This window comes from Bacillus testis (genome assembly GCF_001243895.1).
In the GTDB taxonomy this organism is placed as follows: Bacteria; Bacillota; Bacilli; order Bacillales; family DSM-1321; genus Bacillus_AD; species Bacillus_AD testis.
Genome location: NZ_LN851186.1, coordinates 993,591 through 1,051,261, shown reverse-complemented (window position 1 = coordinate 1,051,261; position 57,671 = coordinate 993,591). Strand labels below are relative to the sequence as shown.

The following is a 57,671-nucleotide window of genomic DNA, read 5'->3' as shown; positions in this document are numbered from 1 at the left end:
CGCTAAAATACTCGGCTTAGAGGAGTATTTAAACCGGAAACCTAAAGCATTATCAGGCGGGCAACGCCAGCGTGTAGCATTAGGGCGGGCCATTGTTCGGGATGCCAAAGTATTCTTGATGGATGAACCATTATCTAATCTTGATGCGAAATTACGGGTGCAAATGAGAGCAGAAATCGCCAAGCTCCACAAACGATTGAACACAACAACCATCTATGTTACCCATGACCAAACTGAAGCAATGACGATGGCAACCAGATTGGTTGTCATGAAAGACGGCATCATCCAACAGATTGGTGCGCCTAAAGAGGTATATGAAAATCCGGAAAATGTATTTGTCGGAGGTTTCATCGGGTCACCTGCCATGAACTTCCTCTACGGAACATTGCAAGGCGGATTCTTCCATATGGATCATCTGAAGCTAGCTGTGCCAGAGGGAAAGATGAAAATGCTAAGAGAAAGAGGATATGAGAACAAGAAAATGATCCTTGGAATCAGACCGGAAGATTTTCACGATGAACCTCTCTTCATTCAGTCATCCCCTGGAACCGTCATCAAAGCCCATATTGATGTAGCTGAGCTAATGGGGGCGGAATTCATGCTTTATTCTTCAATCGATAGCCAAGATTTTGTAGCAAGAGTCGATGCAAGGACGATCGTTTCTGCCGGACAAACGATGGATCTTGCACTAGACATGAATAAAGCGCATTTCTTTGATCCTGAAACAGAAACCAGAATCCGATAGTACCCAAAACTCTGATAATCAATCGGTTATCAGAGTTTTTTATTCCAATTAATGTTTATTTTGTATATTTAATGGGTATTATTTACAAAACAAAGATTAAAAAAATGCACCCAAATTGGATGCATTTCTTGTAAACTAGGATATTCACATTCTGGCTTTGATATAAGAAAGGCATTGATTATGCTTATTCACATAGCTCTTAGCCACTCCGTATTTCGCATAGCCGCCTTCTCCACGGTTATATGCACTCAGCACTGCATTTTTAAGCGCTGTTCCTCTTAATCCTTTACGTTGATACTTTTTATAAAGGTCAGAAATCATATACGTTCCCCAGTTCATGTTTACATAGGGATCAAATGGTGCATTTTTTGTTCTCAGCGTTTTTGTCAAACGGGCATGATTCACTTTATTGATTTGGAAGTAGCCGTAATTGCTGCCTCCTCTTGCTTTCGGTTTAAAACTACTTTCATGTTTGATGAAAGCTAGCATTTCCGCGTAATTCAACCCTCTTTGTTTACTTAGGTTGTACAAGTATTTTTGCTGAGCTGCCGGCATTGGGATACCTTTCACGTAATAAGAAGGTGACGCCGCTTCAGCCTTTACCGTGAAGCCTTGCAATATATTAGAATCTGATTGTTTCGTAAAGCTGGATGCCAGCTCTTTCCCTACTTTAGAATCAGCCAATGTCAAAAGTGCCATTACCATTACTGTCATAATCCCCACTCGAGAAACATTCTTAAAAAAAGTTGTCATGTACTTCTCCTTTCAATCACTGTGTTGTTTTTGCTGCCCTTTACATGCGATGTAATAAAAGTAGCGGTGGCGTTACATAATGTAACTCCCTTGTTACTGTTCTGTAACATAAAAAATAAGGAGATGCTCAGCATCTCCTTATAACAAAATTTGTATATGATTATTTTTCTTATTCAACATTTCTTGAAGTTGGCGAACGCTAGTTTCACCATATTTGCGGCTATTATTCGTATTAATCATAAAATAGTACCTCATAACGGAGAAACTCTCCAACTTTCTGTAGATTTAGTCTTGTCCATCGCAAGTTCAGCGGCATTCTGTCCAAGTTGTTTACACCATATACTTATTAGCAAAATGCACGAAAAACGAGAATAGTCTCTCTTTTTCCAATAACATTATACTAACTTGTGCATAATAGGTTGTCAACAAATTGTAATCGACATCATTCTCGCCGGGTCAATCGACAAAACAACTATCCTTTAAAAATAGTCACTTGTTGGAGGTTTCCGCATGCCGGACAAAAAAAACAATGAATGCAGTTCTCTTCCATTGCTTCATCATCTTCAATCCTCCCCAATGTCTCATATTCTTCATAGGCGCTGTAAGGTCCAAAAAAATCCGTAACCTTTCCGGAATCAGTAAGTAATGTTTGGCATCGTTGGCATTTGACATCGACATTTTGAAATCCATTGCATAAAGGACATATCATCTTGGCATCCAACCTTTTCTATAAAGTGAAACTTGAATCAATGGTCGATTTCATTCATCTCCCACCGATTAGTAGTTGAGATTCTTACTAGCGATCAGACCCCACTATATCTCTTCGCCTTCACTGTCTTAGAGCCTTAAAATGGGATCAAGCATTCAATTCTTTTATTTGTATTGCTGGTAGCCTTTTTATTTTCCATGAATGTCAGGCGTGCCATTCAGGCCAACAATTACCAAAATAATACCCGATCTTTCATTTCATACTATCTATAACAACTTACATCAATGGGTTAAGCCGAGTAGAGGACTTGGGAGAATCCTCAGGATTCTCTCCATCCGCTGGTGCAACTCCAGATAACCCAACCATCCTTTTGTTGAAACAGGAATCATTACATAGTCATGTATGTCCCAATCAACAATACAAAATAAAAAAACAAAGAAAAGAGGATCTGAAATGGCAAACCAATCATCAGGAAATTCATCATCTAATGAGCTACTCGTTGCAGGAGCACAAGCTGCCCTAGACCAAATGAAATACGAAATTTCTTCTGAATTCGGCGTAAACCTTGGACCAGATACAACTGCACGCGCTAACGGTTCCGTCGGTGGAGAAATTACGAAACGATTGGTCCAAATGGCAGAACAACAATTAGGCGGTACATCCCGATAAGGTGAAACTTTGGCCGGTGGGTGTTCATTCTTCACCGTCCATTCATTTCTAGCGCTCGATTTCCCGCTTATATGTATGTATCTCTAATCACCTTTTGAAATGGGTAATCAGCGTCCCTTACAGAATGATATTCTTAACCAAAAAAACAGCTCCAAACCTCTAGATGGCTTGGAGCTGTTCTCTATTTCTGTCCTTCGGTTCACACCATGGCGTGCGGATCCATTATTTGATCGAACTCTTCTTCGCTGACATACTGCAACTTTAGGGCTGCTTCCTTCAACGTCAAGTTTTCTTTGTATGCCAACTTGGCAATTTCAGCCGATTTTTCATAGCCTATATGTGGGTTAAAAGCGGTAACTAGCATAAGCGAATGATGAAGATATTCGTCAATTTTCTCTTCCTTCGCAATCAACCCAGCCAAACAATTATCCGTAAAGGAACGCAATCCATCACTCAATAAGCGAACTGATTGAATAAAATTATAGATAATAACCGGTTTAAACACATTCAGTTGAAAATTTCCCTGGCTCGCCGCTATTCCAATCGTCGTATCATTGCCCATCACCTGAGCGGCAATCATGGTGACGGCTTCGCATTGTGTGGGATTCACCTTCCCTGGCATGATGCTGCTACCCGGTTCATTTGCCGGGATTTCCAATTCACCAATTCCGCAGCGTGGACCGCTTGCCAACCAACGTACATCATTAGCTATTTTCATACTATTGGCAGCAAGGGCTTTTAAGGCGCCATGCACATAAACGAGCGCATCATGACTAGTTAGTGCATGGAATTTATTCGCAGCGCTTTCAAACGGATAACCCATTTCCTCTTCCAGATATTGTGCCGTCTTCGGGCCAAAATTCTGATGGGCATTTAAACCGGTGCCTACGGCCGTTCCTCCTATCGCCAGCTGCAATAAAGATGCGGCACTTTGGATAATCATATGTTTGCTTTGTTCGACCATTGTTCTCCAGCCGCTGATTTCCTGTCCTAGCGTTAGAGGTGTGGCATCCTGCAAGTGGGTCCGTCCAATCTTCACAATTCGCTGGTATTGATCCTCTTTATCCTGCAACACCTTCGCCATATCATCCAAGACAGGTACCAGCTGTTCCTGAATGGCACAATAGGCTGCTATATGCATCGCTGAAGGGAAAGAATCATTGGAACTTTGGCCTTTATTCACATCGTCATTCGGATGCAGAGCCTCTTCCTTTTGAAGCAGGGCCAAATATTGATTTCCCTTGAATGCGATAACTTCATTCACATTCATATTTGTTTGTGTGCCGCTCCCTGTCTGCCAAACAGCCAATGGAAAATGGTCATCCAATTTTCCTTGAATAATATCATCGCATACTTTTTGAATAGCTTCTGACTTGTCGGCAGAAAGCATTCCCAGCGAAGCGTTAGCAAGCGCGGCACTTTTCTTAAGCCGTGCATAAGCGACAATTAATTCTTTCGGCATCTTTTCTTCGCCAATATGAAAATTCCGCCTGCTCCGTTCAGTCTGTGCCCCCCAATATTTATCGCTTGGCACCTGAATTTCTCCCATTGAATCTTTTTCTATTCGCATTAACTGCTCATCCTCCTTCATTCCGTGCACGCGCCAAATTAGGTCTCTCCTTGCATATATACCACACTGCAAGGTTGCTTTACACATAAAAAGACAAATAAGTCAGAAAATAATGACTTGAGGAATATTTTCCTGACACCAACAAAAAAACAACCTCTCATCTAAATGAAAGGCTGATTTTATCTTGCTATTTAAGAAGGTTTGGTCAAAAGTGCATATCCCATGAAAAATCCAATTGTAATGATACTGGCAATCGCCAGTGTAACCGATAACAATTCCATATCTACCACCCCATTCTTCCACTCATCCTATTGTTAAGATAACACGAATAATATTCCTTTTCAGGAAATAAAAGGAAACATTCAGTGTCATCCTCATGAACAATGTTTGAACAGGGAATCTACATAGCCAATTCAATGCCCCCTACCTGCATCTTATACATACTATAATATTTTCCTTTCAGCTGTATTAGTTCTTCATGGTTGCCTTGTTCCACGATTCGACCTTTATCCAGTACAAGAATACAATCGGCATTTTTAATGGTGGAGAGACGATGGGCAATTATAAACGTAGTACGCCCTTTCTTCAATACTTCGAGCGCCTGCTGAATCAAGAACTCTGTTTCCGTATCAATATTAGAGGTTGCTTCGTCCAATATAAGAATAGCGGGTTTAAAGGCCAATGCCCGGGCAAATGAGATCAATTGGCGCTGGCCGGATGAAAGCGTACTTCCTTTTTCAATGACCGGTGCGTCAATTCCACCTTCCACCTGCAGTAAAACTTGTTCTGCGCCAACCTTGCTTAATGCATCCTTCACCATTTCCCTAGTTATCTTCTCTTCATTTAAGCTCACATTAGATGCAATTGTGCCAGTAAATAAATAGGGATCTTGAAGGACGATGCCCATATGTTCCCTTATTGCTTGTTGGGGAAGCATCGTGACATCCTTGCCATCGATGGTAATCTTACCCTTTTGCGGATCGTAGTATCTGAAAAGCAAATTCATGATTGAGCTCTTGCCTGAACCAGTATGTCCAACAAAGGCAATGGTTTCTCCTTGTTTGGCTGAAAAAGTAATGTCTTTCAGCACATAGTCATCATCCTTATAACCGAACCACACATGTTCAAAAGAAACATCTCCCTTATACCGTTCTATATGCGTTTCACTGACGTCTGTTCCTTTCTCATCCAGCAATTCGAAAACTCGCTCTCCGGCAACCAATGCCTGTTCAAGATTCGCAAATTGATTGACAATGCTCTGGATTGGCTGAAAAAGCCTGTTTAGATAATCCACATAGGCATACAACATCCCCATAGACAAAATGCCCGTTCCATCCAGAGAAATATGGCCGAAATAGGCAATAAACGCAACGAATGCCAGATTGCGTAAAAGCGTCACCAAATTATGCGAGGTAAACGAATTCAATCGCATCATTTTATTCTGGAAGGTAAAATGCTCTTCATTCAATTTTTCAAATGACTCTTTTGTCTCCTCTTCGCGGCCAAATGCCTGAATGATATTCATCCCTTGAATGGACTCATTTATCATGCCATTCAGATCGCTGATTCGTGCTCTGATGACTTTATTGAATCGGGAACCATATGTCCGGTAGACAAGCGTCCAGGCCACTAGAATCGGCAAAAGGATTAAACATAACAGTGCCAGCTTCATATTAAGAAGGAATAAAGCGATATAGATGCCGATGATATAGACCGAGCTCAAGAAAAAATTGCTCAAGACATTCATGTACAGCTCTTTGATTGCTTCTGTATCATTGGTGATACGCGAAACAATTTTGCCGGCCGGCAAATTATCAAAAAAACGGATCGGCAAACGCGATAAGGTAGTAAACAACTCATTTCTCATACGTTGAATAATTCTGTTCGCCGATTTCTGCAGATAGTAATTCTGGCCGTATTGAAAAATTGTCGATAAAACTAAAATACCAAAATAAAAAGCGATCAGCTTCATGATGCGGGATACTTCAGGGCCATAAAAAGCAAGTACTTGCTTTTTGGGCAAAGGGACGGCCGTGGCTGTTTGTTTCTTGCCATCAAGGATAAATGTCACTTGATTGCCATTCCATTTTTTCTTTACATCCAATGGGACAGTCCCTTCCACATAAAAGAAATCCAAGCCCTCTTGTACAATCGTCGCTTTCTTTCCTCTTTCTTCATCCGGCTTAAAATAAGCTTCTCTTTTAATGAATGTCCCGTCATATGGAACACTGTCCTTCCCTTCCGTCGTTTCATACCAATACGATTGAATACCTAAAATATGCTTATCGATAATCGTTTTGGCGACCACTGGGCCGGCAAGATCCCCGATAACGGCGAGGGTCAGTAAAGCTAAAGCCAAACCAATCATTTTTTTATAATGGAGAGTATAGCGGATCAAACGTTTACCTGTACTCATCCTCCTCCCTCCATTTCCTCTTCGATTTGCTGACGGTCGTATTGTTCCCTATACCAGCCGCCTAGCTTATATAGTTCATCATGGGAGCCAGCCTGGACAATCCTTCCGTCATCAATGACTGCGATGATGTTCGCGTGTTTCACCGCCGACATCCTGTGGGTTGCGATAATAGTCGTTTTTCCGAATCTTTCCCGCTGGATGTTCTTAATAATGTTTTTCTCCGTTTTGGCATCGACTGCAGACAATGAATCATCCAGCAGCAACAATTCAGGATCCTTAATCAATGCGCGCGCAATCGATATACGTTGTTTTTGGCCGCCTGAGAGTGCAACTCCCTTTTCGCCGACCATTGTTTCCAGCCCTTCCGGCAGCATATCAAGATCCTTCCGAAAATCTGCAAGAGCAATCGCTCTCTTCAGCTCTTCTTCAGTAGCATCCGTTTTACCGAAAGTAATATTATCGTGAATACTTTTAGAAAATAAGAACGGATCCTGCGGCACGTACCCAAGCCAGGCGCGGATATTCTCCAGCTTCAGATCCTCCAAGCGGCGGCCTGAAATGGAAATAACCCCTTGGCCGAGAGGATACTCCCTCAGTAATTGGCGAATGAAAGTTGTCTTTCCGCTACCTGTCTTTCCGACAAGCCCCAAAGTTTCACCGCGCTTCAGATGGATATTGACCCCATCAAGGTTCACCATGGAAGAGGACGGGTATTGGAATCCTACCTGTTGGAAATGGATATCCTCCGGTTGCGGAACATAGACTGCTTCCCCCTCTGGATCACTTACATCCGCTTTGTACCGCAGGGTTTTTCCCACACGGTCAAGTGATGCGTTACCCCGCTGCATGATATTAATGAGTTCCCCGATTGCGAACATCGGCCAGATCAGCATCCCTAGATAGACATTAAATGAAACCAGATCGCCGAGCGTGATTTGTTGGTGGAAGACCATTTTTGCCCCATAGCCTAAGCCTATTAAATAAGAAATGCCAACCAGAATATTGATAGTTGGATCAAACAAAGCATCAATCCGGGTTACACGGAGATCTTTCTGAAATACATCTTCCGCCATCTCTGCGAACTCGCGCTCACTTTGTCTTTCTCTGACATAAGCCCGAATAACACGGACCCCGGCCACCGACTCGAGGACAGAATCATTCAATTTACCGAAAGAATCCTGTGCAGCTGTAAAATGGGTATGTAGTTTTTTACCGTATACTTGCATTAAGAACGCCATTAACGGTAGAGGAATAATAGATAAAAGCGTCAATTTCCACGAAATTGTAAAACCCATCATACAAAGGATGGTCCCTGTGAACATAATACTGTCCGTAAAAGATAAAATCCCAAAGCCGGCAGTTAATTGAATGGCTTTCACATCATTTGTAGCCCTGGCCATCAGGTCGCCGGTCCTGTTCTTTTCATAAAAAGCCGGCGTCATTTTCAATAAATGATCCATAAAGCTGAAACGTATTTTCCTTTCCAATAAGAACGCTCCGCCGTACAGATTGTGCTGCCAATAATACCCCATGATGTAGACACTTACAGCAATTCCGGCCAAGAGGGCAATATAAATAGCGATTGTTTTGGCATCGAGTTCTTGCTGGTGGATGCCGTCAATGGTCATTCCGACTAGCTTTGGAGGGACCATATCCAATAGGTTTACCATGCACAAAAGCAAAATAGCGCTGGCATACCTTTTCCAATTTTCTTTAAAAAACCAAGCCAACTTTCCATAAACATCAAACATTCCGAACACCCCTATTCCGACTGTTTTCTCGCCTCGTTTCACCACTCCCCCTTCCGTAGGACAACAAAAAAAGCCCCTACCATAGCATAGGAACTTTTAACAATTGTATAAAAGCACATGCTGCGGATTAAGCAGCACAGCATTCAGTCCTTTATTCGTCCAAAAGGCCTTTCAATTTACTACAGCAGGCTGCCGGTCATTATTTAATTGAATAGATAAACGTTTGAGTTTATTAATCATGTCCTTCAGCCCCTTTCAGTCTTTTCAAATATTTTACATTTATCAGAATATAAAGTCAACTAGTTCTTACATCAACTAATAAATACTCAAACGTCCCTTTTTTTCCTTATTCATGGTCCTTTCTTCCTAAATATTGAAACCGATGTTTTGCAAAACAGCAAGTGGGTAAATTTCTAGTACAACAAACGAAATCAGTTATCACAAATAAAGGGGTAATTAAAATGAAAACAATCGTAGCATCTGATATAACACTTAAAAGCGCTGTGCCCGTCCGCAGACTTATGGAAATATACAGTGAGATTAAACAATGGGGCGGCGAAGTATTCTTCGTGCAAAACCGCAGAATGGTATCAAGCTCATCCCTCCCAAAATTATTGACTTTCACTTTAACAGTCGATGCAAAAGCACCCGTAAAAATGATTGTAGAAGGACAAAAAGCAGAAAAAATGAATGAAATACTCAAAACACAGTTTGAACAATCTTCAACAAACAATAAAGCTATCGAGGAAAAAGACTCTACACTGGAAATGGTAGCACAATAACAGAAGTGTAAAAGTTCCAAAGCGAAAGGAGAGGTTGAACGATGAGAACCATTTTAATGATAATCGGCGCAATTGTAGTGATTGGATTGATCGTTAATTTCATCTTTTAGATATTATTTATATGATTTTTATAGAAATGTATGACCATGTAAGCGTACTCCCTGGAGAATCACTATCACTTGATTTCTCTCCTCTTCTTTCGCCCCTATATGGCAGCCCTTTACAAAAAAGCAGCCCGGCTGCTTTTTTGTTTTGTACAAATCTCGCTATAACTGGCACTAAAACGCCAACTTCGACTCGTAGATATAAAAAAATTCGAATTTAGTTTGGTTCAAACGAATGATTAGTGAAGGATCCCCCCCTCCACCGATTAACGTATCACTTTATTAGAAAAATGTTTTATTTATCGTTATACTAAATTTATATAATTTTAATTTTCAGCAAGCAAGGAAGGATTCTTTGCCGAAATGAATACTCCTTCTAAGGAAGAGAGAAACAAAAAAAGAAATGAATTAAAAGGGGATAACGGTTTGAATAAGATGAAAGCAAAAACGATCAATAAACGTAAAAGGAATAAATGGAAAATTATTTCGCGAGTTTTATTAATTATCATCGGGGCCTTTATTACTAGCTACGGACTGGAAGCAGTATTGATCCCTAACAGTGTATCGGATGGAGGAGTAACAGGCCTAAGCATTGTCGGCTCGCAACTCTTTGGATTTCCCTTGGGGCTTCTAATTGCTGTCATTAATATTCCGTTTGTTTGGCTGGGATATAAGCAAATTGGTAAAAGCTTCGCTATATACTCGATCGTCGGCATCGTTTCTTTGGCTATTGGCACAATTGTAATGCATCCGGTACCGACAATTATCCATGGAGACACATTGTTGATCACGGTAGTCGGCGGTATTATTATCGGTTTTGGGATGGGTCTTGCGCTTCGTAATGGCGGTGCGTTGGATGGCATTGATATGCTGGCAGTCCTGCTTTCTAAAAAGCTGCCCTTTGGAACAAGTGATTTAATTCTCTTCTTAAATATGTTCGTCTTTATCATAGTCTCTACTGTATTTGGCCTTCAGGGAGCCATCCTCTCTGCGATTGCTTATTTTATCGCTTCTAAAGTAATCCACATTGTTGAAGAAGGTTTAAGCGGTTCTAAAACGTTTAAAATCATTACGCAACAGCCGGAAGAGATGGTTGAGACGATCAGAGACCGGCTGGGACGGAGCGCCACATATAAAGAAGCGTATGGAGGATATTCACATGAGAAATTCATTGAAATCACATGTGTCATCAACCGTTTGGAAGAAAGCAAAATAAAAGAAATCATCAATGAAATCGATCCTCATGCTTTCGTAACCGTTTATGACGTAGCCGAAGTAAAAGGCGGCAATTTCAAAAAGAGTGATATCCATTAATCAAATTCGCGAATCAATAACAAGCTATCCTTTTTGATTCGAGCTAAAAAGGAAGCTTGTTCGTAGGGAGCCCGGTGGTACAGCGCCATCGGGCTCCTTTTTCTTATTCCGGCTAGTTCTATGCCACTAGACCTTTAGGAACGATTGCTCTATTTTAACAAACGTACAATCTCGTTCAAAATACTTATTTACAGCGAGACAGGCGGATATCCTTTTCATACATCAAACAGCGCTAGAGTTCTGCCCCTCCTGCTCTCGTCCATCTTAAAACTTTTTCAACCGCCCAACCGGTAAAAATCACCTATCCCCTTCCTTTTTCATGCTTAAATGACAATTTTTTTAGATATTCCTTAATGTTGCCCACTTAAATAAAGGAATTGTATATTGCGTGTAGAATACATTAAAAAAGCAATAATCAGCCGTCATGCCATCTCTTACTGACGATTCATATTATCCATACATACTTATTAATAAAAATGGAAGCCGTTTTTTACAATGGAGGTGTTTCTAATCATGGACAAGAAGGAAGGGATTATCATAAAAAGATTGGAATTATATCAAACGAACATGAAACTAATCTGGAAAAACAAGATGATTATTTCTCCTCAGGATCCTCTTAAAGACATTATTCTTCAAAACACAATAGCTATGTTTAAAATGTTTATCGAAAAGCTTAAAGTGCCCGATAAAAATTTCAAACATGATATTACTGAAATGGGCAAAAAAATAGCTATGGAGCGCTTGAAAGTGAATGTTCCCATATCGGATTTTCTGTACAACATCTCCATCGTACGTACGGACATACTTTCCTATTTGGATACATTCCCACAGTCAGAATACCTGGCCAAGGTTAAGCAATATATGAACGAGAGCGTCGATTTTCTTCTGCACGAAACCGTCACCCATTATTTAGATTTACAGGAGCAGATCAACCATGAAGAAAACGCGATTCTTTCCGAGACCCATAAAGAACGATTAACGATCCTTGGACAGATGACATCCAGCTTTGTTCATGAATTCCGCAATCCTCTTACTTCCATTAAAGGTTTTGTACAATTATTGAAAGCAGAAAATCCCGAACTGAAATATCTGGATATTATTTCAAGTGAGTTGGAACAATTGAACGCCCGAATTTCACAATTCCTTATGATTTCAAAAAAGGAAGACTTAAATTCCAATCCGGAAACGTTTTCATTAAGCTCGTTAATTGAGGAAGTCATCACTTTTCTTTATCCGAGCATTGTGGATACCAATGTCAGGGTTGAAACCATTGTAGAAGAAACCTCATTGATACTGGGCTACCCGGAGGAAATCAGGCAAGTTCTCCTGAATATCATCTTTAATGCGCTTGATGTGCTGTCTGAAACCGCCAATCCGGTCATTACGGTTGCCACAAAAGAAATGGATAACCAATATGTGCAGATAACGATCGCCAACAATGGCCCTAAAATCAGCGAGGAGTTACTGAATGACATTTTCAAACCGTTCATTACAACGAAGAAAATTGGAACAGGTCTCGGTCTCTTTGTATGCAAAGAAATCATCGAAAAACACAATGGTGCTCTAACATGTACATCTACAGACGATCTTACCCAGTTTACGATTCTTCTGCCAGAACACCGTACATCTAATTAAGCAATCATTTTTTATACTAACGAAAAAAGCAGCGGATCCTTACCACTGCTTTTTAATATGGCGCCATCAATGAATGGCTTGTTTCTTGAACCTGCCTCCCCGGACTTCTGATATGTTTGCAACAGCCAGAAATGCATCGGGATCTTTTTCTTCGACGATGGATTTGAGCTTAGCCTCTTCCAGCCGGGTTACGACACAAAAGACAACTTTCTTTTTATCCCCTGTAAAGGCTCCTTCACCGGTTAAATAGGTAACGCCCCTCCCTAAACGGGCAAGCAGTGCTTCTCCAATTTCTTCCGATTTATCGCTAATAATCCAGGCTGATTTCGACTCCTCTAAACCTTGGATAACCACATCAATCGTCTTATATGCTACAAAGTAAGCAAGCAGAGAATACATCGCCCTGTCCCAGCCGAACACAAACCCGGCGCTGCCAAGAATGAAGATATTGGCGAACATAATCATCTCCCCTACTGAAAAGGGCGAATTCTTATTGAAGAGAATGGCCATGATTTCTGTTCCGTCCAATGAACCTCCGTTCCGGATGACAATCCCCACACCGGTGCCAATAATAATCCCTCCAAAAGCTGTAGCCAGCAATGGATCCTTAGTCAAAACAGGCACATCATGCAATAGGGCCAAGCTGATGGAAAGTATAATAATTCCATAGATGGTCGAAAAGGCGAATGTTTTGCCAATCTGTTTGTAACCGATAAAGAAAAACGGCAGATTCAATAAAAAGATAAAAATACCTAAACTCCAATCGGTAAAATGAGATAAAATAATAGAAATCCCCGTAATTCCTCCGTCGATCACATTATTCGGCACAAGGAAACATTCCAGCCCTACAGCCATTAATATGGCACCAATTGTTATAGCAAGCCCTTTCTTAAAAATTCTCTTCTTCGTTAACCCTTTATGTTGAATTTCCTTAAGTGTTTCTACACTAATTGTCTCCATCCTTCATCCCCTTTTTAACCTTTAATGTACGTATATGTAATATTGAAGTACTGCAGTTATGTAAGAGGCTTTAACATGGTATGTATCTGAATACCCTCTTTTTCATTATACAGAATAGTGTATACAAATAAAAGCCGCTCGCTTTATTAATATGTTCTAGTGATTAGTGAAGCAGAACTGATTCGGTAGGATATTCATCTATTGCCGATCACTTTTTAAACCAACCTAAGTTCTTACTATCACTTGGCCTTACATTTTGTTTTCTTAACCTTTTACTCCCGTCCTGAAGCGGTTCTTAAACCCTTAAGAAAAAGAAATGATTTACATGCAATAGGCTTCCTTTCTCACAGAAAAGCAGCCTATCTACAGATGATATGTCAATTATGCCCGCATCTGTTCTCTCACCTTCTCTTGTTCAGAAATGAACAAAGCACATGCTGCATCTCCCGTTATATTTAGGGATGTCCTTGCCATGTCAAGCAGGCGGTCTATGCCCAATATTAATCCAATTCCTTCAACCGGCAAGTTTACAGAAGTCAATACCATGGCCAGCATGATCAATCCGACTCCCGGAACTCCAGCAGTTCCAATGCTTGCCAAAACAGCCGTCAATATCACTGTAAGCATTTGGGCCATTGTCAATTCGATACCATACACCTGGGCAATAAAAATAGTGGCGACCCCCTGCATAATTGCAGTGCCGTCCATATTGATCGTAGCCCCTAGCGGTTGAACAAAGCTGGAGATCGAATCTTTCACTCCAAGTTTTTCCCGGGCTGTTTCCATCGATACCGGCAGGGTTGCCGAACTGCTCGATGTACTGAAGGCTACACTCATTGCAGGAGCAAAATTTTTAACGAACCAGATGGGATTCTTTTTAGCCAAAAATAATACGGTACCGCCATATGTAACGATTCCATGGAGAATAAGTGCCGCCACTACTACGACCATGTAAAGACCCATGGCTTTCATAGCACCAAAACCTTGGCTGCCGACTGCTGTTGCAATTAAGCCGAATGTACCATAAGGAGCCAATTTCATCACTAAGGTCACAAGATACATCATGATTTCATTCCCTTGTTCAACCAAGTCAAAAATTCCTTTTGTTTTCTTGCCAAGTGCAGTCAGGGCAAGGCCGATCAGTACAGCCATAATAATAATCTGTAGCATGTTCCCTTCGGTCAAGGCTGCAAACGGATTTTTAGGGATAATATTCAATAACGTATCAGTTACCACAGGTGCCTCTCCGGCAGAGAAAGATACATTGCTTATATCAAAATTTCCTTTGGTCCCCGGTGAGATGACGTTCGCCAATGTCATGGCAATTATAATGGCAATGGCCGTTGTGAGTAAAAAATAGACAATCGTACTAAACCCTATTCTCCCTAATTTTTTTGGGTCTCCCAAACCGGCTGTTCCCAGTATGATGGAGAATAATACAATTGGTACAACCAACAAGGTAATCAAATTGATGAAGATTTTACCGATGGGGGTAAACAGATAACTGTCTAAATACGGAAATGCATTTGGCGCAAATTGATTAAGGGCAATCCCAACGATGGCTCCCAGCAATAATCCTATAATAATCTTTGTTGTAAGACTTGATTTCTTCCATTTCATTTGCATCATCCTTTTCTATTTTTTCGGACAGATTGTGTGCACACCATAAAATCAAAAGTGCTCTTCAGAAAGACACTCCAGATAAAAGGAGACCGCTATAAACATCTTGTGCCCTAAGTGCTCCCTTATGTATATTCACGCTATGAAGATACCTCTGATGGATTGCTCTGCCTTATTGGACTAGAGAGTAAATACTGTTTTGTTTCCGCAATTAAATGCAGACTGAAGTGTAAGTATAAGTATGGTGGCTATAATCGAGGTCATGCCTAAAAGTATGAACAAATATTCAGAATATAGAGGCTACATTCTAAATCGTAACGAATACTATTATATATCAAATAAAACTATTCGAAAAAAGTAATGTTTTCCAAATATAATTTTAAACTTTAAAAACAAATAATCACATAATAAAAAAACCTTAATGTTCCTAGGCAAATTTACAGGCATCAAGGTTAAAGCAATCATATAATAAAACAATAAATATTTTTATAGAAAAACTTATATTTCAGGAATTGAATGAGTATGAATCAAGACTCTTTTATCAGAATAAACAGGTTCATTCCAAGTGTGTATATGGGAAGCCGCGTGTCTGTCAAAAACGGTTTGAAATACATCAAACCTGGATTTTGTTTTCTCCACCTTTATTCCTTTGCTCTGAAGTTGACTAATGATATCATTGATCATGCAGTTCACCCCTTTACTACATTGTATCATTCGCGTTTGTATATCTTTTCCCCAATCGTTGAATATTAATCCACTCTTTTTATGATAAATCAAAATTATGAAAAAGATATGAATAAAACGAAATATCTCATTAAAGTAGCCAACCACTCTTTACTACCTTCTATTATGGTCATATATCTATAGGAAGGAAAGAAGATTTTTCCTATACGGCGAAACATTGATCGGTGGGGGATGAATGAAACTCCACCGATCATTATTTAAGCCAACCTCTTTTTTTACTGGCGCTTGATCTCCCACTACACTTCCTCCTCTTCACGCATCTTTTTAACTCAGGAGTCTTAGCGCGAACAGGATAAAATCACTTCATCCTTCAAAACTGCCACAGCATTCGAACACCAGCTTTCCGTAGTGACCGTATGGGGTTTTGGCTTGCTTTTTACCTTATTTACAAAGAAAACAAGATAAAATCAGCGACTAATCACATATAATCCTCCATATACTTAAAATAACTCTTTTTTTCCCTGAATCGCATGTTTGACTGATAGGTAAACATTTTCTATAATTATCTTAATCTTACGAGTTGTATTGAGGTGATGAACATGGGGCAGCAATGATGATAAAAAAGCCATACCGCAGCTTTTTGGCGAGCTTTTATTCTTGCATGGAAACAATCTTCCTTCAACCGTGCCAATCAATACTTCAACATAACCTAAAAAATGTAAGATTTTATTACTCTGGGAGGTGACTCCTTTCTCGCTATAGATGCGGGATAAGGAAAATTATTTGGACATATTAAACTTGGTTATCTTGGCCCTGTTAATTGCTTTGACAGCATTTTTCGTAGCCTCAGAATTTGCCATAGTAAAAGTAAGAAGCACAAGGATAGATCAACTTGTGGAAGAAGGACGGGCGGGAGCACTGTCTGCCAAGAAAGTGATTACACATTTGGATGAATATCTTTCAGCCTGCCAGTTGGGAATCACAGTTACCGCATTAGGACTTGGTTGGATTGGAGAACCTACTATCTTAAGCATCTTCTCTCCTGTTATCGATAAGATCGATATGCCGTCTTCTGTTTCACATGTTCTATCGTTTATTTTGGCCTTCTCCATCGTTACGTTTTTACACGTGGTCATTGGGGAATTGGCTCCAAAAACATTTGCCATTCAAAAAGCGGAATCCATTACCCTGATTGTGTCTAAGCCTTTGATGATTTTCTATAAGGTGATGTTCCCTTTCATTTGGATATTGAATGGATCTGCCCGGATCGTGGCAAGTATGTTTGGCCTTAAGCCCGCTTCTGAACACGAAATCGCCCACACTGAGGAAGAACTCCGGATTATCCTGTCAGACAGTTTTAAGAGCGGTGAAATTAACCAATCTGAATTCAAATATGTAAATAAAATTTTTGAATTCGACGACCGTATCGCAAAGGAAATTATGGTTCCCCGTACGGAAATCGTCACACTTGCAAAAGATGATGAACTTGAACACGCCTTCTCTGTTGTTAAGGAGGAGAAGTTCACCAGATACCCTATTATCGACGGCGATAAAGACCGCGTCATCGGTATGGTAAACGTAAAAGAGCTATTCACACACATGTTGTCTCTTGACAGTTATGAAGAAAAAAACTTAGAGCCTCTTGTAAGGCCTATTATCCGAATCATAGAAACAGTCCCTATCCAGGAACTCCTGCTGAAGATGCAAAAGGAACGCATCCATATGGCTATTCTGATGGATGAATACGGTGGGACTTCTGGATTGGTTACAGTTGAAGATATATTAGAAGAAATTGTCGGTGAAATCCAGGATGAATTCGACCTTGATGAAGTGGCTGAAATCCGCAAAATCAAAGAAGATAATTATATCATTGATGCAAAAGTGCTGATTAGCCAAGTCAATGATCTCTTCGGTTTAGATATTTCCGATGAGGACATCGATACCATTGGCGGTTGGATCCTAACCGAAAATTATGAAGCTAAACAAGGTGATACCATTTCGTATGAAAATTATCATTTTACCATCCTTGAAATGGAAGACCACCATATCAGTTATATTGAAGTAACCAAAGTTGTCGAACCGATGGTCACTGAAGCGGAAACAAACTATTCCGTAGAGCCTTCTCAAATGCCTTTGAAGCAAACAACAGAAATAGTATCCTGACCGGAAAAGGAAGCGCATGATGCTGCGCTTCCTTTTTTATGCCTTGTTTCAGCCGAAGAATAAAATAAAACCTTTTCGGTGGGGGTTCCAATTATACCCCACTGATTGCTAGTTGAACCAATTGGATTCTTGCTGGCACTTGATCTCCCACTTACACTTCTTCATTCTTCACTCCTGTATTGAAGCAAAGTTTTAACGCCAATTGGAACGGGATAAAATACCCTGCTTCTTGTATAGAGATTCTTTGGCGTGAGCATACTACTAAAAACATGAGAGACGAAGACATCGTCTCCCTTACATTACGCCTATCAGTCCAATTTTGAGGAGTGAATCACTATGAAATATATCGAACTTTGCCCTAGTTGCAAAGGGAAAGGGAAAGTTCCCTTTCTTCAGTTCTTTTCCCGTTCTTGTACTGCGTGCAGCGGTAAAGGCCGCACGGTTAAACAGATTTCCTCAAAACCATTCTAACTAACCTGCAACAACCAGATAGATGTGGGCACATGTTCTTGTAATATATCAATTCTCTCCTTATCACCCAGAAAATTACAAATAAAATCGAAATTTTTAATAATTTTATGTGTATTAATATAACTTTTGACGAATGAAGTTTATACTTAGATTATAGTTTTAAAAACTTCAGTTTAGGATAGAGACAGTTAAAGACTTCTAGGAGGTGAACGGGGCGACTGGCAAGACGCAGTCCCCTGAGAATTGGTTATCGTAAATATCTTACTTGTAGTGGCATTAATCATTGCTACCGCTTTTTTTGTCATTACAGAATTCTCTATTGTCAAAGTGAGGTCGACGAGAATTGACCAGCTTGTGGCGGAGGGAAACCCCAGGGCGAAAACGGTAAAAAAAATTATCTCATCATTGGATGAATATCTATCAGCCACTCAACTGGGTATTACCATTACAGCTTTAGGTTTAGGTTGGCTGGGAGAACCCACGATCCAAGCTATTCTAGCACCCGTTCTTAAACAAGTGGATATCCCTGCTACTGTCAGCCATGCCATATCGTTTATTGTTGCTTTTTCCGTCATGACTTTCTTGAATGTTGTACTAGGGGAATTAGCTCCAAAAACATTTGCCATCCATAAAGCAGAAGCGGTTTCCATGATAGTAGCTAAACCTATCTATATCTTTTATAAGGCTACGTATCCAATCATCAAACTTTTAAACGGGTCGGCTAATTTTATTGTTGGTTTGTTTGGCTTGAAAGAAGCATCTGATAGCGAAATTGCCCACACAGAAGAAGAATTGCGTATGATTCTCTCTGATAGCTACAAAAGCGGGGAAATTAACCAATCCGAATATCGGTATGTGAACCGGATCTTTGAATTCGACAATCGGCTTGCAAAAGAAATTATGGTCCCCCGGACGGAAATGGTATCTGTTTCAAAGGATGCTACTTGGGATGATATTCTTGAAATTGCCTCAACGGAGCGTTTTACGCGTTATCCCGTAATAGACGGTGATAAAGATTCCACGATCGGCATTATCCATCTCAAAGAATTATTGTTTGTAGCGCTGAATAAAGATCGTTCAGAGCTTCGCTTAAGTGATTATATTCATCCTATTCTTTCTGTCATTGAGACGATTCCCATCCACGATCTATTATTAAAAATGCAAAAGGAACGCATTCATATGGCCCTATTGTTTGATGAATACGGCGGAACGTCCGGTATTGTGACAGCGGAAGATATCCTTGAAGAAATCGTCGGGGAAATCCAGGATGAATTCGATGTGGATGAACGTCCGCATATCCAGCGCCTTTCACCAGATCATATTATCGTTGATTCTAAGTTTTTATTAGAAGAGTTGAATGCGCTTCTGAAGATTGATTTATATGAAGAAGGAATCGATACGATTGGCGGTTGGCTGCTAACGCAAAAATATGATTTGGAAACTGGGGATTCAATCGAAAGAGGACCTTACGTATTTACCGTTAAACAAATGGATGGACACCATCTTGAGTTAATCGATATTAAACATAAGCGAGTCGATCCAGCGGAAGAAGAAGCAGCCGCAACAGTAGATAAATAATAACAAAGAGCACAGGTCAATAGGCCTGTGCTTTTTGTTATCCTAAGGAAGAGCAACATTAGAATTTGCCACTATATTGCATAGCTACAATAAAAAGGCCAAGAATCCAGACATAAACAGCGAACGCTTTTAATGAATGTTTCTTGAGATAACCGATCATCCATTTCACCGCCGCATATCCGACTGCCGCCGAAGCGATAATCCCCATGGCAAGTGCACCAGGCGATATGGCTTCCCCTTCCCCTTTCAAAATATCCATACTCTGCAGAAGAATAGCGCCGGCAATAGCTGGCGTGGACAGCAAAAAAGAGAAATAGGCCGCTGTTTCACGATCAAGTTTTCTCATCAGAGCCGCCGCCATCGTCATCCCTGAGCGTGAAATCGCCGGAAAAATGGCCGCTGCCTGGAACGTTCCGATAAAAACGGCATCCTTGAATGTCAGGTCCTCCATCTGCTTCCTGCCTTTTTTAATAGAATCAGCGAACCATAGGAAACAGCCCGTTATCAGAAATTCCCAACCAACGGTCACACCACTTTTGGAAAGACTGTCGAAATAATCTTTAAAGGCAAATCCGACGATGACCGCAGGTATGGTGCCTGCAATCAACAGCCAAGTCAGCTTGCCGAATGGATTCCGGCAAATCCCTATGAATTCACGGCGATAGAAAACTAATACAGCAAATAGCGTACCGATATGTAGCATAGTGTCCAATAAAAGGCCCGCCTCATTCAAGCCGAACATCTGCCTTCCTAAATATAAATGGCCGCTTGAACTGATTGGCAGGAACTCCGTCAATCCCTGAAGAATTCCCAAAAACAATGCCTGAATACTATTAACCATAATCCCCGCCCTTTTCTTCGATCTCCTTCTCCTTGAATGAACCACCCCGATGTCATTCTTTACAGCCGCTCTCTTTTAAGCAGCCATTTCTACTATGTAATATATTCATGGAACATCCATATAGTACAGGCTTCTCATCTTGCCGGGCAAAATATGCAAAAACCTCGGCCCGTTGATTGGCCAAGGTTTTCAAGGATTCGTTTAACTTAATTTTAAAGAAACATATTTGATTTCCATAAATTCGTCCATGCCATATTTACCGCCTTCTCTTCCGATCCCACTCTCTTTCATGCCTCCAAATGGGGCTTGTGCGACCGATGGCAGACCGTCATTCAAACCGACAATTCCATATTCCAACGACTCGGCAATTTCAACGGCCTGTGAGATATCTCTGGTGAATACATAAGCCGCTAAACCGAATGATGTATCATTCGCTCTTTTAATTGCTTCTTCCTTTGTCTTGAAAGCAGATACAGGAGCTAATGGGCCGAACGTTTCTTCATTCATACACTTCATCGAATCATCTGCATGGCCGATGACGGCCGGCTGCATGAACAAACCTTCCCTCTTCTTTTCCTTTGTTAAAAGCTCTCCTCCTTTTTCAATGGCATCACGGATCTGTTCTTTTACTTTTTTAACTGCCTCTTCATTGATTAAGGGACCGATGACAACGCCTTCATCCATGCCATTCCCTACCTTTAATTTTTCAACGGCGGCAGCAAATTGTTTAACGAACTCTTCATAGATTCCTTCCTGTACATATACGCGATTAGTACAGACACATGTTTGTCCGGCATTGCGGAATTTACTGGCCGTTACAGCTTCCACTGCTTCATCTATATTTGCATCTTCCATAACGATAAACGGTGCGTGGCCTCCAAGCTCAAGTGATACTTTTTTTACTGTATCCGCGCTTCCCTTCATTAATTGCTTTCCTACTTCTGTCGAACCTGTGAAAGAAACTTTACGGACTCGTTCATCTTTCATCCAAGCGTCCGATATGCTAGCGGAATGGCCTGTCACCAGATTAATCGCACCTTTGTCAATGCCAGCTTCATAAGCCAATTCCACTAAACGGATCGCCGTGAGGGGCGTCAATTTCGCCGGTTTGATCACCACTGTGCACCCTGCCGCTAAAGCCGGTGCCACCTTTCTTGTAATCATAGCCGCCGGAAAGTTCCATGGAGTGATCGCTGCAACAACACCGATTGGTTGCTTCAGCACGATTATGCGTTTCTCGCTGTCACTAGCCGGAATAGTATCCCCATACACTCTTTTAGCTTCTTCCGCATACCATTCGATGAAGCTATTCGCATAGGAAATCTCCCCTTGTGCTTCCTTAAATGGCTTTCCTTGCTCCTTTGTCATGATTTTTGCCAATTCATCTTTATGATCGTTAATAAGATTATACCAATTACGTAGAAGGCGGGAACGTTCCCCGGCGGTTTTCTTCGCCCAGCTTGGAAAAGCATGATAGGCCGCATCTACAGCGGCACGCGCTTCCTCTGCCCCGCCGTTCGGAACAGTGGCAATCACCTCGTTCGTTGCCGGATTATTGACTTCAATCACGTCCTTGCAAAGGACTTCTTCACCGTTAATCAGCATGGATGCTTTTTGCATGTGTATGAAACCTCCCAGATTTTATTTTCATAAAAGCTATCATTCTTTTTAACTCTTCCACCAATCCCCTGGCATTAATCTCTTTTTGGGTATCCTCTTCTATCCTATGATTAAATCGTCCGTTGCTGTAAAGCAAAATGCCTTTGTTCGATATCCACTCTCTGTTATGCATGCATTGGTCGTATTGGGGCAAAATCAAAAAAAGAAATACATGCCGGGAGGAGGATAGCCCTTTGATGGGCGCCAAAATATGCTAAATCTTTTATATGTAGCATTTCTGATTGCATTTACCGGTTTTTTTGTCGCTTCTGAATTTGCCATTGTCAAAGTACGGAGCACCCGCATCGATCAGCTTGTGCTAGAAGGGAATAAACGCGCACCGGCTGCCAAGAAAGTCATATCATCGCTCGATGAGTATTTATCCGCCTGCCAGTTGGGCATAACGTTGACATCCTTGGCACTTGGCTGGCTGGGAGAACCCGCCGTAGAAAAATTATTGCATCCTATTTTAGTTCATTTTGTTTTAAGCGAGCCAATTATCCAAGTGATTTCCTTTCTGTTTTCTTTTTTTGCCATTACATTCCTTCATGTTGTAATCGGGGAACTTGCGCCTAAAACATTGGCGATCCATAAAGCGGAAACCATCGCTTTATCTTTTTCTACTCCTTTAATATGGTTTTACAGAGTGCTCTATCCGTTTATTTGGATTCTGAACAAATCAGCAGCGCTCGTAACTGGGCTATTCGGCCTCAAGCCTGTTTCAGAGTCCGAAATGGCTCATTCGGAAGAAGAACTGCGCCTTATTTTATCCGAAAGTCTCAAAAGCGGGGAAATTAATCAAGCGGAATATAAATATGTAAATAGGATCTTCGAATTCGATGAGCGGATCGCCAAAGAAATTATGGTTCCCCGGACAGAAATAGTGTCTGTCTATAGTGATGCCACTCTTCAGGATGCAATTACCCTCGTACAGCAAGAAAGGTATACACGCTATCCAGTAGTCGAAGGCGATAAAGACAACGTCATCGGCATTATCAATATGAAAGAAGTGCTGACTAGCTTTATCATGAACGAAAAGGAATTAATAGATGACATTACACCTTACATACATCCTGCCATATCAGTCATAGAAACATTGCCCATCCATGATTTGCTTGTCACCCTCCAGAAAAACCATTCCCACATGGCTATTCTATTCGATGAATACGGCGGAACTGCAGGCCTCGTGACGGTCGAAGACATTCTGGAGGAAATCGTAGGCGAAATCCGTGATGAATTTGATGCCGACGAACTTCCCGATATACGGAAAATAGGCGAGGGCCATTACGTTTTTGAAGCTAAAGTCTTGATCGAGGATGTCAACGATATCCTCGGCACAGATTTAATGGAGGACGACGTAGATACAATCGGAGGCTGGGTCCTCACCCAGAAATACGATGTGGTAAAAGGAGACCAAATCACCGAAGACGGCTACATATTTACCGTCACAGAAATAGACGGCCAACACATCCTCTTCATCGACGCACGAAAAGCGGAAGCGGCCGTTTAGGGACGTACAAACTGGAGGACCTTTCTTTGAGATAAAGGAAACACAGCGAACGAAAGAGAGCTGATGTTGACTTATCGTAGAAGAAAAGGCCGAAGTTTGCTAGTCCCTGGCCGCTGCAGCTAGATCACGAAAAGCGGAAGCGGCCGTTTAGGGACGTAGCCTTTTTCATAACAACTCCGTAAACAAATGAATCGGATCATGCCAGGGGCATGATCCGATTACATTAATTATATGGAGGAATTTCATGCTTTTCGACGATTGAATCACACGATTTGACCGTACAGTGTTTATTCAACACGCATCCTGCACATTTCCCTGATTGCTGTTTTTTGAAGTTTTTCCATACCGTAAAGCCTACATAGCCGAGGATCAATAAACCGATTCCAATATTGATGAACAAGGACAATCCATTCACTCCTTTAAAAAATGAATCTTCAATGATGGGAGACACCTCTTATCGCATTTAATGCATACATTACCGATTCGGTGAATGAGCCAAAAAACAAAGACAGCCACATAACCAATCAAGTCATTCTTCTTCGAGTTGAAGTAGGAGTTTTAGTGCAAGTTAGAATAGAACAAACACCCCTCTCTTTTCCAAACTAGGTAAAGTTTTCTCCTTAGTTGCCTCTCCCGCTTCCGCCAATTGAAAAACCGCTCTGGAATCAGAACGGTTTCGTATCGAAAGAAGTATTTAATTCATTATCTTTTGCATCGAAAAACTTTCACGTATAATAAATGGTGAAAGGGAGGTAGGAATAAGTGAACCCAGAACAAGATAACAATCTGCATAAGGAATTGGATGAGGAAACGTTGTTTCTCGTCACCCAGACATTCAAAGCTCTTTCCGATCCCACCCGGCTGCGCATACTTTACTTGCTTTTCCAAGGAGAGCATTCTGTCAATGAAATAGCTGAGAAATTGTCATTAGTCCAATCGACTGTTTCCCATCAGCTTCGATTCCTGAAGAATCTGCGCCTTGTCAAATTCCGCCGAGAAGGAACGACACTGTTCTATTCACATGATGATGAACATGTCATGAGTATCATCATCCAAACGATAGACCATGCCAACCATCATTAATTACAGCGCTGAGATTCATTCGGACATCCGGTTTCCGTTCTCTCTACCTGAAGCGTGCTATGACGGATATGAAACTCATGCTCCAATAGATGTTGGGCTTCAAAGAGGACATCATCCTGTACACCGGTTGAACTGATCATGATATGGCAAGATAACATCGGTGTCTCCGAAGTGATTGACCAGATGTGCAAGTCATGAACCTCGTATACATGCGGGAGCTTTTCTAATTGTCCCTTTACTTCTTCAAGATTGATGTTCTCTGGAGTTCCTTCCATCAATATGTGGAAGGAATCTTTGGTGATTCTGACTCCGCTTATGATAATCAAGACAGCCACGATCAGACTGGCAATCGGATCAGCATATGTCCAATCAAAGAAAAAGATCAATAAAGAAGCAATAATGGCTCCGACAGAACCAAGCGTATCTCCCAACACATGCATATATGCGCTTCGGACATTCAGATTTTCTTCTCTATTTCCCCTCATCAACAGGAAAGCTGCCCCGATATTCACCAGCAGCCCAATAATAGAGATGACCAACATCCCGCTGCTCTGAATCTCGGGTGGATTCTGGAACCGGCGATATGATTCATAGAAAATATAGGCTGAAATCAAGACTAACGTTAGCCCGTTAAGAGCGGCAGCAATGATTTCAAACCGTCTGTAGCCGAATGTATTTTGGTATGTGGCATTCTTTTCTCCCAATATGACAGCAAAAAGACTTAAACCAAGTGCCGCCGAATCGCTTAACATATGACCTGCGTCTGACAGCAATGCCAAACTATTCGTTAGATAGCCTCCAATAATCTCAACAACCATAAAGATGGTGATTAAAATGAATGACAATAGCAATGCTTTTTTGTTTGCTGAATGATGGTGGTGATGATGCCCGCCACTATGATGATGGCCATGCTGTTCCATATTGCACCTCCTAATATATGAACATATGTACATATATATTATTCAATAAGTTGATCCACTTTTCAATCCCTCTATCTGTCCTTTTCTTTATAAACTATCTATACCCGAAAAATGTTCCTTAAAAACAACACCCTTCCTTACGTATTTTTTAGGCATAAAAAGAAAGGCTTGTTTTCCACAAGCCTTTCTCCTCCTTAGTGCTGTTCTTCGTATGGAGTTGTTGCATACTTAAGTTCTTGTTCAAGCTGCTGGGACAATTCTTTTTTCTTTTCTTCACTCCAACCGAATGCTCCAGCCATATAGTCGATCACTGCTTCTTTCCACTGATAGACCCAATGGATATTAAATAGCAATGCACCGGTTCTTCTCAAAAAGAAATCAACAGGAGTTGCCAAACTCTCTTCATCGATGGCATATTTTAGGCGGGCGTACACTTCCTTTGAAAGTTGGGATTTTTCCATATCTTCTCCGCCGGATGAAAGAATTTGAAAGATTTTTTTCACATTTGTGCCATATGAATGAACCAGTTCACTCGCTTCATCCCGACTTAACCCGAGTGCGGTTCCTTTCTGCACCTGCTGTTCAACAAACCGATCAAACTTGCGGGAACCGCCGACATCTCCGCCGGAAATTGGCAGATGCTCAGTTTGGCATTCTCCGAATAATTTATATTGTTCCTGCTCGAATTGTTTTGCCACCTTGTCTACCACCATCTCGGACATTTTTCGGTACCCTGTCAACTTACCGCCCGCAATAGTGATAAGGCCGGAATCCGATACCCATACCTCGTCTTTACGGGAGATTTCCGATGGATCCTTGCCCTCTTCCAAGATCAATGGCCGAACGCCTGCCCAGCTTGATTCAATATCCTGCTCCGTGATATGTGCATCTGGAAACATATATTGAATGGCATCTATCAGATAGGCCCGATCTTCTTTAGTTGGGTGAGGAGCGACCGGATCAGAATCGTAGAAAGTATCAGTCGTGCCAATATAAGCTTTATTCCCCCTTGGGATCGCAAATATCATGCGGCCGTCTTCTGTGTCGAAATAGATTGCTTGCTTTAAAGGAAACTTGGCTTGGTCTAATACGATGTGGACACCTTTGGTCAACTGCAAGGTCTTGCCTGCTTTAGAGCCATCTTTTTCACGCAATTTGTCCACCCACGGCCCAGTAGCGTTCACTATTTTTCTGGCATGGATTTCATACATTTCGCCTGAAAAACGATCCTTCACTCTAACCCCGGCCACTTTGCCATTTTTGTAGATGAATTCTTCCACAGAGGCATAATTGATCAAATCGGCACCAAATTCCTTTGCTTTCTTGGCTACTTCGATTGTTAGACGGGCATCATCTGTACGGTATTCAACATAATAGCCTCCGCCCTTCAGCCCATTCTTCTTCAGCAACGGCTCTTTCTTCATTGCATCTTGTTTTGAAAGCATGCTTCTCCGTTCGCTTTTCTTAACACCGGCAAGAAAATCATATACTCTTAAACCGATGGATGTCGTGAAAGGACCAAATGTCCCGCCTTCATACATCGGCAAAAGCATCCACTCAGGAGTAGTTACATGAGGTCCATTCTCATACACGACGGCGCGTTCTTTCCCGATTTCTGCCACCATTTTGACTTCAAACTGTTTTAGATAACGAAGTCCGCCATGCACAAGTTTTGTAGAACGGCTTGACGTTCCGCCTGCAAAATCCTGCATTTCACATAGGGCCACTTTCATGCCGCGGCTAACAGCATCCAATGCAATTCCTGACCCAGTTATTCCTCCTCCAATCACAAAAACATCATATTCTTCTTCACTCATCTTCTTCAATGTGGCCGACCGTTCCAAATTAGTAAATGCCATACTATTCTCCTCCAATTATGTTTATACTTCTGGTCCTTATTTAATAAATACCCAATTTTTTATATTTCACCCTTAAACGGCAGCATTCAAGTCAATCTTTTACCCATGGGTATCTTCGCTTCTTTTCGGCCGGAGGGACATTTTATATCTGCAGGAAATGGCAGGGTACAAAAAAAGAGACCACAAGGACACTTAATGATTTCCATCAAAAGTGCACAAGTGGTCTCTCCCATTTCTCCAACCGATTCATTAACTTATCTATATGCTATCATACACGATGAAAAAAGTGTATCTGTTTGCTTAACAAGTATCTGCGCACTTATTCCATTTAGTAAAACAAAGACAAGTAATGGAGATCCAAGCGGCAGCAAAACTCGGATCGGCGGGGGATTCATGATCTACCACCAATTCTTTATAATTTGAAAGACATTGCCGCCTTTACAGCCTTTTGCCATCCTTTATATGCCTTAGCGCTGTCTTCATCAGACATCTTCGGATTAAATTCCTTATCCAACTTCCATCTTTTGGAGACAGTTTTCTGTCCATCCCAAAAACCTACAGCAATACCGGCTAAATAGGCAGCACCTAGAGCGGTTGTTTCATTGATGACTGGACGTTCAACCGGCACGCCAAGGATATCGCTTTGAAAGCCCATCAAGAAATCATTCTTAACCACTCCGCCATCGACTCTAAGCTTTTTCAAAGAAATGCCTGAATCTGTTTCCATTGCGCCTAGAACATCCTTTGTTTGATACGCCAGCGATTCAAGGGTAGCCCGTATAAAATGCTCTTTGGTCGTTCCTCTCGTCAATCCGAATACCGAACCCCTCACCTCGCTATCCCAGTAAGGCGTGCCCAATCCGACAAATGCTGGTACAACATATACACCGTCTGTAGAAGAGACTTTTTCCGCATATTGTTCGCTGTCCTTGGCATCCTTCAGCATGCGCATACCGTCACGGAGCCATTGCAACGCTGAACCTGCCACAAATATGCTTCCTTCGAGGGCATACTCTACCTTGCCATTTATGCCCCAGGCAATGGTGGTCAACAATCCGTTTTCCGATTTCACTGCTTTTTCACCCGTATTCATCAGCATAAAACAGCCGGTGCCATACGTATTCTTGGCCATCCCATCCTCAAAGCAGGCTTGGCCGAACAAAGCCGCCTGCTGGTCTCCGGCCGCACCGGCAATCGGAATTTCCTCCCCGAAAAAGTGATATCCAACTGTTTTGCCATAGACTTCCGATGAAGGTTTAACCTCTGGAAGCATGGAGGCAGGAACCCCGAGGATCTCCAATAACTCTTCATCCCATTTAAGATCATAAATATTATACATTAATGTACGAGAGGCATTGGAATAATCAGTTACATGTGCCTTACCGCCGGAAAGCTTCCAAATAAGCCATGTATCGATTGTGCCGAATAACAGCTCTCCTTTTTCCGCTTGCTCCCGTGCACCGTCGACATGGTCCAAAATCCATTTTACTTTTGTCCCCGAAAAATAAGGGTCTACCAATAAGCCTGTTTTTTCACGGATTTTATCTTCATAGCCCTGCTTTTTCAGTTCATTGCAGATGTCCTGCGTTTGTCTGGATTGCCATACAATTGCGTTATGGATTGGCTTGCCGCTTTCTTTCTCCCACACAACAGTTGTTTCCCGTTGATTGGTGATTCCGATTCCGGCGATTTGCTTCGGCGAAATGTCAGTCTCGGATAAGGCACTTGCAATGACAGCCAATATGCTTCCCCAAATTTCACTGGCATTATGCTCCACCCAGCCCGGTTTAGGAAAATACTGTTTGAATTCCTTTTGAGCAATATGGACAATCTCTCCATCCTTATCGAATATAATTGCTCTTGAACTGGTGGTGCCTTGGTCTAAAGCCATAATATATTTTTCCATGTTTCCCATCCTCCTACAGAATCTTCAATCTCCAAGCAAGCTATCGGCTGCCTGGATGTCTATCAAACTATATATCCCGTTAACAGGTGCTAAGACTCACACTTCAACGCGTAGAGTGAAGATGCAGACGTGTAAGTTAAGAAGGCAATAATGAAGGTTGGTTCAACGAATGATTGGCGGGGAGTGACTGAAGATCCCCTACTCATCAAAGGTTCATTTTATCTCTTAGCAACCACTCACATTTGAACGTCATTGCGTTGCAAATGTGCAGGTTTTTTGCCGAAAACGACAGCCCCTGCCAAGATGGCAACCACTGCCCCGATCACCATCCAATAAGAAGCCTTAAATGTTGAATCGAAAACCGTTTCATAAAAGACAGCGGCAAGTCCGCCACCCATTAAAGGGCCAAGGACAGGTATCCAGGCATATTTCCAATTGGAATTCCCCTTGCCTGCAATCGGCAGGATAAAGTGGGCGATTCGAGGGCCTAAGTCACGGGCCGGATTTATGGCGTAACCCGTCGTTCCGCCAAGCGACATGCCGATTGCAACAATCAGAAGGCCGACTGCAATCGGGTTAAGGCCATCCGTAAATTCATTTGCCCCAATAAACAATAAACCCAAAATCAAAATAAATGTGCCAATTAGTTCACTCATCAAGTTAGCAAATGTATGCGGAATGGCCGGACTTGTAGAAAATACCCCCAGTTTAGTTCCCTGGTCCGGAGTCGCCTCCCAATGCGGCAAGTAATGGAGCCATACAATAGCAGCACCCAGTATAGCCCCTATCAATTGGGCGGTGATATACCCCGGCACTTCGCTCCACGGGAATTTGCCGATCAAGGCAAAAGAAAGCGTCACCGCCGGATTCAGATGGGCACCGCTTATGCTGCCAACAGCATAGACACCCAATGTTACGCCCAATCCCCAGGCCAGAGTAGTTACGATCCAGCCTCCATTATGGGAAAATGTTTTACTCAAACTCATCCCGGCCCCTACGCCACAGCCAATTACAATCAAAATCATCGTCCCTACAACTTCTCCCCAAAATGCTGTCATTGTTAAACCCCTTCTCCCATATTTGTTGTAAGATTTAAACAACTGTATAAACTTTTTCCCTTTTCAAAGCAGAAAGAAACGCTCTGATCAAAAAATGTAAGCGTAAACATTTAATTGAAAAATAATAGTGCCTAACCTACTATATGAAGCAAGATAGGCACTTAATCTTCAAAGAATAAAAAAAGATGCACATCAATAAACCATGGGGTCTACCGTGTGCATCTCCTAGTCTCCGTTGCGTATATTAACTTAATTATCAGTATATAAAAATGAAAAAAAGTTGTCAATTATTCTGTTCACAAAAAGTTCAATGTTAAATCCGATCAGTGTTTTTTCAAAATAAAATATTTTTGATTGCCTTTAATGGCATGATGAAGTGGATGAACAATTATTTGCTATTATCCGCAAAAAGGAATAATGAATTGTCATCAATCTCCCTCAACCAAGGCTATTCTCATACTGTTTCCACAAATCAGTGTTCGAGGTCGTTATTGCGGAAGCACCCGCTTTCAAAGCGCGTTCCACCTCTCCGGGACTGCGGATAAATCCTCCTGCAAAGATGGGTATATTGGTCCTTTCTTTGATTTCGGCAATGATCCAGGGCATTGCCCCGGGCAGCACTTCAATGAAATCTGGCTGGCTCTTCATAGCGATTTCCAGGTTTTTGGATAGAGCCTGCGAGTCAATCAAAAATACGCGCTGCACCGAAATGATTCCTTTCTGCTTTGCTTTCTTAATGACATTGGCTTTTGTGGAAATGAGCCCTTTTGGCTTAAATTCTTGGATCAAGTATTCAGTGGCGTAATCATCATTCCGCAGGCCATGAATCAAATCCATATGATAAAACATATTTTTGCCTCGGGATAACGCCATATTTTGAATATGTTTCAACTGGGCAACATGCGTTTCCAGAAAGACGCCGTCCATATAAGAAGAGTCGAGGAATTTTTCAAATTCCTTCATATTTCTTGATGCTGGGATTATTTTCTGCATCCCTCCAACCTCCCTTATTTGCTAATCACTCAAAATGGCTATACAATGAAGCTGAAATAATGTAACAGCTTTGTATGCAATAACTGGCTGTCTTGCATAAATGCACACCTTCCGGAAAAAATGTAACTATTGTGAAGTGATGGTGTATACACTATAATAAATGCTTATAAGACAACTTACATCTATATATATACCCATTGAAAGGGGGGATACAGCATGCTTGAATTTCTCGAGTTAAATGATGTGTCAGCTTATATCATGTTTGCCGGAATGCTTGTTGAAGCCACTGCGCTGATTGGTTTGTTCTATTTTTTGAAAGTGTATGTCAATAATCGCTCGCATTTTCAGCCAAAGCTCTCTTTTTCAAAAGAGGAAGGCCATTTCCATTCCCAGCGGCAGCCTAATGAAACGAATTCGATTGGTCTCTGGATCGCACGTTGCGCAGGCCGAAAGGATTCGCCGGATGATGGTCCGGCACATCACCTTCTTGAATGTACGCCAATATTTAAAATTCAAGGAGGATCACAATGGAAAAGAAATCTAGACGTTCTGTATCTCTCACTTTCGCGGGAACTTTTGCTGTAATCGCAATATTAATAGGAAGCATGCTAATTGGCGGAGACCATACATTTGCTGCCGGTACTAGCGGAGCTGACGCCTCCCCTGGCTTCTTCCAGCATTATTTTGTACAGCCTCTTACTTTTGTTCTCGATACGGTGGCCAATTGGTTTTCAGGCAATTATGGGATGTCCATTATCATTGTCACATTGCTATTGCGCCTAATCATTATGCCTTTGATGCTTCGTTCATCCAAAACACAAATGGTGATGAAAGACAAAATGGCGCTTATCCAGCCTGAAATGAAAATAATCCAGGAAAAGATGAAAACAGCCACAAGCCAGGAACAAAAAATGAAGCTGCAACAGGAATTGATGATGCTTTATAAAAAGCATGATGTGAATCCTATGGCTTCTCTTGGCGGCTGCTTGCCTCTCTTGATCCAAATGCCAATCTTAATGGGATTTTATTGGGCAATCAAAAATTCACCAGAAATCGCCGGCCATAGCTTCTTATGGTTTAACCTTGGATCAACAGACATTCTGCTTGCCTTGCTTGCAGGAGCCGTTTATTTTGTACAATTTAAAATGTCGCTCATCGGCATGGCCGAAGAACAAAAGAAACAGATGGCCATCATGGGGTATATCTCGCCTATTATGATGATGTTCGTTTCGTTCAACGCTCCGGCCGCGCTGCCGCTTTACTGGGTAGTCGGCGGAATCTTCCTGATGTTCCAAACGTATTTAAGCCGCAAGTTATATTCTTCGAAAACAGTTCCTGTTAAAGAAGTAAAAACAACTTGATTAATAAAAAAGGAGCTCCATGCATTGGCATGGAGCTCTTTTTTAGCGTCTGACAATTCATGGGCAGCAGCCCTGTTGTTACCGTTCCAATCCGGCTTCGTCAAGCAACTTTTTGACCAGCTCCTCAGCTGGAAGCGGACGGATGCCTTTAAACCCTGTGCCTGCCCATAATGACATGTATCCAGCGTCTCCTCTATCGGCAGCCGCTTTCCTAATTGGCTGTGTTAATTGGTGGACATATGGATACAGTGCTGGTGCGCAATCGTCATATGCTGCGATAAAATCATTTTTCAACCCTCTTGCCGGACGGCCCGTAAATGATCTTGTCACAATCGTTTCCGTGAACGCTGGATTCCGGAGAGCTTCTTTATATATAGGATGGGCCCCACTTTCTGGACAGCAAAGAAAAGCCGTGCCCATCTGGACAGCATCCGCGCCGGCATCTAGCATTTCCCGTATGCCGGTTCCGTCCATAATCCCGCCGGCTGCAATAAGCGGGGCAGACGTGATGCGGCGAACACTTGACAAAATCTCTAAAAGACTTGCCTCATCCTCTTTAGGACTGCCATTATTCTGAAAAACAGAACGATGCCCTCCGGCTTCAGGGCCTTGAACACAAAGAGCATTTGCCTGATTTTTGAGGGCTTGTTCCGCTTCTACCTCATTCGTTACCGTAACAATCACCGAAGTCCCCTTCTTTTGCAGCCACTGTATATCGGTTCTATCCGGGCAGCCAAATGTAAATGAGACAAACGGAATTTTTTCTTCTGCTACGATTTTCTTTTTTTCCTCCCAATCATCATCATCCATCCGGACCTCTCCAAGGGAGCAGCCTAATGCCTTTGCTGCCCTTTCTAATTTCAATTTATATGCTTCCAATCCCGCCAAGGACGCAGGATCACTGGAAGGCACAAAAAGATTGACGCCAAACGGCGCTTTTGTCATTTTCCGGATTTCCCTTATCTCTTTTTTGATCTCTTCCGCCTTTTTATAGCCACCTGCCAAAAAACCGATTCCACCGGCGTTGCATACAGTTGCCGCTAACAATGGATTGGCCGCCCCTCCCGCCATGGGTGCCTGAATGATTGTACTTCCTTGGAATGCCATACCCTTCCCCTTCTCTCTTTTCTATAAGGATTTTAAATGTTAGATGATCGCTAATTGGAACACATCATTCACTTTTGATTTTCATTCAAAAAGAGAAATGATCGTTTCTTTTATATCATACTATTCGATCCTTGCATGGCTAATCCTGCATACTTTTTCCTCTTGATCCAGAGCCGCCATCATTGTTTATTCAACAATTTAGTGTAAAAATGCCGAAATCAGGGTATATGGTAACATCATAAAAATAGTCAAAACCAACAAGGAGTTGATTGCATGTTAAGAACCATCGGATTTCCAATCGGCAGGAAAGAACACGAAAAAAGACGAGCTTTAACGATTGAAGCGATCAAGGCATGCCCCTATAAGGAACAACTTGTGTTCGAAAAGGATTATGGAACAGTGCTCGGCATCTCCAATAAAGAACTAGCGAACACGGGTGTACATATTGCAAACCGGGAAGAAGTATTGCGCCAGGATATCATTTGCGACCCTAAGGCAGGTGACGCAGAATATATCGAATCATTGACATCCGGGCAGATTTTGTTTGGATGGATTCATGCTGTCCAAAATAGAGAGCTTACAGAGCAGCTTGTCAAAAACGGCATTACGGCCATTGCATGGGAGGATATGAATGAAAGAGGCAGACACCTTTTTTGGCGGAATAATGAAATCGCCGGCGAAGCAGCTGTCCTTCATGCTCTTGAACAACTGGGCATCCTGCCTTACGAGGTTAAAGCAGCTATATTAGGGCGCGGCAACACAGCCAGAGGCGCTTATAAAATATTGACGAAGCTAGGGGCGGATGTGACCGTCTACGATCGCCGCACAGAAGAATTATTCCGCCAAGAAATCGATCAATACGATGTATTGGTCAATGCGATCCTATGGGATATCAATCGCAATGACCATATCATCTATAAAGAAGACCTGCAGAGAATGAAGAAAGGTTCCTTGATTATCGATGTCAGCTGCGATGAAGGCAAAGGGGTAGAAACAAGTAAACCTACCACCATCGAACAGCCAATCTATTCTATTAATGGCATCTACCATTATGTCGTTGACCATACACCAAGCATTTACCATGCATCAGCATCAAAATCGATCAGTGAAGTGGTATCCAAGTATTTGCCTATACTGCTAACTAAAAAGGAACAAGAAAACGCTGTCCTCCAAGAAGCGACAATCATAAAAGACCAGACTATTTTAGATAAAAAGATATTAGATTACCAACGCAAACCTTCCCTTCTCGCTTAACCAGCAGATATTCCACACTTAATGGCCGCTTGGATTTGCGGCCATTATTTTCAGACTATGCACGGAGAGAGATGATTTTCTGATAAAAATCCATTTACAATAGGATATAAGATAAAATGGATAAACAAACCGAGGTAATCAACATGGCATACAAAGGTTTCAATGCTTTCCTGCGAACTTCTGCTAAATGAATATTCAATCCTAGTCCCACCATTGCAGCTGTCAGGCACCAAGTGGTGAATGTTCCGATGCCAGTCAACACAGCAGCCGACACAGGTATATAAATCCCCAATACAAAACTTCCGATCACACTCATGATGACAAATCCAATCAAAAAATAAGGAAAATGAAGCTTCTGTTTTTTTCCTTGCGCAGCATCTTTCCGGCTAAATATCCATACGAAAATGAAGCATAGAGGAACAAGGAAGAATACTCGTCCTAGCTTAGCCAGCAACGCCATGGCGAGCGGTCCTTCCCCTGCTGGATCCGCCGCAAGGGCGACATGGCCAAGTTCATGCAAGCTAAAACCGCTCCATATTGCATATTCATAAGGATCCAATGGCAGCAACGGCCTGGCCAACGTATATATTATGGCAAATAATGTGCCGACTAACGCAATGATCCCTACCGATATAGCCGTCTCGTCATCATCAGATTGGATAATCGGTGCAATGGCGACTATTGCGGCCGCTCCGCATATCCCCGTACCTACTCCGAGCAGCATAGAAATTTTATCGTTCCCCTTAAAATATTTGGAAAGCCACAGCATCAGTAAAATGGAAAAAGCAATAAACAGCATATCCTTCCATAGTAAAACAGGCCCTTCTGAAATCAAGACGGCTATATTCAATTTTAATCCATATAGGATGATGGCAAGCCTTAACAAAATTTTAGATGAGAAAGCAATTCCTTTCTTCAGCCTGACAGGATATCCCCATACCTGCCTGTAAATCACAGCAAGGATAATGGCACATCCCATCTGGCCAATCATAGAGACACCAGGGATCTGCGCTAAAAGATATCCTATTAAAGCAATCCCAAAAGTAAAAGCTACGCCAAAAATCATTGGCTTTTCATCCAGTTGTCGTTTTTCATCATGCATTTTCTTCGCTGCAGACATAATCGCCACTCCTTCAATAACCGTTCTTTTTACCTATGTTCAGATTATCCCTTTTATAAGAAAATTATGCTTTATAGATACAGTCAGAGAGATTATTAAGGTTATATGTGAATATTTATTTAAAGTCATTTATTTTTATTCATTTTTCAAGTCTTATTAGTTCACTGTTTCCAGAGTGTGTGGGTATAATGTTTCTATGCTTTTTATTTCTAATGAAATAATGATGAAAATAGTAATAAACAGTAAATTGTAATAAAAGAAAACATTTACAATTAATGGTTTATTTTATATAACTATAATTAGGCTATTCCAAAGTAAAACGTTTTCATCATGTTCATCAGTTGTTTTTTGATAGTCGATGCCACTTGTAATGGTACAGAACCCTCACTCTGACCCCAAACAACGTGCAAAGATTTACGTTTTATTCTCTTAAAGGAGCGATTGTATGAATAAAGATCACGAGGAACCACAACAATTACAGAGAACAATGAAATCGCGGCATCTCTTTATGATTTCGTTAGGAGGGGTTATTGGGACAGGGTTCTTTCTCAGTACGGGTTTGACGGTAAACCAAGCAGGGCCAACAGGAGCAGTCCTTTCTTTTTTAGTGGGCGGTTTCATTATGTATTTAACCATGCTTTGCTTAGGTGAACTATCAGTTGCGATGCCTGTTTCCGGGTCATTCCAAACCTATACATCCAAATTTATTGGACCGGCTACGGGTTTTGCGATTGGATGGCTGTACTGGCTTGGATGGGCAGCCACTGTTGCACTTGAATTTCTATCTGCAGCGACACTTATGCTGCGATGGTTCCCCCATTCACCTGTCTGGATGTGGTGCGCCATATTCGCCGGGCTTCTCTTCGTACTGAATGCCTTGTCTGCAAAAGCATTCGGCGAAGCGGAATTTTGGTTTTCCAGCATTAAAGTCTCCGCTATCATTTTGTTTATTATATTAGGGGGAGCTGCAATGTTTGGGCTCATCGATATGAAAGATGGCCAAGCAGCGCCGATGCTCACTAATTTTTATAAAGATGGTTTTTTCCCTAACGGCCTTCCTATATTGATCACAACAATGATTGCAGTCAATTTCTCCTTTCAAGGAACTGAGCTGATCGGAATTGCGGCCGGGGAAAGCGAAAATCCGGAAGTAACCATCCCACGTTCGATACGACAGACTGTTTGGCGGACATTGTTCTTTTTTGTACTTGCGATTTTTGTGCTTGCCGGGATGATTCCTTGGGAAAAAGCCGGATTACTGGAAAGTCCGTTTGTTACCGTATTTGACAATATCGGTATTCCTTATGCTGCCGACTTGATGAATTTCGTCATTCTGACAGCACTTCTATCAGTTGCAAACTCTGGTTTATACGCAGCTTCACGTATGTTGTATTCATTGTCTACAGAAGGAAAGGCAAGCCCAGCTTTTGCCAGAGTCAACAAAAGGGGAGTTCCTATGAATTCCTTAGTACTGACATTGGGAGTCGCTTGTCTTTGCTTATTATCGCGTGTTTTTGCAGCGGAGACTGTTTATGTTTGGCTACTGGCCTTAGCTGGTCTGGGAGCACAAGTTGGCTGGATTGCCACAACTGCATCCCAGCTTGCTTTCCGCCATAAATTCATTAAAGCCGGCGGCAATGTGAAGGATTTGAAATTTAAGACTCCTTGGTATCCTTTCCTTCCGCTTCTCGGGCTTATCCTAAATTCGATTGTCATGATTTCACTTGCTTTTGACCCTGACCAGCGAATAGGATTGTATTGCGGCATTCCATTTATGGCAGCCTGCTATATCATTTATCATCTGCGCATTAAGAAAAAGCAGCATCTGAACCGCGACCACGCCTTTACGGTTGAATTGAAAGCGGGCCAGACGATAGATCTCTAAGATTCGAAAATTCTAAAAACGCCTCCGGCAATTATACCGGGAGGCGTTTTTAGCGTGTAGTCAAAGTAGAGGAATATTCATTACGCTGTTTCTTTTTCCTCTCGCCGTGAACTTCGCAAGGGTAAAGTTACCTGTTACATAAAAGGATATACGCTAAAAAAAGACCGCATACTAACAAAGATGATTAGTAAGATAACTGGAGGAATGATCATGCAACAGCAACCGTTTAATTCATTTCAAAAAGTGAACAACGTCCAGATGCCCCAAGCGCCTATCCAAACTGTGCCGCCTGCAGCGAACCATGGAGGCCATGAACTGTTTGACATGCATGAAGTACTGTCAGGAATGATCGGTGTTCTGGATCAGTTCATGATATTCCGGACTTTTTTAAAAGACCCGGTATTGGTCGACATTTTGGACCGCCAATATTATTTTATTCTTGACCATTATAATATTGCTTGTGAAACATTCAGTACAGGAACAAAACCATCCCATAAAGCGGAGCCGTATATGATGAAAGAAACGGCAAATGTTACGTATGGGATGAAGCCATCCCAACCGAAGAAGCCAAATCAATCCATTGCCGAGGTGAAGGATCAAGGAATATCCGGACATATGCTCGGCTTGGTCAAATCGTTGGCTTCGCTACTTGCAACAGCCACGCCTGAAGTCACGAATCCGGTATTGCGCCGCGTATTGGCCGACAGCATTCCGGATTATATTGAAATGGCTTATGAAATCTTCCTGTATCAAAATAAGCACCAATATTACCAGGTGCCTCAGCTTCCGAACCAAGAGATGCAAACGATGACACATGGATATGCGACTATGCAAAACCAACCGCAATTCCCGCCTTCCGGACAGCCGCCGATGCAGTAAGCACACAACAAAAACGCCTTCCAATTGGAAAGGCGTTTTTGTCACGTTATTAGAAAGTGCCTAAACAATTATTTTAGGTTGCTCTTTACAGCTTCCACAATCGCTTCTGGGGTCAAGCCATACTTCTCGATCAATTCAAGCGGCTTCCCGCTTTCACCGAACGTATCTTGGATTCCGACCATTACCACTTTTGTTGGTTGATGTTGGCTAAGCACTTCACTTACTGCAGAACCCAATCCGCCGATGACATTATGTTCTTCACATGTCACGATAAAGTCGCTTTCTTTCGCTAATGAAATGATTAGGTCTTTATCGATTGGCTTGATTGTCGGCATGTTGACAACAGTCACATTAATGCCAGACTCTTTAAGGATTGCGCTGGCTTTTAAGGCTTGCTGCACCATGAAGCCAGTGGCAATCACAGTTACTTTGCTACCTTTTTCAAGGACAATTCCTTTACCAATTTTGAATTCGTAATTGCTTGCGTCATTTACCTGCTCCACTGCCAATCGGCCAAGACGCACATAGCATGGGCCTTCATATTCCGCAACAGCTTTGATCACCGCTTCTGTTTCTACAGCATCGCACGGAGAAAAGACAGTCATATTCGGAATACTGCGCATAAGCGCCAAGTCTTCCACTGATTGATGCGATGCCCCGTCTTCACCCACAGTGAGTCCGGCATGCGTCGCACATACTTTCACATTCATTTTTGGATAACAAATGGAGTTTCTAATTTGCTCAAAAGCTCTTCCTGCAGCGAAAACCGCAAACGTGCTGGCGAAAACCGTATTTCCATTGGCAGCCATCCCAGCCGCTACCGACATCATATTCCCTTCGGCAATTCCCATATTCACATGGCGTTCCGGACAGACTTTTTGCGCATCGCACGTTTTGGTGGATTTTGATAGATCGGCATCAAGCACGATGACATTCTTATTCTCTTGGACTAAGTTTGCCAACGCAGTCCCGTATGCTTCTCTTGTTGCAATCTTGCTCATTATTCATTACCTCCAAGTTCATTGATAGCCTGTTCGCATTGTTCAGCAGTCGGTGCAACGCCATGCCAGCCTGCTTGGTTTTCCATGAAAGAAACACCCTTGCCCTTAACAGTCTTAGCAATAATAACAGTAGGTTGCCCTTTTGTCTCACGCGCTTTTTGGTAAGCATCCAATAGTTCAGCATAATTATGGCCGTCGACAGCCAATACATTCCAACCGAATGCTTCGAACTTCTTATCAATCGGATTTGGATTCATTACTTTTGTGATATCTCCATCGATTTGTAGACCGTTAAAATCGACAATCGCAAGTAAGTTATCCAACTTGTAGTGGGCAGCTGCCATTGCTGCTTCCCATACTTGCCCTTCCTCCAATTCTCCATCTCCTAACAGTGTATAGACACGGTCAGTCAAACCATGGATCTTATTGGAAATGGCCATTCCGACTGCTGTAGAAATCCCCTGTCCCAATGAACCTGTTGACATGTCCACCGCCGGGATATAATTCATGTTCGGATGGCCTTGAAGCTTGGAATTCACTTGCCGGAAAGTAGATAAATCTTCAGTGGATATGAAACCTTTTTCATGTAGTACGGAGTAGAGTAAAGGAGAAGCGTGCCCCTTGGAAAGTACGAATTTATCACGTAGATTGTCATTCACATTCTCTTCTGTCACATTCATCTCTGTGAAGTATAAAGATGTCAGAATTTCAACTGCTGATAGAGATCCACCCGGATGGCCGGAACCAGCCTTTGTAACCATTGTGATAATATTTTTTCTGATGTTTGTTGCTTTTGTTTCTAATGCTTTGAAGTTATCCAACAAAAATCCTCCTAATTATAAAGTGAAACTTCCATCAATCGAATGCACTGCCGTTAGCCAATCAGTCTATTTCAGCAGAAATGTACTTATCATGCATCAGGTGGAATGACTGACAATGAATGATAGGAACAGGATAAGTAAAAGTTGACATAAAAAGATAGCCAGCGGAAATATTGTGTCATACTTCACATATCATTATATTAGTAATTTGTTATACTCCAAATAATGCCTTATCACTCAACATCTGTTGTCAGACTTCTTACCCAAGAATGACTTCATTATACACTATGCAAGTAGAATTATAATACAGTGCTCTTCATTTTTTGCTACCAAAAATGACCACATTCACACACTTTTCACGTCTTTTTAAGGTTGATGGCCATTTTTCATTCCCTAGTTCTATCGGTTTATCTCCTGCCCACAGACCTATGAGAACAATTGGATGTTATGTAAGATCCTAATTTTCCAAATGGTTTATTGCTATTTCAACATAAAAAAGAAGAGACATTAATCTCCTCTTCCATTTGGATTTCTATTTCTTTTTTACCGGCCTATCCGCTGGATAACCGTGCAGCAACCGAAATTGTTTTCTTTCATTCGTAAAATTCGGCTATGTTTTGGTGCTATCCGGGTTAAACGCATAATGAACGACACAGCGTAGTTGATCTTCTACACAAGGATCAATAGCCTCTTGATGGACTTGTCCCAAAGCGTCAAACAGAAGCGCCCCAATGTTTTTTCCTATTTATTCCATCAATATTATACTCAAATGATTGACGAGTTTCTCTGCTAAAGCCGAACCGATAGAAGGAATTTGCTGAAAGTCTCTGCACGGCTTACCGACGTTTTCAGCAGGCTTGCCAAATCGTGGACAGACATCTTATGGACTTCACTCGCTTAATTCCCGCTTTTCTAAGATACTCCTTTTCTTCAGCATCAAGAGAAAGTTTTAGTGTTTTAAGAGCCGCAGGCATATGCCCTCCAATCCCTTAAATCAACATGGATCCCTCATATTTTAAAAAATTTTGTCAAGTAATAAAATGTGACGAGGGCATAAATCCCTTGAACGACAAAAAGAGAGCCGATCATAATGACCATTCCGATTGCTGTCAGGATTGGATTGAACAAAGCAATGAACCCTAGGATCATACCGATTACACCAGACCCCATGATCCAGCCCCAGCTCCGGAAACCAAATTCCCTTGCTTCAAATCCAGCGATTAACCTCAGCAAGCCAGAGAATAACACCCAAAAGCTAAAAAAATAAATCAACGTCAAAGTCCCAGTCACTCTATCGAAAACTAAGACCACTCCCAATAAAAGAGTCAATAGTCCATCTGCCATCAGCCAACCTGATGTTTTTCTTTGGTTGCGATGATAGAAAAACAAGATGATATGGAAGATACCGCTGACAATCATTAATAAACCGATAAAAACAGTAATCGCCACTAAAGATACGGGCGGATTGAGCACAAACCAAAAACCCAGGCAGATCATCGCCAATCCGGATAGTAAAACAAGAAAGCGAGAAAAGGCATTCATATATGTATCTCCTTTTTGAAATCTATTATGTTATTTTGTATGGTCTTTTTAACACAATTTCATACCCAATAAACAAGAAAAATCCTCCTTTTCAGGTTAAATAAACATGCAGTTGCCCTAACAAAAACGGTAGGCTTCGATGAATGGCAAGTACCTAAAAAGAGAAGTGGATTCCATAAAGTGAAACCTTTATCCCATTCTTACTGGCGCTTGCTCTCCCACCTACACTTTCTCGTATTGAAGTGGGAGTCTTAGCGCCAGTTAGAATGGGATCAATTCCGGAACCTTTCAGGAGTATTTACTTCTCATCTTCTCTATATAGACGTTCAGACTACTCCTTTTTATCATCGGCAGATTGAGATAGATAAACATAGTCGGCCCTCACTGCTTCTTTTTCCGCTTCAACAGCTCATCAATTTCCTCGTTTAGCCAGTTATATTCATCGGTACCCGGCTTCAATGCGCCAAGCAGGCCGATGCGCTCGATTAATTTCAACTCCAAGACTGCTTTTTCATTGTCTTCCTGAAGGCCGGGCTGTGTCTCCTTCATATGCATTCTCTGTTCATATTCCTTCAACGAAAATTCAAATCGCTTCAGCCGTTTATCTTCGATCACCAATAATTTATCGCACACTTTATCCACCAGATAGCGATCATGAGATACAATCAACAATGTCCCTGTATATGCCAGCAATGTCTCTTCCAACGCTTCCCTGCTGGGCAGGTCCAAATGATTGGTCGGCTCATCAAGAATCAATAAATCGTATTCATCCAGCAGCATTGAGACGAGCTTCACTTTCATTTTTTCTCCTTGGCTGAAGGCCGATAACGGGTGTATGAGCTGGCTTGCATGAATACCCATATTGGCTAAGGTCGTTCGGGCCATGGCCGTTTGGCCTCCTGCATTTAGGTATTCCAACGCTGTCTTATCCGCCGGCAAATCATTCATCTCCTGCGGCAGATAACCGATTTTAAGGGAAGGGCTTTTCCAGACTGATCCTTTCGTGATTGATTCCGCCCCCAGCAACATGCGTATGAACGTCGATTTGCCGCTGCCATTTGGGCCCAAGAATCCAATTTTTTCTCCGCCCTTTACATAAAAATGACTCTTCTCAAAAAGTGTTCTGTCCCCGAATATTTTTGCCAATCCTTTCGCTTCCACCATGCGTTTGCCTTTTTTTGCATCCCCGCGGAACGAAAAATCCACTGACCATTCTTCTGCCGGCTTTTCGATGGTTTCCTTCTTCAATTCTGCTTCAAGGCGCCTCATTTTGGATTGTACCTGCCGATCTCTTTTCTTTGCGCACCCCGTCACTTTCTTTCATTTTGATTTCCGCAGCAAACCCTTTTTTCCCTTGCTCCCGATGGGCCTTCGCCGCCCAGCGGGATAAATGGTCAATTTGGCTTTGTATTTCCCCGATATGCTTTTGCTGTTTATCATAGGCCTTTTGATGATGTTGCCGTTCCTCCCGTTTTTTGGCTGCATAATCGCTATATGTGCCCGTATAGACGGTCAATTTCCCCTTATTTAATTCCACAATTTCATTTACCGTCTGATCAAGAAAGTAGCGGTCATGGGAAATCAACAGGACGGCTCCCGCATAGGAAGATAGCTGTTCTTCAAGCCACTGCATTCCCTTTGCATCAAGATGATTGGTCGGCTCATCAAGCAATAGCAATTCAGGATTTTTTTGCAGGATAGCGGACAAGGCCAGTTTCACTTTCTCGCCTCCGCTGGCGTGCTCCATATCCAGACTCTCCAGCGCTTCCTGCTGCAACCCAAACCGGCTCAATTGCCGTGCAAATTCATTGCTCCATAAATCCCCTTCTCTAGACTGGACGACTGCTTGCGGCAAATAGCCAATCTGCGGATGATCAGATTCGTATACAATCTCCCCTTCATCAGGCTCCACTTGCCCCAGCAGCATCTGAAAGAATGTCGTTTTACCTTCGCCGTTCCAGCCGACAAGCCCTATTCGATCCCCCTTCAAAATAGTCAGCTCGCCATTTTTAATGATTTGTTTTCCCGGGAATGATTTAGAAATGCCTTTTGCTTTCAAAATGATATTGTTCATACACTCACTCCTTTTGCCATTTATTGATGAATAATGAATGAGATTAATGGACAAAAAAACCTATCTCTTCGTCGAGATAGGTTTCATCGCTATATCTACAAATCCGTACAGAAAAGAACCTTCCATAGACATACGCACAAAAGGCGCTTCGCCTACAGCAGGAAATAATACGGCTCATATAGACAGACTAATCCCATTCTCTCCAGATTTCTCATTTTTTGCTGTTTGAGATTTCTTTCGCAGACATGAGATTAATTATCCATGGACGTATACCTTTCCTTTCTTAATGGTACTTACATTGTAATTTTGCTTATTGGAAAAGTCAACCAGACTTTCCAGATTGAATCAACCTGAATTGTTTTCTGAATCTTTTTTGCTTATACTGCTCTTATGCCTAAAGATCATAAGAAGAGAGTGTTAGCAATGGATGTTATAAAGATAACCAACGAAATAGAATTACAGGATGCCTTTGATATCCGGAAAAAAGTCTTTGTCGAAGAGCAAAAAGTTCCGTTCGAGGATGAGTTTGACCAGTTTGATACATTAGAAGGAGATACTGAACATGTATTGGCCTATTATGGTGGCCACCCTGCCGGAACGGGAAGGATGAGAATCGTTGAAGGGATCGGCAAGCTGGAACGTATCTGCATTTTGGAACCTTTCCGCAAGCATGGTTTAGGAAGAATCATTATAGCCAAGCTGGAAGAATTAGCAGCTGCCAAAGCACTGAACATCGTAAAATTGCACGGGCAGACACAGGCTGAAGGGTTTTATAGCAAGCTCGGCTATCAAACAGCATCGCCTGAATTCATGGAGGATGGGATTTCTCATGTTCTTATGACAAAAAATCTTAAACCGTGACAAGTTAGTTTGATCGATGGGAGTCTCCATTCATCCCCTACCGGTTATTCATTGAACCAACTTTAGTTCTGGCTGTCGCCTGATCACCCACTCTACTCGCATCTTTTGAAGCGGGAGTCATAGCGCCAGTTGGAACAAAAAACAAGAGACATAGCCAGCGGGCCATGTCCCTTATCGCCTTTCTATCAATTAAAGTTCAATCCTCATCTTTAAATAACATATTGGGATCATTGGATACAAGCCGCGAAACAAATAAAGATACTTCTTTTGGTGTCTGCTGCATCCCTGTTTCCAACCAATGTTGGATCATCCCTAATTGCGCCGAGATAGCATACGCAGAAATAAAATCAATCGGCACAACCAGCTTATCTTGATCAATGCGCGCCTGCAAATTATCTGTCATTCCTTTTCTCATAGCCTCTTTAAATTTGGCGTAAAAGCCCGCATTCCCTTTAGGGCCAAGTATGACTTTCATAAAAGCGGCATTTTCCTGAATATATTCGTACAGTTTCGTCACAAACGGAAATGCTTGCTTATGATCAATGAGTTTCTGGATATCAGCCTGGCAAATTCGGTTTGCCTCTTGGATCCTTTGAATAGCAAGTATGATTTCCTCTTCATTCTGTTCCAACAAATCATATTTATCCCGATAATGCAGATAAAACGTACCACGGTTAATGTCAGCTTTATCCGTTAGATCACTAACCGTTATTCCATCGAATGCCTTCTCCTCCATCAATTCCGTTAACGCTTTCCTAAGCATTCTCTTCGTTCGGGTGACTCTTCGATCGGCAGGCTGATTCTTCATGTTAAAACACCCTTTTATTTCTTCTAAATTTTTTGAGCCTTCGGGCCATTTTTTTGATTGTTTCTTATAAGTGAAATTTTAATTGGTGAGGGTTTTCATTATCTTTTCCGATTATTTACCCTTAAATGAACACACCGTCCATTAATTGATATTCTGTTCTTTCCTTGCACATATGTCAATTAAATTGAAACTCTAACCCATTCATGACATTCCTGCCTAGCCATAAAAGCAAAGAAAGGCTATTGTTAGCCAATGAAGAAACTATGGTAAACCAATAGAACAGTTTATCGGGGAATCAAGCAACAAAATCTGTAAGGAACTAAAAAAGAGCTGTGTATAAACAAATACACAGCTCCCTGTTACACCAATTGAGAGGTATTCACTACTCTATGATGAAATTAGCTTCTAGTTATATTCACCCTTGTCAGAATGGGATTTCCAGACAAAGCGATCATTAAAGCAGAGTTTTGTAAGATTTGCTTTAACACGAGGAAAACATTTTTCACAATAATAATGTGTAATTCCGCTTCTTTTTTCATATAACGCAGAAAATTTGTTGTTTCGGAAGTTTTGTTTACAATATGTACATTTATTTATTCCCATTGAAATATTCCCCTCCTTATTAAATATAACAAGAGAATATTAAATTACCGTTACATGGAAATAACAATTTCTTTTCTGCTTTTCAACAGAACTGCTGTCTTGCTCTATTATTTTGGAATAAAAGGAAAAAGACACTCCTCAAAAGAAGCGCCTTTAGACGGTTTGATGCAGAAATTCATCCAATTTATCAGTGCTTGTCAATTGTTGGTTACATTGAGCGGCATCTTCACATATATAATTGCCGAGCACTTTGTATTGGTCGGAATTCCCCTTTGATTTCATTTCTACTGTGTATAAGCCAACTTGCGAATGATGGTTGCAAAAGTGGCAAATGCCTTTTTTACTGCTGGGAAGGAAACGGCCGTGGATACCGACGATTGTTCCATCAAGCTCTCTTATAATGAATTTTCTGCCCGTTCCTTTATCGATCCAACTTGCATATGTCAAATGCTTTCGGTCTTCTTCAGTGAAAGGAGGATGGTTCAGCTTTTTCACCTTCCTGAATAACTTGCTGATTTTCCCGTCGGTAAGCTCTGGAAAAGGGATGCAATATTCTTCAATTGTCCGCTGATATTGCTCCATTTCTACATCTGATTGGATCTCAACCATCTTCGTCAGTAATCCCCGTTCTTCTTCTCCAATAGCAGGAAACAACGCCAAAACCTTATCCAAAGCCGAATGAATAAAAGCCTGCTTCACTCCTGCATCGTTTACTGTATGCTTAGCAGCCGCAATTTGCTTTGCCTGCTTCATAATAAAGTTATATTTCTCATTTGTGATAAAGGGAATCATATTCTTTCCTCCTTGCCATCTATTGTAACAAGTTCAACAACTGCCATATAGTCTAAGAATAGCTATATTTATTTTCGGCACTTTCTTGAGGTTATCGCAGAAAAAGCAGTAGTACGCGAGCAATTGGCATCTATTCTACTATTCGAGCTTCCCGCTTGGCGGGCGATCAACATCCTCATTAGCGACTGTCCCGCTAGCCTAACGCTTCTTCCACTCCACAAACCTAATAAAAAAATCATGCAACCCCTCGCTGCATGATGTTACACCGATTATTGCCTGTACACGATATTCTTTATCGTATTGGGCGATAAGTGATATAGAGCGCCTAGTTCTTCAAAGGAGGCGCCTCTTTGATAATCCTTCTTGATTCGGAGATTCCGGTCTTCCAATTGTTTTCTAATTCCGGATGATGTACCCCATTTCTTTCTGGCCGATCCTTTGACCGGAATATACAGAAGTTCACCATCAATATATTTTTGCACTTCCCGTAAAAGTGTATCTGGCAATAAATCTTGTGCTGATTGATATTTCATACTGGCCCGCTCCTTATTAAAAAATAGATTTAATAATGGATGCAAAGCCTTTGAACCGGGCGATCATGATCTACGTTCTACCCCATGTAAAGGACCGCCACTTTGGAAAAAAGGCTTTACATGGACCGTTCCAGTATCCTGTTTTTTCAAGCTGACCACCTCCTGGTTCCTTATTTAATCTGACTATAGAATACAGTTAAAGAAATGTCAACGGATGAACAAACCAATATTTCCCGTTGATTCAAAAACGCACGCTCCTTATAATCCAGGGTAGAAAGAATGACCAATGACCGTATGGCTATAATACATATTAAAAGTTATTTCATTCATCCTTAATGTTACTATTGGAGGTACCACATGATTCAAGCAATCGGAAAGATCACCATTTATGTAGAGAACCAAGCTGAAGCGAAAGCTTTTTGGACAGAAAAGATGGGTTTTACAGTAAAAATCGAACAGGCAATGGGCCCGGGAACAACATGGCTGGAGGTTGGACCAAGCGATAACGCCTTCACAACGCTTGTACTGTATGATAAACAATCTATGATGAAGCAAAACCCTTCCACAAACGTTGGACATCCTACCATCATGTTCAGCACAAAAGATATTGAAGCTTCTCATAAGCAGCTGCAAGATCGAGGAGTAGAAGTTGGCGAGCTAATGAAATTCCCTTATGGTTCCATGTTCTCCTTCAACGACCACGAAGGAAATAAATTTCTATTGCGCGAGGATAAGTAATCCTGCCGTTAAACAAGGATCAAAAACAAAAATACACTGCAGACAGTTTTCCAGGCTGGATGCAGTTTTTTTATGTTCAAGCTCTCTGGCAAGTGTCTGCCACCTATCCTCTATGCTTATAGAAACCATGATGAGCCATCTGTCCAATGTTTATTTCATCTACAATGCGGTATCTAATATATGACTAAATAAGTTAGGAGGAAGGCGTATGAGCACACCAAATGCCCTTGAGCAGAAGCATCCTTTCGCGCTTATCATCATCGATGTGATCAACCATTATAAATTCAAGGAAGAAAGCCATCTATTAGAGTACACAAAGAAAATGGCGGGACCGCTTAAAAAATTGAAGGAACGCGCTAAGGAACAAAAGGTACCTGTCATTTATGTAAACGATCATTATTATATGTGGCAGGCCGATTACCATAAAATCATCGACCACTGCAAAAATGAAGAAAATCAGGAAATCCTCGAAACTCTGTCACCCGCTGAGGATGACTTCTTTCTGATTAAGCCAAAACATTCGGCTTTCTACGAATCGGCATTACATACTTTACTGCGCCAGCTCCATGTAAAAAACATCATTGTTACAGGTGTTGCCGGTAATATATCCGTCCTGTTCACAGCCAATGAAGGATATATGAAAGAATATACAATCTATGCCCCGGCAGATTGCATTGCCTCAAATACCAAAGAAGCAAATGAGTTTGCATTAAATATGATGAAAAACGTCCTTGGAGCCGACCTGACGGAAAGCAGCGAGCTCACGTTCACTGAACCAAAAGAAAAATAGCAACCCGCTGATTATTAGCTGAACCAGCCTGAATTATCATTGGCATATGATCTCCAACTCCCACTTCTTTGCCTGAAGTGGGAGTATTAGAGCCAGTTAGAACGGGATAAATAAAAGAAGAAAAATAGACCTAAAGAATCAATTGTTTGACATCTTTAGGTCTATTTTTCTTTATCTTTCATTATTTTCTTATCTATCCTTTATTATTTCTTTGGCATTAACTCGACAAAGAACTGTTCATTCTTTTTTAAATGTTCAAAGATATTAATGATGTCGTTTAAAATAATACGGTCATCCATTCTTAGAACCTTACGAGTTTCCTCTTTGATTTTCTTAATGAGCTTATCAAACCCTTCATTACTTGATTCTAACATTTGATGTATATCTTGTAGAATTAATTGAACAGTTGAATCATCGACTTTATTTTTTTGTGTACGCAAGAATAATACATAAATCGCATTATGAATGATTCTTTGTTTTTCCAAAAAAGGTTGAGAATCCTTCCATTCTAATGTTTCGTTATGTAACAAAATGCGATCCTCAATGAAAGAAGAAACTGCAAATAAATGATTTATACTATGTGCATTAGACTTCGTTTTGAAAAACGTATATACTTCTTCTATCAAATGTTTGGATACATCTTTGTACATACGAACAAGAGAAGTCGTACCTTTTTGAATACTATGTGGAAAAATGAAACGATTGGCAATCATACCAATTATGATTCCTAACAAAACATAGAGAATACGATCAAACGTTACTATTTGCACGTCACTTACAAGAGCAGCGTTACCAAGTGCTACTACTGTAACAATAATACTGATGTTTCGATAGGCGACAGCATAGCCAATTAAATATCCGGCAATAGAAATAATGAAAGAACGACTGGTAACATCCGTAAAAATACGAAAGAGCATAATGAATATTACAGCACCGATTAGAGTACCGATTATTCTCCGTGAAAATCTGTATCTAGCATGCTCCATATAAGGCTGAGTTACTGAGAATACGGTAAAAATAATCCAACGTCCATTTTCAAGTGCAAAGTAGTCAGAAATGAAAGCAGCAATTGTAATGATGATTGCTAATCGAATCGCATACGTGAAGCGAACAGAATGTTTGTTAAAATTGATAAAATGATCATAGGAATAGGTAAAAGTTGTTGGAATATCTACTAATTTTTCAACATGACGTAAATCTTGCTGACTAGCCGAATAAAGGTCATTCAACAAGTCAAAAATGAACTCGAAAGTATTCACTACCTCCGTCATATAGAGTTTATGATTATCGACTGAACGAAGTGAGTGAAGATGGTTTGTCGGAACGGCTCCTTTTTCTATATATTCTTTAACAATTTGAAGTTCCTGAGAGATTGTATCTGATACTTCGTATATTTGCTTTTGATCCTCAAGACGGTTTAGAAGCAGGTTTAACTTTTCTAAACAGGCTGATATCTTTAGTATCAATCTACCTTCGTTTGAAAGATAATATCCATCTACACGTCTGCAATAAATGACTTTTCTAAGTTCTTTTATAGAGCTTTCAATGGAATGATTCATTTCTGAATGATCATTTTGATATTTAATCGCATCTAATTTTGCCATTAATTGATCGCAAATGATTAATATATTTTTGTTACCTGATTTTGTTATTTTGTTTTTATTAACGACTATTTGGGCGATCATAATGATTGCTGCACCTGATGCTAGCGCTAAAAGGCGATGTGGTAAATCTGACATGGCTATAGGTGTAGTGATAATAAATATATATTGTAAACCAAAAGCAATATATATTGGTTTTCTTAAGTTGAAGGTAAAAAAATAACCTACTATGAACATAGAAATTAAATTGAGAGGAATACCTAGCCACATATTATTGGCTGATAAGAATCCAAACATACCTTGTAGGGCATTAATAGCTAATAAGAAGAAGAAGCTTTTCCATGGGTTAGCAGTTAGATCTCTTTCTAAATACATAAGAGTTGCAATAATAATAGTAGCACCAATTAATGCATTTTCTGCCCCAAATAGGCTTTTAAATCCCGCTATGAACAAAAGTATAAATAGAAATTGAATTGTTTTTGTAACAATTAACTTTTTCATAAACGACCTACCTTACAAAACATATAATTACTATATTAAGATAGTGTTGAGGAGTATACCATAATTTTATTATTATTTGAAAGGCTTTATTGTATTGTGAATTCAACGAATTAGTAAACTATGCCCACGGAAAAAACCATTCATTGTTTGGAAAGCTTAAGGTTAAAGATCATGGAATGCCATTATTTTTCGCGAAACCTATAAAGTGAAACTTTTTTATTCATCCCCACCGACATTCATTGAACCAACTAAAGTTTCACAATCTATCTACTCAAAAAGATTCACAACTAAATCTGTGTATGATTCCACCCATTTATAAAATGGAAGGTTCTCATCCCAAGTAACCATATTCATTGCCTTTGCACAACCCCAGTCTAAAACACGTTGATGAAGCATATGAACTTTCATACGTTTTATGATCGTCTCTTTCTCTTCTGCTAATTCTCGGCAATAGACTTTAATCAAATGTCCAGCTACATCACTGTCATCAGCATCTATATAATAAATTACCATCTTCATTAAATCTGTAATTGGATCAGCAAAATATGAATTTGTAAAATCAAATACACCGCCTATCTCCCATTTATTTTCCTTTGAGTGGATTAGAAAATTTCCCGGCTTGAAATCACCCATTATAAAAGTTGGGGTAATGAACTTTTCAAAAGCCTCATTGGATTGTTCGAATAAATCCTCCACCCAATGCATATCTCTAGCTGTGATTTTGGAATATTTTTTAGCATCCTCTAACCAAAACATAATTCGCTTAAAAAGCCATTGCTTATATGAATCTTTAAATGGAGCGACCGTAAAATGTTCAGTATTCAAATCCCCAAAATCAGTTACTATCCAAGTATGAAATTCAGATAAAGTTTTAGCGATTAATTCAGCTACTGTAAATTTTTCATCTTTACTAAGGTTATCTTTAAAATAATTGGAGTTTAAATGTTCGCCTGGTAGACGGGGCATCAACGCATAACTCCACCCAAAGATTTCTCCAGACTGATCTATGATATATGGCATTGGGACAGGCACTTTAGTCCTTTTATAAATACTTTCGATAAAAAACTTTTCCTCAAGCAATTGCCCATCATAAAGCGGGTTGCCTTTCAAAACGAAATCTCCTGCCGTTGATGAAACAAACATAGTCTGTCCCATTGCCCCGTTTGCTGTTTTTTCAGATGAAATAAGTTTGCCCAATTCAAATCGATCGAGCATTGCTTGTAATTGCCCATCATTTAGTATTCCTAATCTATTTGATGCAAACATTATGTTCGAAGTCATATATCATCCCCCAAATCTCTAGACCATTACCTAATTATTCTATACACTTCCATTCAATCCTTCTTCTCTATCATTCCCGCTCGGGCAGCGGTCAGAACTCAAGTTGGTTCAACTAATGCCAAAATTTAACTTTATCTTGTAGTATTAAATGTTTATCTTGTGCACAAAATTACAAAGAGACAAAATGATACTTTTTTGGATGATGAAGGAGGACATATGAATAAATATCTAGAAAGCGCTAGAGCAATGAAAGATGAGTTAATACAATATAGAAGAGAAATCCATCAACATCCTGAAGTAGGAGATGATCTGCCGCAAACAACAAAGTTTGTGATGGATAAATTAAAAGAATTTGGCTATGAACCTGAAGAAATTTGTAACAGCGGGATTGTTGCTTTAGTAGGGAATCCAAAAAAATCAGATAAAACTTTCCTTTTGCGCGCTGATATGGATGCTCTTCCTATTGAAGAACAAACAGATTATTCTTTTAAAGCAACAAATGGAAACATGCATGCTTGCGGGCATGATTTTCATACAACCATGCTTTTAGGAGCAGCTAAATTATTAAAACAATACGAGGATGAACTCGAAGGGACAGTAAAGCTCGTTTTCCAGCCCAATGAAGAAGGATTCAAAGGCGCAAAATTAATGTTAAAGTCGGGAGTGTTGGAAAACCCTAAAGTAGATGCTGCTATGGCATTGCATGTACATTCCGGGACGCCTTCCCATATGATGCTGTATGGTCAAGGAACTAGCACGGCTGGTTGTACCATTTTTAGAGTTACCATAAATGGTGTTGGATGTCATGGCGCCATGCCTGAAACTGGCGTAGATCCCATTAATATAGCAACACATATTTATTCTTCTATGCAAGAAATCATCGCAAGAGAAGTTTCACCAACCGAATCAGCAGTCCTTACTGTCGGAAAGTTCCAAGCAGGAAATACACACAACGTCATTCCTGATCAAGCTATATTAGAAGGGACCATTCGCTTTACATCTGTTGATGTCGGTGACTTTATTTATAAAAGGCTAGAAGAGATTGTTCCTGCTACCGCGAAAATATTCCGAGGAGAAGCAAACATTGACATATTAGCTTCTGTACCACCATTAAAGAATGATCCGGATCTAGCCAATGACCTAGCAACTTACGTAAAAGAAATCGTTGGAGAAAAATCTGTTGTATCCTATCCAGGCGGCGGCATGGGCTCCGAAGATTTTGCATCATACGGCTACGAAGTACCAAGTGTTTTTTTTATGATTGGAGCTGGTACAAAAGAAGAAGATTCACATTATGGATTCCCAATGCATCACCCACAGGTTGTCTTTAATGAAGCTATATTGCCAACCGGTGCGGCGGTACATGCCTATACGGCGACAATGTGGTTAAAATCTCATTAATGTCGGCTGATTGCCCCGTTTTAAAAGCTGATTACTTCCCCTTAATCTTTGATTGCACTGATTATTAGGAAATTCTGTAAACCGACTAACAGAGCTATCTATTATAAGGTTGATCAAGTTAATTGATTGGCCTTTTTATTTTTCAATAGAAAAAACCATCATAAATCCCCTATCCAACGAAAATAACTTCCTTTCGGTAAAATAACAAAACCACTTCAAACCAACAATCTACCTTCATTCTTGAAAGTCCAAGCAAAAAATCCCTTTCTTCGGCCTGTTTGTTTCCAATGATATTCACTCATCTTTTGAATTGGCAGTCTTAGTGGCAGTTAGAACCGGATATAATACACGGTTCAACCCATTTCCATATTTTATCCAATGTTCGCATTCTTCTTTTTAGTTAACATTAAGCTAGAGTATGTATTGCAAAGGAGTAAATGAATGAGGCCTTTCTATTTTATATGTTCTTATTTATGTTGCATTTTTGTAGCTGCCATTTTAGCCATCGTGCATAAAAATATGACTGAAACCACGTTCAAAGAAGTGATTAACAATCAACTTAAACACGATATATACAGCCATTATTTTGACCAGCAATCTATTAGCTTCGAAAAGAATCATATCATTGTGAAACTAAATGATAAAAAACCATTTATTGATTTAAAGAATGAAGATAAGTTTGTATTGTTGAATGTTTTCCAACAAGAAATTGAATATCTCTTACAATATAAAATCCACAATCCTCTTCATTTAAAAGATATTTGGATATCAGTTGAATCAAATGACGATACATATCTCTTTAAAGATGCTTATGCTAATAAAAAGAATATGCATATACGGAATGGGCAATTATTTATAAATAATGATAGACTAACGGAAAACGAAGTGATTAACACGCCTGAATTTCATAATACATATATCAAGCCTTGGGCAAATGATACGACCTCTTCAGGATTTAGGGAATATGATATTATTCTTTTTATGGATAAGTATTTTAAAATTATGACTAAGAATCTTGCAGATGCCCATCCATCAGATGAAAGACTCATAGTGGCCTGGGCTATGGAAAAGTTCCAATTGAAACAAAAAGAAATTATAGAATTATACTTAAAATGGAATTATGATATTCTACTCTCTCCATTCAAAATCCCTCCTGCATAATGAAGGGAATGGAGCTCCAGAATCTCTTTTAACTGCCATCCATGATCTCTAATCCAAACCGCTTCTGCTTATTGTTTAAAACCGCCCTATGTTTAAAAGTCCGGAGACCGGGAAGAAGATGATTAGTTCAACTGATAAAGTGAAGCTTTAAACGGTGAAGGTATTCCTTCATCATCCTACTATTCATTAGTTGAACCATACGAACTCTTTCTGGCGCTTGATCTTCCACTTGTACCTCTTCGTCTTCACTCTCGTATGAAAGTGGAAATCTTAGCGACAGTAAGAACAGGGATAATATTAAAGGGAGGAATTTTTAATGGCTAACAAAAAAGATGATCGTAAAATGACACTAGAAGAAGCAGGACGTAAAGGCGGAGAAGCTACTTCCAAATCTCATGACAAAGAATTCTATCAAGAAATTGGCCGCAAAGGCGGAGAAGCCACTTCCGATAGCCATGGCAAAGAGTTCTATCAAGAAATCGGCGAAAAAGGCGGAGAAGCTACTTCCGATAGCCATGGCAAAGAATTCTATCAAGAAATCGGCGAAAAAGGCGGAGAAGCTACTTCTGATAGCCACGGCAAAGAATTCTACCAAGAAATCGGCGAAAAAGGCGGAGAAGCTACTTCTGATAGCCACGGCAAAGAATTCTACCAAGAAATCGGCGAAAAAGGCGGAGAAGCTACTTCTAAAAACCATGATAAAGAATTCTACCAAGAAATTGGAGAAAAAGGCGGAGAAGCACGAGGCAATCAACGCAACGATAGCAATGACGGCAAAATGAGCCGTGAAGAAGCTGGCCGCAAAGGCGGAGAAGCACGAGCTAGACAACGTAAAAACGATTAATGGAAACATTAGATTTATGGGAACACCCGCAATAAAGACAGACGGAGAAATATTTCTTTGTCTGTCTTTTTTATTATGCCATACGGGCAATTGAAAAGGAGCAGCCTCATTAGGACTGCTCCTTTTAATCTGTGATCCACTTCTTAAGCGTTCAAAAGCTTTTGATTGTTTCCAGCCTTCCAATCCTGGACACTCTGGATATGTCTGTAATTGACAACCGTATAATTATTCGGATAATCCAATTCTTTTGCAATCTCAAGATCGATTTCAACCATCACAGAATTTTCTCTAAGTCTAGTCACTTTGCCAGAAATGGATAATCCTTTTCTTTCAAAAGTAATAATATCTCCTATATTAATATTCATAGAATGTTTATATGTAGTTTCTTCAATCGGTTGAAGTACAGTTTTTGCTCCCATACAAATCCCAGCCTTTCTCAAGTTTATAATACCTTTTACCAACTAACATTATTCTTAAACCTATAAAGAGGACCTTTGATTGGCAGTGTGTTCTATTTATCCCTAGCAAAGAAAGCGCGGATCGCTGTCTCCACTCTTTCCCCAGCTCTCGCGTTAATAGTACTTAGCTACATTAAAGCCTTTATATTTATAGTAATCCAGTGTTCCGTAATAAATTGCCTGTGCAGCCTTTTGCCGATAAGATGGCGATGCTAGTTTAGCATTGTCTGCCTTTGTATCGATGAAGGCAAGCTCCACTAGAACTGCCGGCATTGTATTTTCCCTCAGCACATGCAAATCGCCATGCTTTTCGCCGCGGTTTGTCGTTGATAAAGCCGACGTTAGCCGTGCCTGGATAAACTGGGCCAGTTTCATGCTGGCGGTCACATTTGGATTAGCTGCTTTACCGTAATAGTATGTTTCTGAACCAGTTCCTCCTCCCGCATTGGTGTGTATGCTGATAAAAGTATTAGCTTTGGCATTTTTTGCAAATGCAACACGA

Annotated in this window: 49 protein-coding genes and 1 pseudogene (2 of these 50 cut by a window edge); 20 read left to right on the top strand and 30 right to left on the bottom strand. The window is 40.9% G+C overall.

Annotation, left to right across the window (positions count from 1 at the left end; translation table 11 throughout):
- Window positions 1–745: the 3' portion of an ABC transporter ATP-binding protein gene (locus BN1765_RS05805; protein ID WP_050614218.1), read on the top strand. 353 nt of this gene lie to the left of the window's left edge; the window shows 745 of its 1,098 coding nt (coding positions 354–1,098); its start codon lies off the left edge, out of view; its stop codon occupies window positions 743–745.
- A gap of 144 nt (window positions 746–889) precedes the next feature.
- Here the strand turns inward: BN1765_RS05805 and BN1765_RS05800 are convergent, their stop codons facing one another.
- Window positions 890–1,498: a transglycosylase SLT domain-containing protein gene (locus tag BN1765_RS05800; protein WP_050614217.1), complete on the bottom strand. Its 609-nt coding sequence runs from the start codon at window positions 1,496–1,498 to the stop codon at window positions 890–892.
- 1,162 nt (window positions 1,499–2,660) lie between these two features.
- Here BN1765_RS05800 and BN1765_RS05790 point away from each other — a divergent pair.
- Window positions 2,661–2,876: an alpha/beta-type small acid-soluble spore protein gene (locus BN1765_RS05790; RefSeq protein WP_050614215.1), complete on the top strand. Its 216-nt coding sequence runs from the start codon at window positions 2,661–2,663 to the stop codon at window positions 2,874–2,876.
- Between the two features lie 199 nt (window positions 2,877–3,075).
- On the opposite strand, the gene fumC is transcribed toward BN1765_RS05790, so the two are convergent.
- The 3 genes from fumC to BN1765_RS05775 form a co-directional block, all read right to left on the bottom strand.
- The gene (gene fumC / locus BN1765_RS05785; protein ID WP_230199501.1) at window positions 3,076–4,446 is read right to left on the bottom strand and encodes a class II fumarate hydratase; all 1,371 of its coding nucleotides are present in this window, start codon (window positions 4,444–4,446) and stop codon (window positions 3,076–3,078) included.
- A gap of 400 nt (window positions 4,447–4,846) precedes the next feature.
- Complete coding sequence (locus tag BN1765_RS05780) at window positions 4,847–6,862, bottom strand: ABC transporter ATP-binding protein (RefSeq protein WP_050614213.1); 2,016 nt, start codon at window positions 6,860–6,862, stop codon at window positions 4,847–4,849.
- A complete protein-coding gene (locus BN1765_RS05775) occupies window positions 6,859–8,613 on the bottom strand; it encodes an ABC transporter ATP-binding protein (RefSeq protein WP_050616685.1) in 1,755 nt (584 codons plus the stop codon). Before BN1765_RS05775 ends, BN1765_RS05780 begins: the two co-directional genes overlap by 4 nt.
- Window positions 8,614–9,074: 461 nt before the next feature.
- Here BN1765_RS05775 and BN1765_RS05770 point away from each other — a divergent pair, with 461 nt between their 5' ends.
- The 3 genes from BN1765_RS05770 (at window position 9,075) to BN1765_RS05760 (ending at window position 12,448) form a co-directional block, all read left to right on the top strand.
- A complete protein-coding gene (locus BN1765_RS05770) occupies window positions 9,075–9,395 on the top strand; it encodes a hypothetical protein (RefSeq protein WP_050614212.1) in 321 nt (106 codons plus the stop codon).
- Window positions 9,396–9,934: 539 nt separating this feature from the next.
- Window positions 9,935–10,813 carry a YitT family protein gene (locus BN1765_RS05765; RefSeq protein ID WP_050616684.1) on the top strand — a complete coding sequence of 293 codons (879 nt, stop codon included), beginning with the start codon at window positions 9,935–9,937 and terminating at the stop codon, window positions 10,811–10,813.
- A gap of 513 nt (window positions 10,814–11,326) precedes the next feature.
- Window positions 11,327–12,448: an ATP-binding protein gene (locus BN1765_RS05760; RefSeq protein ID WP_050614211.1), complete on the top strand. Its 1,122-nt coding sequence runs from the start codon at window positions 11,327–11,329 to the stop codon at window positions 12,446–12,448.
- 66 nt (window positions 12,449–12,514) lie between these two features.
- On the opposite strand, the gene BN1765_RS05755 is transcribed toward BN1765_RS05760, so the two are convergent.
- The 3 genes from BN1765_RS05755 to BN1765_RS20565 form a co-directional block, all read right to left on the bottom strand.
- A complete protein-coding gene (locus tag BN1765_RS05755) occupies window positions 12,515–13,408 on the bottom strand; it encodes a YitT family protein (protein WP_147554156.1) in 894 nt (297 codons plus the stop codon).
- Between the two features lie 381 nt (window positions 13,409–13,789).
- Window positions 13,790–15,028 (bottom strand): dicarboxylate/amino acid:cation symporter, encoded by a 1,239-nt coding sequence (locus BN1765_RS05750; RefSeq protein ID WP_147554155.1) that lies wholly within the window; start codon window positions 15,026–15,028, stop codon window positions 13,790–13,792.
- A gap of 498 nt (window positions 15,029–15,526) precedes the next feature.
- A complete protein-coding gene (locus BN1765_RS20565) occupies window positions 15,527–15,712 on the bottom strand; it encodes an Lmo0850 family protein (protein ID WP_147554154.1) in 186 nt (61 codons plus the stop codon).
- 783 nt (window positions 15,713–16,495) lie between these two features.
- Between BN1765_RS20565 and BN1765_RS05740 the strand changes: the two genes are divergently transcribed.
- Together BN1765_RS05740 and BN1765_RS05735 are read left to right on the top strand one after the other, a co-directional pair.
- Window positions 16,496–17,875 (top strand): hemolysin family protein, encoded by a 1,380-nt coding sequence (locus BN1765_RS05740; RefSeq protein WP_050616682.1) that lies wholly within the window; start codon window positions 16,496–16,498, stop codon window positions 17,873–17,875.
- Window positions 17,876–18,589: 714 nt separating this feature from the next.
- Window positions 18,590–19,924, top strand: a complete 1,335-nt coding sequence (locus BN1765_RS05735) for a hemolysin family protein (protein ID WP_050614208.1) — start codon at window positions 18,590–18,592, stop codon at window positions 19,922–19,924.
- Window positions 19,925–19,982: 58 nt separating this feature from the next.
- Here BN1765_RS05735 and BN1765_RS05730 read toward each other — a convergent pair whose 3' ends face one another.
- On the bottom strand, window positions 19,983–20,765 hold the full coding sequence (locus BN1765_RS05730) for an undecaprenyl-diphosphate phosphatase (RefSeq protein ID WP_050614207.1): 783 nt from the start codon (window positions 20,763–20,765) through the stop codon (window positions 19,983–19,985).
- Window positions 20,766–20,966: 201 nt separating this feature from the next.
- On the bottom strand, window positions 20,967–22,370 hold the full coding sequence (locus tag BN1765_RS05725; protein WP_082195547.1) for an NAD-dependent succinate-semialdehyde dehydrogenase: 1,404 nt from the start codon (window positions 22,368–22,370) through the stop codon (window positions 20,967–20,969).
- 265 nt (window positions 22,371–22,635) lie between these two features.
- On the opposite strand from BN1765_RS05725, the gene BN1765_RS05720 reads away from it, so the two are divergent.
- Window positions 22,636–23,934: a hemolysin family protein gene (locus tag BN1765_RS05720; RefSeq protein ID WP_050614205.1), complete on the top strand. Its 1,299-nt coding sequence runs from the start codon at window positions 22,636–22,638 to the stop codon at window positions 23,932–23,934.
- A gap of 223 nt (window positions 23,935–24,157) precedes the next feature.
- On the opposite strand, the gene BN1765_RS05715 is transcribed toward BN1765_RS05720, so the two are convergent.
- Window positions 24,158–24,340: a FeoB-associated Cys-rich membrane protein gene (locus BN1765_RS05715; RefSeq protein ID WP_050614204.1), complete on the bottom strand. Its 183-nt coding sequence runs from the start codon at window positions 24,338–24,340 to the stop codon at window positions 24,158–24,160.
- Between the two features lie 356 nt (window positions 24,341–24,696).
- Between BN1765_RS05715 and BN1765_RS05710 the strand changes: the two genes are divergently transcribed.
- The gene (locus tag BN1765_RS05710) at window positions 24,697–25,017 is read left to right on the top strand and encodes an ArsR/SmtB family transcription factor (RefSeq protein WP_050614203.1); all 321 of its coding nucleotides are present in this window, start codon (window positions 24,697–24,699) and stop codon (window positions 25,015–25,017) included.
- Here BN1765_RS05710 and BN1765_RS05705 read toward each other — a convergent pair.
- From BN1765_RS05705 to BN1765_RS05685, 5 genes are all read right to left on the bottom strand, one after another.
- Window positions 25,014–25,937 (bottom strand): cation diffusion facilitator family transporter, encoded by a 924-nt coding sequence (locus BN1765_RS05705; RefSeq protein WP_050614202.1) that lies wholly within the window; start codon window positions 25,935–25,937, stop codon window positions 25,014–25,016. The genes BN1765_RS05710 and BN1765_RS05705 overlap by 4 nt on opposite strands.
- Window positions 25,938–26,131: 194 nt before the next feature.
- The gene (locus BN1765_RS05700; RefSeq protein WP_050614201.1) at window positions 26,132–27,796 is read right to left on the bottom strand and encodes a glycerol-3-phosphate dehydrogenase/oxidase; all 1,665 of its coding nucleotides are present in this window, start codon (window positions 27,794–27,796) and stop codon (window positions 26,132–26,134) included.
- A 412-nt stretch (window positions 27,797–28,208) separates the two neighbouring features.
- On the bottom strand, window positions 28,209–29,702 hold the full coding sequence (glpK, locus tag BN1765_RS05695; protein WP_050614200.1) for a glycerol kinase GlpK: 1,494 nt from the start codon (window positions 29,700–29,702) through the stop codon (window positions 28,209–28,211).
- A 236-nt stretch (window positions 29,703–29,938) separates the two neighbouring features.
- Window positions 29,939–30,760, bottom strand: a complete 822-nt coding sequence (locus BN1765_RS05690) for an MIP/aquaporin family protein (protein ID WP_050614199.1) — start codon at window positions 30,758–30,760, stop codon at window positions 29,939–29,941.
- Window positions 30,761–31,198: 438 nt separating this feature from the next.
- Window positions 31,199–31,753, bottom strand: a complete 555-nt coding sequence (locus BN1765_RS05685) for a glycerol-3-phosphate responsive antiterminator (protein ID WP_050614198.1) — start codon at window positions 31,751–31,753, stop codon at window positions 31,199–31,201.
- 216 nt (window positions 31,754–31,969) lie between these two features.
- Here BN1765_RS05685 and BN1765_RS05680 point away from each other — a divergent pair, with 216 nt between their 5' ends.
- Window positions 31,970–32,338 (top strand): hypothetical protein, encoded by a 369-nt coding sequence (locus BN1765_RS05680; protein ID WP_050614197.1) that lies wholly within the window; start codon window positions 31,970–31,972, stop codon window positions 32,336–32,338.
- Window positions 32,281–33,114 (top strand): membrane protein insertase YidC, encoded by an 834-nt coding sequence (yidC, locus tag BN1765_RS05675; protein ID WP_082195417.1) that lies wholly within the window; start codon window positions 32,281–32,283, stop codon window positions 33,112–33,114. The genes BN1765_RS05680 and yidC overlap by 58 nt, the downstream gene beginning before the upstream one ends.
- 78 nt (window positions 33,115–33,192) lie before the next feature.
- On the opposite strand, the gene BN1765_RS05670 is transcribed toward yidC, so the two are convergent.
- On the bottom strand, window positions 33,193–34,221 hold the full coding sequence (locus tag BN1765_RS05670; protein WP_050614195.1) for an NAD(P)H-dependent flavin oxidoreductase: 1,029 nt from the start codon (window positions 34,219–34,221) through the stop codon (window positions 33,193–33,195).
- A gap of 273 nt (window positions 34,222–34,494) precedes the next feature.
- Here BN1765_RS05670 and BN1765_RS05665 point away from each other — a divergent pair, with 273 nt between their 5' ends.
- Window positions 34,495–35,475 (top strand): N(5)-(carboxyethyl)ornithine synthase, encoded by a 981-nt coding sequence (locus BN1765_RS05665; protein ID WP_050614194.1) that lies wholly within the window; start codon window positions 34,495–34,497, stop codon window positions 35,473–35,475.
- Window positions 35,476–35,569: 94 nt separating this feature from the next.
- Here the strand turns inward: BN1765_RS05665 and BN1765_RS05660 are convergent, their stop codons facing one another.
- A complete protein-coding gene (locus tag BN1765_RS05660; RefSeq protein ID WP_050614193.1) occupies window positions 35,570–36,595 on the bottom strand; it encodes a YeiH family protein in 1,026 nt (341 codons plus the stop codon).
- Between the two features lie 445 nt (window positions 36,596–37,040).
- Between BN1765_RS05660 and BN1765_RS05655 the strand changes: the two genes are divergently transcribed.
- Both BN1765_RS05655 and BN1765_RS05650 read left to right on the top strand, forming a co-directional pair.
- On the top strand, window positions 37,041–38,480 hold the full coding sequence (locus BN1765_RS05655) for an amino acid permease (RefSeq protein ID WP_050614192.1): 1,440 nt from the start codon (window positions 37,041–37,043) through the stop codon (window positions 38,478–38,480).
- A gap of 258 nt (window positions 38,481–38,738) precedes the next feature.
- Window positions 38,739–39,359, top strand: coding sequence for a spore coat protein (locus BN1765_RS05650; protein WP_050616681.1), 621 nt, complete (start codon window positions 38,739–38,741; stop codon window positions 39,357–39,359).
- Between the two features lie 68 nt (window positions 39,360–39,427).
- Here BN1765_RS05650 and BN1765_RS05645 read toward each other — a convergent pair whose 3' ends face one another.
- From BN1765_RS05645 to BN1765_RS19760, 6 genes are all read right to left on the bottom strand, one after another.
- The gene (locus BN1765_RS05645; RefSeq protein ID WP_050614191.1) at window positions 39,428–40,360 is read right to left on the bottom strand and encodes a transketolase family protein; all 933 of its coding nucleotides are present in this window, start codon (window positions 40,358–40,360) and stop codon (window positions 39,428–39,430) included.
- Window positions 40,360–41,181, bottom strand: a complete 822-nt coding sequence (locus tag BN1765_RS05640) for a transketolase (RefSeq protein ID WP_147554153.1) — start codon at window positions 41,179–41,181, stop codon at window positions 40,360–40,362. The genes BN1765_RS05645 and BN1765_RS05640 overlap by 1 nt, the downstream gene beginning before the upstream one ends.
- Before the next feature lie 610 nt (window positions 41,182–41,791).
- Complete coding sequence (locus BN1765_RS20725) at window positions 41,792–41,902, bottom strand: helix-hairpin-helix domain-containing protein (protein WP_390621190.1); 111 nt, start codon at window positions 41,900–41,902, stop codon at window positions 41,792–41,794.
- A gap of 287 nt (window positions 41,903–42,189) precedes the next feature.
- On the bottom strand, window positions 42,190–42,723 hold the full coding sequence (locus BN1765_RS05635; RefSeq protein ID WP_050614190.1) for an HdeD family acid-resistance protein: 534 nt from the start codon (window positions 42,721–42,723) through the stop codon (window positions 42,190–42,192).
- Between the two features lie 381 nt (window positions 42,724–43,104).
- Window positions 43,105–43,992 (bottom strand): ATP-binding cassette domain-containing protein, encoded by an 888-nt coding sequence (locus BN1765_RS19765; protein WP_050614189.1) that lies wholly within the window; start codon window positions 43,990–43,992, stop codon window positions 43,105–43,107.
- Window positions 43,979–44,797, bottom strand: coding sequence for an ATP-binding cassette domain-containing protein (locus BN1765_RS19760; protein ID WP_050614188.1), 819 nt, complete (start codon window positions 44,795–44,797; stop codon window positions 43,979–43,981). The genes BN1765_RS19765 and BN1765_RS19760 overlap by 14 nt, the downstream gene beginning before the upstream one ends.
- A 423-nt stretch (window positions 44,798–45,220) precedes the next feature.
- Between BN1765_RS19760 and BN1765_RS05620 the strand changes: the two genes are divergently transcribed.
- The gene (locus BN1765_RS05620; protein WP_050614187.1) at window positions 45,221–45,658 is read left to right on the top strand and encodes a GNAT family N-acetyltransferase; all 438 of its coding nucleotides are present in this window, start codon (window positions 45,221–45,223) and stop codon (window positions 45,656–45,658) included.
- Between the two features lie 196 nt (window positions 45,659–45,854).
- On the opposite strand, the gene BN1765_RS05615 is transcribed toward BN1765_RS05620, so the two are convergent.
- From BN1765_RS05615 to BN1765_RS05600, 3 genes are all read right to left on the bottom strand, one after another.
- On the bottom strand, window positions 45,855–46,466 hold the full coding sequence (locus tag BN1765_RS05615) for a TetR/AcrR family transcriptional regulator (RefSeq protein ID WP_050614186.1): 612 nt from the start codon (window positions 46,464–46,466) through the stop codon (window positions 45,855–45,857).
- 756 nt (window positions 46,467–47,222) lie between these two features.
- Window positions 47,223–47,861 carry a FusB/FusC family EF-G-binding protein gene (locus BN1765_RS05605; RefSeq protein ID WP_050614184.1) on the bottom strand — a complete coding sequence of 213 codons (639 nt, stop codon included), beginning with the start codon at window positions 47,859–47,861 and terminating at the stop codon, window positions 47,223–47,225.
- Window positions 47,862–48,130: 269 nt separating this feature from the next.
- A complete protein-coding gene (locus BN1765_RS05600; protein ID WP_050614183.1) occupies window positions 48,131–48,394 on the bottom strand; it encodes a CD3324 family protein in 264 nt (87 codons plus the stop codon).
- Between the two features lie 357 nt (window positions 48,395–48,751).
- On the opposite strand from BN1765_RS05600, the gene BN1765_RS05595 reads away from it, so the two are divergent.
- Window positions 48,752–49,132: a VOC family protein gene (locus BN1765_RS05595; protein WP_050614182.1), complete on the top strand. Its 381-nt coding sequence runs from the start codon at window positions 48,752–48,754 to the stop codon at window positions 49,130–49,132.
- A 208-nt stretch (window positions 49,133–49,340) separates the two neighbouring features.
- On the top strand, window positions 49,341–49,922 hold the full coding sequence (locus tag BN1765_RS05590) for a cysteine hydrolase family protein (protein WP_050614181.1): 582 nt from the start codon (window positions 49,341–49,343) through the stop codon (window positions 49,920–49,922).
- Between the two features lie 203 nt (window positions 49,923–50,125).
- Here the strand turns inward: BN1765_RS05590 and BN1765_RS05585 are convergent, their stop codons facing one another.
- Together BN1765_RS05585 and BN1765_RS05580 are read right to left on the bottom strand one after the other, a co-directional pair.
- Window positions 50,126–52,024: an FUSC family protein gene (locus BN1765_RS05585; RefSeq protein ID WP_050614180.1), complete on the bottom strand. Its 1,899-nt coding sequence runs from the start codon at window positions 52,022–52,024 to the stop codon at window positions 50,126–50,128.
- 267 nt (window positions 52,025–52,291) lie between these two features.
- Complete coding sequence (locus BN1765_RS05580; RefSeq protein ID WP_050614179.1) at window positions 52,292–53,305, bottom strand: phosphotransferase family protein; 1,014 nt, start codon at window positions 53,303–53,305, stop codon at window positions 52,292–52,294.
- Between the two features lie 216 nt (window positions 53,306–53,521).
- Here BN1765_RS05580 and BN1765_RS05575 point away from each other — a divergent pair, with 216 nt between their 5' ends.
- The 3 genes and pseudogenes from BN1765_RS05575 to BN1765_RS05565 form a co-directional block, all read left to right on the top strand.
- On the top strand, window positions 53,522–54,706 hold the full coding sequence (locus BN1765_RS05575) for a M20 metallopeptidase family protein (RefSeq protein ID WP_050614178.1): 1,185 nt from the start codon (window positions 53,522–53,524) through the stop codon (window positions 54,704–54,706).
- Between the two features lie 441 nt (window positions 54,707–55,147).
- Entirely contained in the window at window positions 55,148–55,867 is a 720-nt protein-coding gene (locus BN1765_RS05570) for a hypothetical protein (RefSeq protein ID WP_050614177.1), read from the top strand.
- A 316-nt stretch (window positions 55,868–56,183) separates the two neighbouring features.
- Window positions 56,184–56,612: pseudogene (locus BN1765_RS05565) on the top strand (KGG domain-containing protein); the annotation flags it as partial.
- 242 nt (window positions 56,613–56,854) lie between these two features.
- Here the strand turns inward: BN1765_RS05565 and BN1765_RS05560 are convergent.
- Both BN1765_RS05560 and BN1765_RS05555 read right to left on the bottom strand, forming a co-directional pair.
- Window positions 56,855–57,130: a DUF2187 family protein gene (locus BN1765_RS05560; RefSeq protein WP_050614175.1), complete on the bottom strand. Its 276-nt coding sequence runs from the start codon at window positions 57,128–57,130 to the stop codon at window positions 56,855–56,857.
- A 153-nt stretch (window positions 57,131–57,283) separates the two neighbouring features.
- On the bottom strand, window positions 57,284–57,671 hold the end of the coding sequence (locus BN1765_RS05555) for an N-acetylmuramoyl-L-alanine amidase (protein ID WP_050614174.1). 1,019 nt of this gene lie beyond the right edge of the window; the window shows 388 of its 1,407 coding nt (coding positions 1,020–1,407); the start codon falls outside the window, past its right edge — the gene reads right to left on this strand; it ends in the stop codon at window positions 57,284–57,286.

Excerpts from the sequence above, each read along its gene's own strand:
- BN1765_RS05730 (WP_050614207.1), bottom strand. The coding sequence starts at position 20,765 with ATGGTTAATAGTATTCAGGCATTGTTTTTGGGAATTCTTCAGGGATTG.
- glpK (WP_050614200.1), bottom strand. The coding sequence starts at position 29,702 with ATGGAAAAATATATTATGGCTTTAGACCAAGGCACCACCAGTTCAAGA.
- BN1765_RS05650 (WP_050616681.1), top strand. The coding sequence starts at position 38,739 with ATGCCCCAAGCGCCTATCCAAACTGTGCCGCCTGCAGCGAACCATGGA.
- BN1765_RS05580 (WP_050614179.1), bottom strand. The coding sequence starts at position 53,305 with ATGACTTCGAACATAATGTTTGCATCAAATAGATTAGGAATACTAAAT.
- BN1765_RS05685 (WP_050614198.1), bottom strand. The coding sequence starts at position 31,753 with ATGCAGAAAATAATCCCAGCATCAAGAAATATGAAGGAATTTGAAAAA.
- BN1765_RS05645 (WP_050614191.1), bottom strand. The coding sequence starts at position 40,360 with ATGAGCAAGATTGCAACAAGAGAAGCATACGGGACTGCGTTGGCAAAC.
- BN1765_RS05755 (WP_147554156.1), bottom strand. The coding sequence starts at position 13,408 with ATGGAGACAATTAGTGTAGAAACACTTAAGGAAATTCAACATAAAGGG.
- BN1765_RS05575 (WP_050614178.1), top strand. The coding sequence starts at position 53,522 with ATGAATAAATATCTAGAAAGCGCTAGAGCAATGAAAGATGAGTTAATA.
- BN1765_RS19760 (WP_050614188.1), bottom strand. The coding sequence starts at position 44,797 with ATGAACAATATCATTTTGAAAGCAAAAGGCATTTCTAAATCATTCCCG.
- BN1765_RS05700 (WP_050614201.1), bottom strand. The coding sequence starts at position 27,796 with ATGGCATTTACTAATTTGGAACGGTCGGCCACATTGAAGAAGATGAGT.
- BN1765_RS05620 (WP_050614187.1), top strand. The coding sequence starts at position 45,221 with ATGGATGTTATAAAGATAACCAACGAAATAGAATTACAGGATGCCTTT.
- BN1765_RS05720 (WP_050614205.1), top strand. The coding sequence starts at position 22,636 with ATGCTAAATCTTTTATATGTAGCATTTCTGATTGCATTTACCGGTTTT.
- BN1765_RS05595 (WP_050614182.1), top strand. The coding sequence starts at position 48,752 with ATGATTCAAGCAATCGGAAAGATCACCATTTATGTAGAGAACCAAGCT.
- BN1765_RS05665 (WP_050614194.1), top strand. The coding sequence starts at position 34,495 with ATGTTAAGAACCATCGGATTTCCAATCGGCAGGAAAGAACACGAAAAA.
- BN1765_RS05635 (WP_050614190.1), bottom strand. The coding sequence starts at position 42,723 with ATGAATGCCTTTTCTCGCTTTCTTGTTTTACTATCCGGATTGGCGATG.
- BN1765_RS05705 (WP_050614202.1), bottom strand. The coding sequence starts at position 25,937 with ATGGAACAGCATGGCCATCATCATAGTGGCGGGCATCATCACCACCAT.
- BN1765_RS05780 (WP_050614213.1), bottom strand. The coding sequence starts at position 6,862 with ATGAGTACAGGTAAACGTTTGATCCGCTATACTCTCCATTATAAAAAA.
- BN1765_RS05775 (WP_050616685.1), bottom strand. The coding sequence starts at position 8,613 with ATGTTTGATGTTTATGGAAAGTTGGCTTGGTTTTTTAAAGAAAATTGG.
- BN1765_RS05605 (WP_050614184.1), bottom strand. The coding sequence starts at position 47,861 with ATGATTCCCTTTATCACAAATGAGAAATATAACTTTATTATGAAGCAG.
- BN1765_RS05570 (WP_050614177.1), top strand. The coding sequence starts at position 55,148 with ATGAGGCCTTTCTATTTTATATGTTCTTATTTATGTTGCATTTTTGTA.
- BN1765_RS05760 (WP_050614211.1), top strand. The coding sequence starts at position 11,327 with ATGGACAAGAAGGAAGGGATTATCATAAAAAGATTGGAATTATATCAA.
- BN1765_RS05680 (WP_050614197.1), top strand. The coding sequence starts at position 31,970 with ATGCTTGAATTTCTCGAGTTAAATGATGTGTCAGCTTATATCATGTTT.
- BN1765_RS05750 (WP_147554155.1), bottom strand. The coding sequence starts at position 15,028 with ATGAAATGGAAGAAATCAAGTCTTACAACAAAGATTATTATAGGATTA.
- BN1765_RS05770 (WP_050614212.1), top strand. The coding sequence starts at position 9,075 with ATGAAAACAATCGTAGCATCTGATATAACACTTAAAAGCGCTGTGCCC.
- BN1765_RS05725 (WP_082195547.1), bottom strand. The coding sequence starts at position 22,370 with ATGCTGATTAACGGTGAAGAAGTCCTTTGCAAGGACGTGATTGAAGTC.
- BN1765_RS05660 (WP_050614193.1), bottom strand. The coding sequence starts at position 36,595 with ATGTCTGCAGCGAAGAAAATGCATGATGAAAAACGACAACTGGATGAA.
- fumC (WP_230199501.1), bottom strand. The coding sequence starts at position 4,446 with ATGCGAATAGAAAAAGATTCAATGGGAGAAATTCAGGTGCCAAGCGAT.
- BN1765_RS05590 (WP_050614181.1), top strand. The coding sequence starts at position 49,341 with ATGAGCACACCAAATGCCCTTGAGCAGAAGCATCCTTTCGCGCTTATC.
- BN1765_RS05765 (WP_050616684.1), top strand. The coding sequence starts at position 9,935 with ATGAAAGCAAAAACGATCAATAAACGTAAAAGGAATAAATGGAAAATT.
- yidC (WP_082195417.1), top strand. The coding sequence starts at position 32,281 with ATGGAAAAGAAATCTAGACGTTCTGTATCTCTCACTTTCGCGGGAACT.
- BN1765_RS05800 (WP_050614217.1), bottom strand. The coding sequence starts at position 1,498 with ATGACAACTTTTTTTAAGAATGTTTCTCGAGTGGGGATTATGACAGTA.
- BN1765_RS05560 (WP_050614175.1), bottom strand. The coding sequence starts at position 57,130 with ATGGGAGCAAAAACTGTACTTCAACCGATTGAAGAAACTACATATAAA.
- BN1765_RS05690 (WP_050614199.1), bottom strand. The coding sequence starts at position 30,760 with ATGACAGCATTTTGGGGAGAAGTTGTAGGGACGATGATTTTGATTGTA.
- BN1765_RS19765 (WP_050614189.1), bottom strand. The coding sequence starts at position 43,992 with ATGAGGCGCCTTGAAGCAGAATTGAAGAAGGAAACCATCGAAAAGCCG.
- BN1765_RS05615 (WP_050614186.1), bottom strand. The coding sequence starts at position 46,466 with ATGAAGAATCAGCCTGCCGATCGAAGAGTCACCCGAACGAAGAGAATG.
- BN1765_RS05670 (WP_050614195.1), bottom strand. The coding sequence starts at position 34,221 with ATGGCATTCCAAGGAAGTACAATCATTCAGGCACCCATGGCGGGAGGG.
- BN1765_RS20565 (WP_147554154.1), bottom strand. The coding sequence starts at position 15,712 with ATGATCAATGATATCATTAGTCAACTTCAGAGCAAAGGAATAAAGGTG.
- BN1765_RS05655 (WP_050614192.1), top strand. The coding sequence starts at position 37,041 with ATGAATAAAGATCACGAGGAACCACAACAATTACAGAGAACAATGAAA.
- BN1765_RS05790 (WP_050614215.1), top strand. The coding sequence starts at position 2,661 with ATGGCAAACCAATCATCAGGAAATTCATCATCTAATGAGCTACTCGTT.
- BN1765_RS05585 (WP_050614180.1), bottom strand. The coding sequence starts at position 52,024 with ATGAAAAAGTTAATTGTTACAAAAACAATTCAATTTCTATTTATACTT.
- BN1765_RS05600 (WP_050614183.1), bottom strand. The coding sequence starts at position 48,394 with ATGAAATATCAATCAGCACAAGATTTATTGCCAGATACACTTTTACGG.